At 72.7% G+C, this 56,334-nt stretch carries 54 protein-coding genes (2 of these 54 only partly in view); 14 read left to right on the top strand and 40 right to left on the bottom strand.

Annotated features, from left to right (window positions below):
- The 8 genes from E4622_RS09785 to E4622_RS09815 form a co-directional block, all read right to left on the bottom strand.
- Positions 1-340: the 5' end (the start) of a hypothetical protein gene (locus E4622_RS09785; protein WP_134740006.1), read on the bottom strand. It extends 1,193 nt beyond the left edge of the window; only the first 340 of its 1,533 coding nucleotides appear in the window; it begins with the start codon at positions 338-340; its stop codon lies beyond the left edge, outside the window.
- Positions 303-746: a hypothetical protein gene (locus E4622_RS09790; RefSeq protein WP_134740007.1), complete on the bottom strand. Its 444-nt coding sequence runs from the start codon at positions 744-746 to the stop codon at positions 303-305. The genes E4622_RS09785 and E4622_RS09790 overlap by 38 nt, the downstream gene beginning before the upstream one ends.
- A 125-nt stretch (positions 747-871) precedes the next feature.
- A complete protein-coding gene (locus E4622_RS09795; RefSeq protein WP_134740008.1) occupies positions 872-1,180 on the bottom strand; it encodes a hypothetical protein in 309 nt (102 codons plus the stop codon).
- A 105-nt stretch (positions 1,181-1,285) separates the two neighbouring features.
- Complete coding sequence (locus E4622_RS09800) at positions 1,286-1,990, bottom strand: hypothetical protein (RefSeq protein ID WP_134740009.1); 705 nt, start codon at positions 1,988-1,990, stop codon at positions 1,286-1,288.
- Positions 1,987-6,747, bottom strand: a complete 4,761-nt coding sequence (locus tag E4622_RS09805; RefSeq protein ID WP_134740010.1) for a DNA polymerase — start codon at positions 6,745-6,747, stop codon at positions 1,987-1,989. Before E4622_RS09805 ends, E4622_RS09800 begins: the two co-directional genes overlap by 4 nt.
- 37 nt (positions 6,748-6,784) lie before the next feature.
- Entirely contained in the window at positions 6,785-7,432 is a 648-nt protein-coding gene (locus tag E4622_RS09810; protein WP_134740011.1) for a hypothetical protein, read from the bottom strand.
- Positions 7,429-7,551, bottom strand: coding sequence for a hypothetical protein (locus E4622_RS23320; RefSeq protein ID WP_280633751.1), 123 nt, complete (start codon positions 7,549-7,551; stop codon positions 7,429-7,431). The genes E4622_RS09810 and E4622_RS23320 overlap by 4 nt, the downstream gene beginning before the upstream one ends.
- Positions 7,548-7,817 (bottom strand): hypothetical protein, encoded by a 270-nt coding sequence (locus E4622_RS09815; RefSeq protein WP_134740012.1) that lies wholly within the window; start codon positions 7,815-7,817, stop codon positions 7,548-7,550. The genes E4622_RS23320 and E4622_RS09815 overlap by 4 nt, the downstream gene beginning before the upstream one ends.
- Before the next feature lie 63 nt (positions 7,818-7,880).
- Between E4622_RS09815 and E4622_RS09820 the strand changes: the two genes are divergently transcribed.
- The gene (locus E4622_RS09820) at positions 7,881-8,450 is read left to right on the top strand and encodes a hypothetical protein (RefSeq protein WP_134740013.1); all 570 of its coding nucleotides are present in this window, start codon (positions 7,881-7,883) and stop codon (positions 8,448-8,450) included.
- A 7-nt stretch (positions 8,451-8,457) separates the two neighbouring features.
- Here the strand turns inward: E4622_RS09820 and E4622_RS09825 are convergent, their stop codons facing one another.
- The 7 genes from E4622_RS09825 to E4622_RS09850 form a co-directional block, all read right to left on the bottom strand.
- Positions 8,458-8,952, bottom strand: coding sequence for a hypothetical protein (locus E4622_RS09825; RefSeq protein WP_134740014.1), 495 nt, complete (start codon positions 8,950-8,952; stop codon positions 8,458-8,460).
- On the bottom strand, positions 8,945-9,163 hold the full coding sequence (locus E4622_RS09830; protein ID WP_134740015.1) for a hypothetical protein: 219 nt from the start codon (positions 9,161-9,163) through the stop codon (positions 8,945-8,947). Before E4622_RS09830 ends, E4622_RS09825 begins: the two co-directional genes overlap by 8 nt.
- Positions 9,164-9,257: 94 nt before the next feature.
- Positions 9,258-9,425 carry a hypothetical protein gene (locus E4622_RS22740; RefSeq protein ID WP_167736040.1) on the bottom strand — a complete coding sequence of 56 codons (168 nt, stop codon included), beginning with the start codon at positions 9,423-9,425 and terminating at the stop codon, positions 9,258-9,260.
- Positions 9,422-9,706, bottom strand: coding sequence for a hypothetical protein (locus E4622_RS09835; RefSeq protein ID WP_134740016.1), 285 nt, complete (start codon positions 9,704-9,706; stop codon positions 9,422-9,424). The genes E4622_RS22740 and E4622_RS09835 overlap by 4 nt, the downstream gene beginning before the upstream one ends.
- Positions 9,703-11,487 carry a DEAD/DEAH box helicase gene (locus tag E4622_RS09840; RefSeq protein ID WP_134740017.1) on the bottom strand — a complete coding sequence of 595 codons (1,785 nt, stop codon included), beginning with the start codon at positions 11,485-11,487 and terminating at the stop codon, positions 9,703-9,705. The genes E4622_RS09835 and E4622_RS09840 overlap by 4 nt, the downstream gene beginning before the upstream one ends.
- Positions 11,484-12,380: a hypothetical protein gene (locus tag E4622_RS09845; RefSeq protein ID WP_134740018.1), complete on the bottom strand. Its 897-nt coding sequence runs from the start codon at positions 12,378-12,380 to the stop codon at positions 11,484-11,486. Before E4622_RS09845 ends, E4622_RS09840 begins: the two co-directional genes overlap by 4 nt.
- 77 nt (positions 12,381-12,457) lie before the next feature.
- Complete coding sequence (locus E4622_RS09850; RefSeq protein ID WP_134740019.1) at positions 12,458-13,303, bottom strand: hypothetical protein; 846 nt, start codon at positions 13,301-13,303, stop codon at positions 12,458-12,460.
- 29 nt (positions 13,304-13,332) lie between these two features.
- Between E4622_RS09850 and E4622_RS09855 the strand changes: the two genes are divergently transcribed.
- A complete protein-coding gene (locus E4622_RS09855) occupies positions 13,333-14,073 on the top strand; it encodes a hypothetical protein (protein WP_134740020.1) in 741 nt (246 codons plus the stop codon).
- A gap of 23 nt (positions 14,074-14,096) precedes the next feature.
- Here E4622_RS09855 and E4622_RS09860 read toward each other — a convergent pair whose 3' ends face one another.
- The 7 genes from E4622_RS09860 to E4622_RS09880 all read right to left on the bottom strand — a co-directional run bounded on the left by E4622_RS09860 (position 14,097) and on the right by E4622_RS09880 (position 16,870).
- Positions 14,097-14,450 carry a hypothetical protein gene (locus E4622_RS09860; RefSeq protein ID WP_134740021.1) on the bottom strand — a complete coding sequence of 118 codons (354 nt, stop codon included), beginning with the start codon at positions 14,448-14,450 and terminating at the stop codon, positions 14,097-14,099.
- The gene (locus tag E4622_RS23325; RefSeq protein ID WP_280633752.1) at positions 14,443-14,571 is read right to left on the bottom strand and encodes a hypothetical protein; all 129 of its coding nucleotides are present in this window, start codon (positions 14,569-14,571) and stop codon (positions 14,443-14,445) included. Before E4622_RS23325 ends, E4622_RS09860 begins: the two co-directional genes overlap by 8 nt.
- Positions 14,571-15,686 (bottom strand): hypothetical protein, encoded by a 1,116-nt coding sequence (locus E4622_RS09865; protein ID WP_134740022.1) that lies wholly within the window; start codon positions 15,684-15,686, stop codon positions 14,571-14,573. Before E4622_RS09865 ends, E4622_RS23325 begins: the two co-directional genes overlap by 1 nt.
- Entirely contained in the window at positions 15,683-15,979 is a 297-nt protein-coding gene (locus E4622_RS23330) for a WhiB family transcriptional regulator (RefSeq protein WP_134740023.1), read from the bottom strand. The genes E4622_RS09865 and E4622_RS23330 overlap by 4 nt, the downstream gene beginning before the upstream one ends.
- Positions 15,979-16,155 (bottom strand): hypothetical protein, encoded by a 177-nt coding sequence (locus E4622_RS22745; protein WP_167736041.1) that lies wholly within the window; start codon positions 16,153-16,155, stop codon positions 15,979-15,981. Before E4622_RS22745 ends, E4622_RS23330 begins: the two co-directional genes overlap by 1 nt.
- 176 nt (positions 16,156-16,331) lie before the next feature.
- Entirely contained in the window at positions 16,332-16,553 is a 222-nt protein-coding gene (locus E4622_RS09875) for a helix-turn-helix domain-containing protein (RefSeq protein ID WP_134740024.1), read from the bottom strand.
- The gene (locus tag E4622_RS09880; RefSeq protein WP_167736042.1) at positions 16,550-16,870 is read right to left on the bottom strand and encodes a helix-turn-helix transcriptional regulator; all 321 of its coding nucleotides are present in this window, start codon (positions 16,868-16,870) and stop codon (positions 16,550-16,552) included. Before E4622_RS09880 ends, E4622_RS09875 begins: the two co-directional genes overlap by 4 nt.
- 171 nt (positions 16,871-17,041) lie before the next feature.
- On the opposite strand from E4622_RS09880, the gene E4622_RS09885 reads away from it, so the two are divergent.
- From E4622_RS09885 to E4622_RS09895, 3 genes are read left to right on the top strand one after another with little or no spacing between them, the layout of a single operon-like run.
- Positions 17,042-17,788 carry a hypothetical protein gene (locus tag E4622_RS09885; protein ID WP_134740026.1) on the top strand — a complete coding sequence of 249 codons (747 nt, stop codon included), beginning with the start codon at positions 17,042-17,044 and terminating at the stop codon, positions 17,786-17,788.
- Entirely contained in the window at positions 17,785-18,078 is a 294-nt protein-coding gene (locus tag E4622_RS09890; protein WP_134740027.1) for a hypothetical protein, read from the top strand. Before E4622_RS09885 ends, E4622_RS09890 begins: the two co-directional genes overlap by 4 nt.
- A gap of 39 nt (positions 18,079-18,117) precedes the next feature.
- Positions 18,118-18,564: a hypothetical protein gene (locus E4622_RS09895; protein WP_134740028.1), complete on the top strand. Its 447-nt coding sequence runs from the start codon at positions 18,118-18,120 to the stop codon at positions 18,562-18,564.
- Positions 18,565-18,566: 2 nt separating this feature from the next.
- Here E4622_RS09895 and E4622_RS09900 read toward each other — a convergent pair whose 3' ends face one another.
- From E4622_RS09900 to E4622_RS09910, 3 genes are all read right to left on the bottom strand, one after another.
- Positions 18,567-18,809: a hypothetical protein gene (locus E4622_RS09900; protein WP_134740029.1), complete on the bottom strand. Its 243-nt coding sequence runs from the start codon at positions 18,807-18,809 to the stop codon at positions 18,567-18,569.
- A 21-nt stretch (positions 18,810-18,830) separates the two neighbouring features.
- Complete coding sequence (locus E4622_RS09905; RefSeq protein ID WP_134740030.1) at positions 18,831-20,099, bottom strand: tyrosine-type recombinase/integrase; 1,269 nt, start codon at positions 20,097-20,099, stop codon at positions 18,831-18,833.
- Positions 20,100-20,457: 358 nt separating this feature from the next.
- On the bottom strand, positions 20,458-24,813 hold the full coding sequence (locus E4622_RS09910) for a phosphodiester glycosidase family protein (protein WP_134740031.1): 4,356 nt from the start codon (positions 24,811-24,813) through the stop codon (positions 20,458-20,460).
- Between the two features lie 196 nt (positions 24,814-25,009).
- Here E4622_RS09910 and E4622_RS09915 point away from each other — a divergent pair, with 196 nt between their 5' ends.
- Positions 25,010-25,912, top strand: a complete 903-nt coding sequence (locus E4622_RS09915; RefSeq protein ID WP_134740032.1) for a hypothetical protein — start codon at positions 25,010-25,012, stop codon at positions 25,910-25,912.
- A gap of 93 nt (positions 25,913-26,005) precedes the next feature.
- Positions 26,006-28,111, top strand: coding sequence for a hypothetical protein (locus E4622_RS09920; RefSeq protein ID WP_134740033.1), 2,106 nt, complete (start codon positions 26,006-26,008; stop codon positions 28,109-28,111).
- Between the two features lie 90 nt (positions 28,112-28,201).
- Here the strand turns inward: E4622_RS09920 and E4622_RS09925 are convergent, their stop codons facing one another.
- The 14 genes from E4622_RS09925 to E4622_RS09995 form a co-directional block, all read right to left on the bottom strand.
- Entirely contained in the window at positions 28,202-28,600 is a 399-nt protein-coding gene (locus tag E4622_RS09925; RefSeq protein ID WP_134740034.1) for a response regulator, read from the bottom strand.
- Positions 28,597-29,925, bottom strand: a complete 1,329-nt coding sequence (locus E4622_RS23060; RefSeq protein ID WP_209021862.1) for a pyruvoyl-dependent arginine decarboxylase — start codon at positions 29,923-29,925, stop codon at positions 28,597-28,599. Before E4622_RS23060 ends, E4622_RS09925 begins: the two co-directional genes overlap by 4 nt.
- 16 nt (positions 29,926-29,941) lie before the next feature.
- The gene (locus E4622_RS09940; protein ID WP_134740035.1) at positions 29,942-32,845 is read right to left on the bottom strand and encodes a response regulator; all 2,904 of its coding nucleotides are present in this window, start codon (positions 32,843-32,845) and stop codon (positions 29,942-29,944) included.
- Positions 32,846-32,985: 140 nt separating this feature from the next.
- Positions 32,986-34,662: a helix-turn-helix domain-containing protein gene (locus E4622_RS09945; protein WP_209021863.1), complete on the bottom strand. Its 1,677-nt coding sequence runs from the start codon at positions 34,660-34,662 to the stop codon at positions 32,986-32,988.
- 264 nt (positions 34,663-34,926) lie between these two features.
- On the bottom strand, positions 34,927-36,033 hold the full coding sequence (gene menC, locus E4622_RS09950) for an o-succinylbenzoate synthase (protein ID WP_134740037.1): 1,107 nt from the start codon (positions 36,031-36,033) through the stop codon (positions 34,927-34,929).
- On the bottom strand, positions 36,030-36,926 hold the full coding sequence (locus E4622_RS09955; RefSeq protein WP_134740770.1) for a GNAT family N-acetyltransferase: 897 nt from the start codon (positions 36,924-36,926) through the stop codon (positions 36,030-36,032). The genes menC and E4622_RS09955 overlap by 4 nt, the downstream gene beginning before the upstream one ends.
- Positions 36,927-36,949: 23 nt before the next feature.
- Complete coding sequence (locus tag E4622_RS09960) at positions 36,950-38,104, bottom strand: M20 family metallopeptidase (protein WP_134740038.1); 1,155 nt, start codon at positions 38,102-38,104, stop codon at positions 36,950-36,952.
- Positions 38,104-41,403, bottom strand: coding sequence for a serine hydrolase (locus E4622_RS09965; RefSeq protein ID WP_134740039.1), 3,300 nt, complete (start codon positions 41,401-41,403; stop codon positions 38,104-38,106). Before E4622_RS09965 ends, E4622_RS09960 begins: the two co-directional genes overlap by 1 nt.
- Positions 41,400-42,176 carry an ATP-binding cassette domain-containing protein gene (locus E4622_RS09970; protein ID WP_134740040.1) on the bottom strand — a complete coding sequence of 259 codons (777 nt, stop codon included), beginning with the start codon at positions 42,174-42,176 and terminating at the stop codon, positions 41,400-41,402. Before E4622_RS09970 ends, E4622_RS09965 begins: the two co-directional genes overlap by 4 nt.
- Positions 42,173-44,107 carry a dipeptide/oligopeptide/nickel ABC transporter permease/ATP-binding protein gene (locus tag E4622_RS09975; protein ID WP_134740041.1) on the bottom strand — a complete coding sequence of 645 codons (1,935 nt, stop codon included), beginning with the start codon at positions 44,105-44,107 and terminating at the stop codon, positions 42,173-42,175. Before E4622_RS09975 ends, E4622_RS09970 begins: the two co-directional genes overlap by 4 nt.
- A 1-nt stretch (position 44,108) precedes the next feature.
- The gene (locus E4622_RS09980; RefSeq protein WP_134740042.1) at positions 44,109-45,122 is read right to left on the bottom strand and encodes an ABC transporter permease; all 1,014 of its coding nucleotides are present in this window, start codon (positions 45,120-45,122) and stop codon (positions 44,109-44,111) included.
- A 7-nt stretch (positions 45,123-45,129) separates the two neighbouring features.
- A complete protein-coding gene (locus E4622_RS09985) occupies positions 45,130-46,731 on the bottom strand; it encodes an ABC transporter substrate-binding protein (RefSeq protein WP_134740043.1) in 1,602 nt (533 codons plus the stop codon).
- A gap of 85 nt (positions 46,732-46,816) precedes the next feature.
- Complete coding sequence (locus E4622_RS09990) at positions 46,817-48,205, bottom strand: serine hydrolase domain-containing protein (protein ID WP_134740044.1); 1,389 nt, start codon at positions 48,203-48,205, stop codon at positions 46,817-46,819.
- A gap of 114 nt (positions 48,206-48,319) precedes the next feature.
- Entirely contained in the window at positions 48,320-49,504 is a 1,185-nt protein-coding gene (locus tag E4622_RS09995) for a saccharopine dehydrogenase NADP-binding domain-containing protein (protein WP_134740045.1), read from the bottom strand.
- Positions 49,505-49,620: 116 nt separating this feature from the next.
- Here E4622_RS09995 and E4622_RS10000 point away from each other — a divergent pair, with 116 nt between their 5' ends.
- From E4622_RS10000 to E4622_RS10015, 4 genes are all read left to right on the top strand, one after another.
- Entirely contained in the window at positions 49,621-50,157 is a 537-nt protein-coding gene (locus tag E4622_RS10000) for a SigE family RNA polymerase sigma factor (RefSeq protein ID WP_134740046.1), read from the top strand.
- On the top strand, positions 50,154-52,157 hold the full coding sequence (locus E4622_RS10005) for a beta-propeller domain-containing protein (RefSeq protein ID WP_134740047.1): 2,004 nt from the start codon (positions 50,154-50,156) through the stop codon (positions 52,155-52,157). The genes E4622_RS10000 and E4622_RS10005 overlap by 4 nt, the downstream gene beginning before the upstream one ends.
- Positions 52,158-52,265: 108 nt before the next feature.
- On the top strand, positions 52,266-52,535 hold the full coding sequence (locus tag E4622_RS10010; protein ID WP_134740048.1) for a DUF2277 domain-containing protein: 270 nt from the start codon (positions 52,266-52,268) through the stop codon (positions 52,533-52,535).
- Between the two features lie 9 nt (positions 52,536-52,544).
- Complete coding sequence (locus E4622_RS10015) at positions 52,545-53,366, top strand: Sir2 family NAD-dependent protein deacetylase (RefSeq protein WP_134740049.1); 822 nt, start codon at positions 52,545-52,547, stop codon at positions 53,364-53,366.
- 78 nt (positions 53,367-53,444) lie between these two features.
- Here E4622_RS10015 and E4622_RS10020 read toward each other — a convergent pair whose 3' ends face one another.
- The gene (locus E4622_RS10020; protein ID WP_134740050.1) at positions 53,445-54,137 is read right to left on the bottom strand and encodes a metal-dependent transcriptional regulator; all 693 of its coding nucleotides are present in this window, start codon (positions 54,135-54,137) and stop codon (positions 53,445-53,447) included.
- Positions 54,138-54,184: 47 nt separating this feature from the next.
- Between E4622_RS10020 and E4622_RS10025 the strand changes: the two genes are divergently transcribed.
- The 3 genes in view from E4622_RS10025 to E4622_RS10035 are tightly spaced (each overlapping or abutting the next) and all read left to right on the top strand, a layout consistent with a single transcriptional unit that may run on beyond the window.
- Positions 54,185-55,507, top strand: coding sequence for a deoxyribodipyrimidine photo-lyase (locus E4622_RS10025; protein WP_134740051.1), 1,323 nt, complete (start codon positions 54,185-54,187; stop codon positions 55,505-55,507).
- Positions 55,504-56,286: a hypothetical protein gene (locus E4622_RS10030; protein WP_134740052.1), complete on the top strand. Its 783-nt coding sequence runs from the start codon at positions 55,504-55,506 to the stop codon at positions 56,284-56,286. The genes E4622_RS10025 and E4622_RS10030 overlap by 4 nt, the downstream gene beginning before the upstream one ends.
- A protein-coding gene (locus tag E4622_RS10035; protein WP_134740053.1) for a glycoside hydrolase family 13 protein crosses the window boundary here: on the top strand, positions 56,283-56,334 show its beginning. Its footprint extends 1,508 nt past the window's final position; only the first 52 of its 1,560 coding nucleotides appear in the window; the start codon lies at positions 56,283-56,285; the stop codon falls past the right edge of the window. Before E4622_RS10030 ends, E4622_RS10035 begins: the two co-directional genes overlap by 4 nt.

The raw sequence follows: 56,334 nt of genomic DNA on the forward strand, positions 1-56,334 counted from the left end.
CTGCACGTGTTGTGGACATCTCGTGCGCAGACCACACGATCTCCGGGACGTCGAGCACGTAGAACCAGCCGATGACGGCCTGGAGGAAGAGCCCGGTCTTGAGGTTCTGCCTCGAGCAGACAACGCAGAACTCGAAGGTGGCGGGCGAACCGTCAGGCTTGATCGCGAAGATCAGGTCAAGCGCGAGTTCTTGCTGCGGGTCGGGGGCGAAGCCTGCGGCTGCGCAGACATCGGCCACCTCGGGACCGAACGTCTCGATGGGCTCGGGGCGAACCCGAAGGCCGTGGGGACAGGTCCAGTAGTCAGGCTCGACCAGCCGCCGCGCTGAGCTTCTGCTCACGTGCTCTCCTCGCGCGGGTCACTTCGTCATCCTCACGGTCGACCGCCGGCGGGGTGTCTCCGGTGGGCGCGGGCTCCGGGCTGCCTTCGAGCGCCTCAGCGCGGACCGCGCGGAACTCCTTCGAGAGCGTCGAGATCCCAGACTCGTCGGGGTTGGCCAGCTTGCGTGCCAACTGCAGCGTCAGCTGGCCCTCGACGGTGTCGACGACGCCGGCCTTCTCCAACTCCAGGCGTGTGGCGCGCACCAGCTGGTGCTCAGCCAGGCCCTTCTCGGCGTCAGCCTCGACCGACTCAGCCGCGGCCTTGCGCTGACGGGCGGCGCGCGAGCGACACGTCGTCGAGCAGTACTGAGCCCGCGACGTCTTGGCCTCGAACGTCTGGTCGCAACCGCCGCACTTGACGTCCACGTCGCCTCGTTCCCCCGCGATTGCGTTCCGTTGCACTGGTCTCGTCACGATGCGGAGAGAGAAGCCCCGAGACTCCGGCGGTCCTGGACGTGTGGCTGTGAACTTTTGAGGGGCCCTCCCCTGGGTCAGACGACCCAGCGGTTGGCCTTTGGCTTCGCCTCGCGCTTCACGGTGACCGGCTTGCGCCCGCGCTGGCGGTTGCCGCGGCTGGCACCTTCGCTGGTGTTGCACCGGCGGTGGCCCGGGCCTATGACGACGGTGCCGGTCGGGTCGTGGCACAGATGCCAGAGCTGGGTGTTGGCCCAAGCGGGCGGGATCAGTCGGCTGCGCATCTTGCACACAGGCTCAGCGCAGTACGCCTCGCCTGCAGCAACGACGGGCACCCACCGCTTGCGCTCCTGCTGATGGGCCCAGCGGTACTTGGGTTTGGCCATCAGGTCGGGACCTTGACCCGGACGCACAACAACCCGGGCCGCGAGGTCCGGGTTGTGGGGTCGCTAAAGAGGTCGGATTCAGTGTGCACCCTGTTGTCCGTGAGGTCAAGCACTGGTCTGCTCCGGCGCCTCGGCGTTCTCGGTGCGGATGTGCTCGGCGAGCAGCCCGATCTGGGTGACGTCCCAGATCGAGCGGCACTCCACGCAGAAGCCGGCCTGCATCTCAAGGTTGATCCTCAGTCCACCTCGGTGCTCGCACACGGGGCAGGTGTTGAAGGGCCGGTAGGGCGCGCTGTCCCAGCCGGTGATGATGCGGGCTTGGTGCCACCACCGTCGTACGTCGTGCTCGAGGTGGTGGCGCAGGCAGCACCAGGTCCCCTCGTCACGGCGGCCGTGGTCGTGGACGCACCGCTCGAGCCCAGCGTGCAGGCCGTGCAGGCGTGCCAGCCGGGCGATGGTGCCCGAGCCACCGACGGTGAGCTGGGTGTCGAGGTCGATGGTGTCCGAGGGGATGATGCCACCGAGGCGGTCGATCCACTCGCCGGCCTCGTCGTCGATGAGCATGATCGTGTCCAGCGCCTCGATGCGTGCTGCGGGCTTGGACTTCGGGGCGCTGCCTGACTCGCTGTCGGAGCTGGCGGGTGCGGCCCCGAGGAGCTGGTGCACCAGTGCGGGTACGCGGGTGAGGTGGTGCTGTCGCCAGCTGGTCGCACCGGACTGCAGCACGTAGGGCTCGCGGTGTGTCGAAGGCCGGGTCAGCTCGGCGATCATCAGGTGGACGTCCAGGTCGGGGCGCAGGTGGTCGCTCACGATGAGTCGCTCCAGGAGTAGGTCGGCGTGCTGGGGTCGGCGATGATCGGGACGCCGTAGAGCTCGGTCGTCATGCAGGCCACGAGCGCCTCGGTGGCGGCTTCGGCCTCGTCCTCGGGGACCACGACCACGAGCTCGTCGTGCACCGGGAAGAGCGTCGCCTCGCCCCAGCGGGTCTCTCGCCACCGCAGCAGGGCGTCGACCAGGAGCTCGCGGGCGGTGCCCTGGATGCAGTAGTTGGGCGCGGCGTGCGGGGCCCGGGTGGGCAGGTGGATGGTCCGGCCGGAGTAGGCGGGGAACTGGGTGCGTCCGGACTCGACGCCCTCTCGCACCATGCGGGACCACTCGGTCAGCCCGGGGGTCAGGGCGTCCATGGCGTCGATGACGGACTGCGCCACGGGGTGGGTGACTCCGACGCCGGCTGCCACGGCGGCCACTCCCCCGCCGTAGATCCGGCCGAAGACGCCGCGCTTCACGGCGTAGCGCTGGGCCTTGGTGGCCTGGGGGCCGAACGCCAGGCGGGCGACCTCCCAGTGCAGATCGCGGTCGGCGTCGCTCATCAGCGCGGCGAGGCCAGCGTCCTGACTGAGGGCCGCGGCCACGCGCAGCTCCACGCCGGCGAAGTCGGCCGAGACCAGCAGATGACCGGGGTCGGCGGTGAAGCAGGCGCGCATGCCGCCTTCGCGGGAGACCTGCTGGACGTTGGGCCTTGAGCTGGACATGCGGCCGGTGTCGGCGCCGAGGGTGAAGATCGTCGGGCGGGCGCGGCCGTCGCCGCGGGTGACGAGCTCGCGGTAGGGCTCGAGCAGCAGGACCAGCGCGGTGTTGTGGTGGCGGTAGTCGAGCACGGCGCGGACCAGGTCGCCGACGTCGCCCTCAGCGTCCTTCATCGGGTCCAGGACGCCGGCGGCCACCGAGGGCTTGCCGGTCTTCGTGCGGGGCAGCGGAGCGCCGAGGCCGATCAGCGCGGCCCCGACCTGGTCGTTGCTGCCGGGGTTGTCGATGCCGTAGCTGCGCACGTGCTCGGCGTGCCGGGCCCGGGCCTCGGTGTGCTCGGCGTGCAGGCGGTGGACGTGGTCGCCGTCGAGGCGGATACCGCGGTGGCTGACGCGGGCGGTCATGCGCTGCACGGCCCGCTCGCGCTCGAGCACCTCGAGTGCGGGTCGCTCGATGCTGCGGGCGATGGCGGCGCAGTCGAGGACGTCGGAGCCGTCGTAGCGAACCATCGTCTCGGTGCCGTGGTCGACCTGGGCCCAGCCGGAGCGCTCGATGGGCGTGGTGACCTCAGTGTCGGTGAGCCACTTCCCGGCCTTGAACAGCGCCTTGCGGGCCTCGTCGGCCGGCGCGGAGAGCGCCTGGTCGCGCAGCACAGCCTTCGACAGGCTCTTGAGGTCGGCGTCGTTGCCGGCCGAGGCGGGATCGGAGAGCTTGGCCAGGATCCCGGTGTCGAGCATCTTGGCCCAGACGTCCTCGGCGTCGGCCAGGCCGGCGTCCACCAGGGGCACCAGGTCTGCGGTGGCCGAGTGGGCGTGCAGCGCGCGAGCCGCGGCGAGGTGGCGTCGCACGACGTCAGCCTGGTCGGCGGCGTGCGGGTCGAGCACCAGCGCCAGGTGCTCGTTGCCAAGCTGCACGGTGCGCAGGCGAAAGAGCTCGTGACCTACCGGGTAGCCGGTGTGCTCGACGTCGACCGTCAGCGCGCCGTCGCCGGCCTCGCCGGTGATGGTCGCCAGCAGCAGGTCGGCCTCGGCGGTGCCGCACTCGCGGATGGCGCCGTCGCGGGTGAGGACCGCGGGGAGGGTCACCGCGGCGCCGGCCGCCTCGGCGATCGCCGCCAGCCGCTTCTCCTCACGCAGGGCAGCGGCCTTCGCGGTGGCCTCAGCGGACCGCTCGCGCATCGGCTTGGCGGGCGGCTTAGGCATGCCCTCCAGCACGTCGTCGACGGACTGTGTGACGGGTTGAAGCGATTTTCCGGTCGCGGCCTTGTGCGCCTGCGCGCTCGCCTGCATGTACGTAGGGAACTGTTCAAACCCGTCACACCCGTCACCGATCACGGATTCATTGGGGTTGACCTGCGGAAACGTCTGTGACGGGTTGGTCTCTGAACCCGTCACCAACCCGTCACAACCCGTCACCGCACCCCCCGTCGAGCTGTGGACGGGTCCCGTGGATTCGTCCGAGGGGCCCGAATCCACGGAAATCGGCGTTTCGGGCGCCCGACCCGCGGCCGGTGCCGGCGGGGCGTGACGGGTTGCCTCGTCCGAACCCGTCACGGGTCCCATGCCCGGCAGGAAGCCTCCAGAGCGGACCCGCAGCTGCCTGGCCTTGCCGTTGCGCGAGTGCACCGGGAGGTAGCCCAGGCGGGTCAGCACCTTGCCCCACTTCGTGACGCTGGGGACCGTGTCGGGCCTCATCCCGTTGCGCCGGCAGGACGCCACGAAGGCCTGGTAGAGCTCGCTGCTCGAGGTGCCCGGCTCGAAGGGCTCGGTCTCCTCGGCGACCCACGTGGAGATCGGGTCCTGCTCGGCGCCGATGTTCTCGGCGAGGTAGCGGATGCTCTCCGGGGCCGCGGTGACCAGGCCGGTGGAGGGGCCGGCCAGCCAGGCCGCGGCCTCGGCCATCATCGTGGCCAGCACGCCGGGGGCCTCGGTGCGCCAGGCCGTGCTGGAGACGTGCCCGATGGCCGCGCGAGCCAGCCTGATGGCCTCGGGGTCGCCCTCACAGGGGATGAGCCGCGAGCGGGACCGCACGGCCGGGTCGGTGAGCGGCGGCTCGTCGTTGGTGGTCAGCACCAGGGTGTGGCTGGGCCGGAAGGTGATCGGGTTCTGGTTCATCTGGTTGGCCGTGAGCTCGCCGCCGCCGGTGAGCTGCTTGAGCCGCTCCTGGGCCACCCGGCCCTCGCGCGGGCCCTCGTCGATGAAGGAGAGCCGGCGGCCCTTGAGCGCGAACACGATGGAGGCGTGGGCGTTCTCGCCGGCCGGGGTGAGCAGCCTGGAGTCGGCGGCGTGGGCGTAGGAGCCGAGCACGCTCATCAGGAGGTGGATGACCTGCGTCTTGCCGCGGCCGGTCTCCCCGATGAGGATCGGCAGCGCCCGGTCGGCGTAGCCGGTCAGCGCGATCGCCAGGACCCGCACCGCCCAGGCCCGGATCTCCGGGTCGGGCCACACCGCGGCGAGGAACGCGTCCCACAGCGGCGTCGGGCGCTTCTCGGGCGTCACGCCGGCGGTGTGCAGGTGGGGCGTGGCCGGGTCGACCAGCGCCAGCGTCGGGCCCTCGAGGCTCGCGCGCAGGGACCACGGCATCCCGCCGGCCCAGAGCACCTCGGGGTCGGAGTCCAGGTCGGCCAGCGCCAGCGCGACGGGGTGCATCCCGCCGGCCACCAGGCTGTCGATCATCTTGGCCACCGCGCCGGCACCGGCCGCGGTCATGAAGCGGGCCCGGCGCTTCGCGCGCTCGAAGGGGTCGGTGCCCTTCTCGGCGGTGGGGTCGCCGACCGGCATGAGCGGCGCGACCTGTGCGACGGCCCAGGGGCTCAGGCGCTTGTGCAGCTCCCAGCGCTGCGGCGCGCGCAGCAGCCACCCGTCGGAGTCGTAGGCGTAGCGCAGTGCCGGGAAGGTGCGCCCGAGCACGGCCTCGGCCAGGGGCTGGTCGAGCCCGGCGTTGGGGTCGAAGGCGTGGGCGCCGATCACCTGGCGCACGCCGGCCCAGCGCGGAGGCTCGACGATCTGCAGCTCGGGGTCGCCCTCGCCGGGGTCGCCGGGCGCGAGCGGCGGCAGCGGGAAGCCGTCGGCCATCATCAGGCAGGGGTCGGACGGGACCTGGACCTGTCCGACCACGGTGACGGCCTTGCGGGCGGAGGTGAGCAGCATCCGCTCCAGCTCCTCGCCGCGGTCCTCGCCGGCGGTGAGGGTGGCCCAGGCGTCCCGGAGCTCGAGCACGGCGTGCGCGACGCCGGTGTGCCCGCCGGCGGCCAGCTGCACCAGGTGGTGCACGCGGGCGGTCATGGTGTCGTGCCGCGAGCCGGCGTCGGCGCGGGTGAGCTCGTCGGCGGCCTGGAGCCGCGCCGAGGTGATGTCGGCGCACTCGGGGCGCCAGTCGTCCAGCAACTGGTCGAGCAGCGCCTCGCCGCTGGAGCGGTCGGCGGCCGCGGGGCCGGCCAGGGTGGCGCCCTCGGTGAGCCCCTCGACCCAGGCGGGCGGCAGGTCGGGGAACTCGTCGGGCTTGGGCGGCTTGTCGCTGACGGCGCCCGTGGGGTCGTACCAGGCGTAGGGCTGGCCGGCGCCCTTGTGCGGGGACGGCGCGACGACGGCGTAGCGGTGGTGGCGCTGGATGATCTCGACGTCGCTGGTGGTGCCGGTGTCGAGCTTGGTGGCGTAGCGCCGTACCGGGACCCGGAAGAAGTAGATCCGGCTCGGGCCGCCCGGCTCCCGCGCGGTGCTCGACCAGGTCGCCGGCAGGGGACCCCAGCGCTGCAGGAAGTGGCCCAGGGTCTCGGCGCCGTGCTTCTGCACCGTTCCCTTGAGGTACTGGTCGACGTCGATTCCGATGACGTCCTCGGGCATCCGCAGGGCGATCGAGTGGTGCGGGAAGTGAGCGACCCAGTCGACCAGGTCCATCGGGCCGGTGTCGCGCCCGTCGGCGCCGGTGAACCCGACCGGCGGGGGGGTCTTGGTCGCGGCCGGCACGGGCAGGATGCAGGGCCAGCCGGCCAAGGCGTAGTCGGCGACGTGCTCGGCGAAGGTGCGGGGTGCCTCGGTCATGAGGTGGCGTTTGCTCCCTTGGGACGTGGGCGGAGGATCAGGCGTCGTGGTGCGGGAGGCCGAGCAGCGTGCGGATCTGCGAGCGGTTGGTCTGGTCGCTGACCTCGTGGCCGAGGCTCCGGGCGTACTTGCGCCACTCCTCGACACCGGCGTCAGCAGCCGGCGGGCGGTGGCCCATCTCTGCGGCGTTGGCCGCCGGCACCATGGGCCCCGCGCCGCAGACGTGCCGCTCGAGCAGGTCCTGGTCGGCGAAGTAGCGCTCACACAGCCCGCACTGCACCGCCCCCGGGCCGCCGGGCTTCTCGTCCTCGACCGGCTCCCCGGCCGACGCCTCGGGCGCGCGCCACCGGCCGATGGTCTGGCGTACCGTGTTGGCCAGCTTGCTGGTCGAGGGCTTCACGATGGCCTCGATCTCCTCGACCAGCTGGACGAGCACCTCGTGCTTGGCCTGGAGGTCGTCCAGCGACTCGCGCAGCCAGTCGGGCGCCTGCTCCTCGTCCTTGTCCTCCTGGAGGGCGCCGACCAGCTGGCGCAGCGACGCGGCGATCGACTCCAGCGGGTCGGCCCTCTCGGCGTTGACCTCGTCCAGGATCTGCTGCTCCCAGGGAGCCATCCCGTTCTCGGTCTCGTCCTCGTCGGGCTCGCGCATCGCGAGGAACTGCTCGGGGGTGGGGGTCATGGTCATCGGTTCTCCTTGGGGTGGGTCTCGCGGATGTGGCGCTTCTTGTCGCCGAGGACGACGAAGCGCTGGGGGCAAAGCGGGCAGCCGAAGCGGCCCTCGGGCACGGCAGGACGGGGCGTCACTGGATGGGGTCCTCGGCCTCCACGGCGATGAGGTGCTGGACCAGGTCGGCGGGCACATCGATGACGGCCTCGGGCTCGAACGGGTCCCAGCCCTCGACGGGGATCCGCAACTTGACCTTGACCACGATGCAGCCGGGCTGCGGGTCCTCGGGCTTGCGCTGCGTGACCGCGACGACCTTGGCCTCGGACGCGCTGTAGGTGCTGGTCCGGGCGAGACGGACCTGGAGGTACGCGGTCGCCTCGGCGGGGTTGGGCTTGTTGCTCATCGGGTCTCCTTGGGGTGGGTCGATCGGCTGTGGAGCAGGCCAGGTCCGCGTACGGTCCTGGGCGTGACGAAGTGGATGGACGAGATCGGTCCGGTGGGCCCCATGCAGGAGCCGCGCCTGAACCCCAGTGACTTGGACTGGTGGTGGCAGTACGGCTTCGACGGGTTCGTCGGCGGTTTCATTGGCGCGGCCGTAACCGGGCTGGCGGTGTGGCTCACCCTTAGGGCGCAGCGAGGCCAACTGACCGCCACCTTGGAACACGAACGCGAGCAGCTCGCAGCCACGTTCGCCCATGAGCGCGAACAGTCACGGAAGACCGAGCTGCGGCAATCCGTGGTGGCACTCCAGGCCGTCGCGACGCGCAGCATGTTCATGGTGCCTAGCCACGACGAGGCCCCGGGATGGGACGAGTGGGCAAGCGAACTCAGCCGCGCATTCATGCTGGTGAGCGCAAATTCCCGTGGGCTCGCCCCAGCGCTGCACCGGGACATCGATAAGGCGTACTCACTGCTGTACGTCGGCGATACCAATGGAACGGCCAATGCGAAGCAAAGTGCCAAACAATTGAGCGCGATCGCATCCGTATGGCTTGAGGACCCCGAGGGGTATGAGGAGGTAGACGGCATAGCTTGATCGCCGGTCATCGGGTCCAGTCCTTGCTGAGCGGGTCGGGAATCCCGCCGTCGTTGCAGGCGGCGAAGAGTGCGTGGCGGGCCGCGTCCTTGGCGTGGCGCATGCCCTTGGTGGCCTCGAGCAGGCCGGCGATCTCGAGGCGGGCGTCGGTGGCCCAGGGCTTCACCTGGGAGGCCGAGCGCTGGAGGAACCGGCCGCCGAGCCGGCCCTTCTCGGTGGAGTCGTAGTCCTCGAAGGCCAGCCCGAGGGCGCCGACCATGTCGCGGGTGATGGCGCCCGGCTCGGCGCTCTTCATCGACGACCGGCCGACGACGAACCGCTCGACCTGGACCAGCGTCGGGGTGGCGTAGGCCGAGCCGAGCAGCGCGCTGAACACCTCGGCGGCGATGCCGTGTGAGCACTGCACGACCTCGACGCCGACCAGGCGGCCGTCGACGAACCGCAGCTCGACCATGCCCGGGACCGGGCCGGGGTCGACCCCGATGACGCGACGCTCAGCCACGGTCGCCTCCTCGCTGCGTGGGCAGCAGCCCCGCGGTGAAGACGTGCCAGCGTTCGGGGCCGGCGCCGAACTCGATGCACGCCTGCCCGAGGCGCCAGGTGGAGCGCAGCCGCCGCACCTGGTGACGACGCCGGTTCAGGCGCGCGGCCTTCGCCGCCGCGGTGACGGCCTCGGCGTGGGTGTCGTGGGAGCCGATCCACAGCGCGATCACAGGACCCTCGCTACGAAGTTGGCGAAGGTGTTCGTGTAGCCGTCGAGCACCCCGAAGGCGATGACCAGCGCACCGAGGACCTCGAGCAGGCGCGTCACGAGCTCGCCCCCGTCAGCTGCGGGACCTGCTCGTCGGCGTGCACGACCTTGCGGTGCGCCGTCATGCCGTCGGCGAGGGTGCCGCTTGCGGTCCGCTGCACCGGGCAGCCGCACAGCGGGCAGATCTCCACTCCCTGCGGGTCGCGCTCGAACCAAGCACTCATGACGCGGCCTGTGCGCGGGTGCGCTCCGTCGCCTGGTCGTGGACCTGGTCCATGTGGGCGTCGAACAGGGTCGCGTCGGGCAGCTCGAGGTTGCACTGCACGTGTGCCGCCTCGCCCCCGAGCTTCGCGTCCCAGTGGCTCCCCTCGCGGGCGACCTGACCCTCGCGCAGTCCGTTGCTCCGGAGCTCGGTGAGCAGGCGCTTCTCGACCAGGCGGCAGTAGCCCTTGAACTCGCCGGCCCGGGTCGTGCCCCGGCCGCCCCATGGCTTGATGGTCTTCATGCGCTCTTCCTCTCGGTCGTGGTGCCGCCGAGCAGCTCGGCGACGATGCGGGGGTCCTGGACCAGGTCGGCCAGCTGGCCGGCGCGCTCGCGCAGCACGGCGCGCACGCGGGTGTCGATGGTGTTGCGGGCGACGACGTCGATGACCTCGGTGCCGTGGGTGGCTTCCATGTCGCCCTCGCCGCGGTCCTCGGCCTGGACGGACTCGACGAGCGACCAGGGGCGCTGCAGGAACAGGAGCGTCCCGGCGGCCGAGAGGGTGATGCCCGTGCCCCCGGCGCCGGTCGTGGCGCAGATCAGGTTGAGGTCGCCGTGCTGGAAGCTGCGGATCGTCTCGGTGCGCACGCCCTGGGCCTGGCCACCGACGATGTAGCCAACCCGGTGGCCGGCCTTCTCGGCTGCGGCGCCGGCCAGCATGATCAGCTGCCGCGACGGCGCGAAGACCACGACCTTCTCGCCCGGCCGCTCGTCGAGCACCTCGAGCAGCGCGTCGACCTTCCACGAGGGGGCCTCGAGCGTCACCTCGGTGTGCACCTTCGGCATGCCGTCGGGGCCGAGCTCGTTCTCGTCGACCGTGGTGACGACGTTCGCCGGCGCGGAGGCCAGCTGGGAGAGCCGGGTCAGCTGCGCCAGCACGCTCATCACCGACATCTCGGAGCCGTCGGGCAGCTCGGCGAGCATCTGCGACTCCATGTCGTCGTACGCCTTGCGCCACTTCGCAGGCAGGTCGACGGTGCGCACGCTGTAGGTCTTGGGCGGCAGCTGGCCCATGACGTCGGCGCGCGCGATGCGGCGGTGCTGGCCGAGCAGCGTCAGGCGGAACTCCGGCTCGGCATGACGCGCCAGGCCGAGGATCTCGTCCCCGTAATCGCCCGGCAACGTCTGGCAGTAGCGGTTGACCCAACGCTCGCGGCTCGGCCAGGCGTGCGGCTCGAGGCAGCGCAGCGCCGGCCAGAGGTCGCCGGGGTGGTGGGTGATCGGGGTGCCCGACAGCGCGACGAAGGTAGTGACGTCGCGGGCCAGGCGCTGCACGGACTTGGTGCGGCCGGCGTGCGGGTTCTTCACGAAGTGGGACTCGTCGACCACCAGGCTGCGCGCGTCGAGGTCGAGCAGCGCGCTGCCCTTCGCGATGACGGGCGTGTCTTGGCGGGCGGTGTCGTAGCTGGTGACGTAGACGTCGGCGGTGCCCGCGAGCGCGTGGCGCTTCTTCGGGGTGCCGCGCCAGGCGACGGCCTTCCAGTAGGGCGCCCACGCGTTGAAGGCCTCGACCCACGGGTCGACGACCGAGGCAGGGCAGACGACCAGGATCGGGAGGCCGCCGAGGTGGCCAGGCCCGGAGCGCAGCGCCAGGCCGAGGATGGTGGTGATGGTCTTGCCGGTGCGTGGCTCGTCGAAGATCAGCTGACGGCCCGTGCGGGCGATCTCGCGGGCGCCGTCGACCTGGTAGGGCCGCGGCACCAGCCCCGCGGGCAGCTCGATGTCGAGCGGCTCGTCGACGGGCAGCGCGGTGGTGCGCGCCAGCGTCTGGGCGGTGATCCACTCGCAGAGTCGCGGGCCGGGCACGAAGTTGGTGCCGAAGGTGGCCGAGAGCTGCACGACGGCTGCCCATGTGAGCGGGGTGCGCAGGGCCCCGGCCGGTTCGGTGGTGGAGAAGAGCGGGGTCAGCAGCTTGAGCCGCTTGGCCGCTCGGGCGACGCCCTCGTGCGTGGGGTCGCCGACCGAGCCGGCCACCAGGATCAGGTCCTGGCAGCCGGCGTCGGTCTCCGCGTGGATGGCAGTCACTGACCCGCGGGCGCCTGTCCGCCACCGGTGAGCTGGGCCAGCAGCTGCTGCTGCTCCGGGCTCAGACCCGCGGGCGCCTGCGGTGCCGGCTGGGCCACCGCCTGCTGCACGGGCTGGGCCTGGGGCTGCTCGGACCACGCCGGCTGGGCCTGCACCGGCTGCTGGTAGGTCTGCTCCGGGGCGGGCTGGGCCTGCGGCTGCGGAGCCAGGGCGGCCTGCTGGACCGGGACCTGCTGCTGGACGGGCGCCGGGGAAGGAGCCCCCGTGCCAGCCGGCGGCGTGTAGCGGACCTGCACGATGTTCGCCGGGTTCATCCCCGCGCCGGTGTTGCGACGCTGGACCAGCGTCACCTCGATGACCGCGCCGGCCGTCGGGGATCCCGAGCAGCCCGCCTCGGCCATCGCGCGCACCAGCTCGTCGCGGGCCTGGCCCTTGACGAACCAGCTCGCCTCCCCGTCGGGGAACTCCGCGCTGGGCTGCAGCTTGAGCGGGACCTTCATCGCGAACTTGGGGCGGCCGTCCTTGTAGAAGAGCGGCGCCTGGGTCCGGAAGTCGGTCTGCTGCTGCACGTCGGCGTTGGTGACGTCGCGCGCCACGATGCCGGCGTACGACGTCCCGATCGGCTTGGGCTGGTTGGTGTTCTTGTCCGTCCAGCTCAGCGACGGCCCACCGCCCACGGACGGCTGGTTGTAGAAGTCGTCGATGCTGCCCTGGGCGAGCGGCTGCGTCGGCGCCTGGGGCGCCTGCGGGGCGCCGTACTGCTGGGGCTGCGGCGGGTAGGCCTGGGCCGGGGCGGCGGGGTACTGCGCCGGGTAGGGCTGCTGGACCGGCTGCTGCGGGTAGCCCTGGACGGGCGGCTGGGGGTACTGCGGGGCGTACGGCTGCTGCGACATGCGGTGCTCCTGGTGACATGGAAGGTGAGGTGGAGTGGTGCCGGCACAAGTGCTGGGTGTCGGCGGCCGACGCGGGACTAGCCCGGGCCGGAGCTCTTGGTGCTGCCGGGGCAACCAGGGCCCCCGTCGCGCGCGGACTGCGGGCGGTAGAACGGGCAGAAGTAGCACTCGTCCGAGTCGGGCGTGGCCGGGATCTGCTCGAAGGTGAGCCGGCCGCCCATGAGATCGTCGGCCTGGTGCTTGCGGCGGTCGGTGTCGCCGAAGACCGTGGTGAGCAGCTCGACGTTCTCGGGCGCGACCTGGCCGGTCTCGTCGAGGAAGCGGCGGTCCCAGACGTAGAGCCCGTCGAGGCTGCCCGCGGTGGCCGGGTAGGCGGCGATCGCGATGCGCCGCACGGGCAGGCCGAGCAGGTGGTAGCCGAGCCCGTAGAGGAGCAGCTGTACGACGTACTTGCGCGGCGGGTCCTTGCGGATCTTTGCCATGGACGACTCGCCGAGGAACTTGTGGTCGACGACGGCCTGCTCGAGCGCGTCGTAGAGGTCGGCGGTGCCGGGGTGGTCGGGGTGCGGAGTGACGCGCTGCTCGGCGATCCAGCGCAGCAGGCCGGTGCGGTCGTTGTCGGCGACGAAGGCGTCCGCGGCCCAGGCGTGCAGCGCGGTGCCGCGGATCGAGGGCCAGGGGTCCACGACGTGGTTGGTGTAGGGCAGCGCTGCGATCTTGCCTGCCACCTGGCGGTCGCACTCGACACCGAGCTCGGAGGGCCCGAGGTGCTGCTGCAGCGTGCGCGGCGCCTGCGCGGCCTGCTCCATGAACACCCGGCGCAGCTCGGCGGCGTACCGGCTGCCCCACGGCGAGGACCCGCCGACCGCCTTGGGCGCGGTCGACATGAACTCGGCAGGGCTGATCGGGTCGGTGACGGTCACGGGGTCACCTGCGGACGTACAGTCCCGGCATGACGAACGCCGCCCGCGAACTCGCGGACCTTCTGGAGACACTCTGTCCGGCTCCGACGGGGGAATCGGTTTTCGCGACGAGGGAGCGCGAACTGACGTCCAGCGGAACGGTCGACTTCGACGAGCTCGACTTCTGGCGCCACCAGGGGGACCTGCACCGCGCAGTTGAACGCTTCGAGGCCCTGATGGATCACCTCGCGAAGTCGGGTCGTTCGGTCGAGTCCTATCGGAAGGATGTGGCGAACTACTACGCGTACGTCTGGATGCCCAGGACGCGCTGGTTCGTGCCGGAGGCCCGCGAGCAGGGTGAGTTCATCGGGGAGGATGAACTTGTACGACTGCGTCTGGTAGCAGACGTAGTGGACGCGCTGGGTGAATCGGCCGTCCTGCAGGCGAGTCGGATGCAGGACGTCCTCCAACGACTGATCGAGCTCCGCGATCTGGTCGAGTCCATCGACTCCCAGGACATGGCACGACAGCACCTTCTCTGGCAGATCGACCTGGCCCTCAAGATGGCGGGCGCAGTGGGTCACTTCGGTGAGACCGCCGCGTCTGAATCCGTTGCCACGGTCGTTGAGGAGGCAGCGGCCTACGCGGAATCCGACGACCTGGAGGAACCCACGAGGTCGCGACTGCGCACAGCCACGCGTGAGGTTGCGATTTCTGCGTTCGGCCGCGTGATGGCACAAGGTGCGCTCGAGGGCGGGGAAGCCGTGATCAAGGCGATCGGGCTGGGCTAGAGCCGGAGCTGGTGCGAACGTCCTCACGACCCCGCCTTGAGCGTCCAGCTGCCGCCCTGGACGGCGTAGCGGACGTAGGTCTCGGGGTCCTCGGCCTTGAAGCGCTTGGAGTCGAAGCGCCAGGTCTCGCTGTAGGACAGCCGCAGCTTGGGGCCGTCGGGACCGACGAGCTCGATCTTGCGGGCCGCGGGACCGGCGGCGTTGGTCAGCTCGACCTTGAGCGCGTCGGTGATGGTCTTCAGCTCGGCGGCTGCCGCGTCCGCCGCCGCCTTCTTGTCGGCGTAGGCGGCGTGCAGCTGCGAGAGGCGGTCGTTGCTGCCGGCCGGGACCTCCACGGGAGGCGGGTCGGTGGGCTGCAGGGTGGGCGGGTTACTCATCGTCGGCTCCTGGTGCGCAGTCGGGGTGGATGGCCTTGCCACGGCGGATCACGTAGCGGGCGTTGATCTGGATCGGCTGGTCGCAGCGGTCGCAGATGGTGAAGTGCTTGGCACGGGGCATCAGGACGCCTCCTGCTGAGCGAGGCCGAGGTAGCGCTCGGGCTTCGTGATGCCGGCCCGGTCCTGGATGTCGAGGAGAGACCAGCCGTCCGCTCGCGCTCGTCGCACGATCTCGACGCGGTCGTCCTTGGTGAGCGGCGCCGTGCGGTCGCCGCTGAGCCTGCGCAGCACTGCCGCCTCGTCGTAGTCGTCCGCGTCGGCCGAGGTGTCGACGACTTCGAGCGCGTCGTCGGGCAGCGGCAGCGCGGAGCCGATGTGGATTCGGCCGTTGATTCGCAGGGGCTTGGCCCAGCCGCGCGCGCTGGCGAGGTTGCGGGCCCGCGACGCGGCGATCCTGTCGCGCCACTCGTCCTCGGGCGGTGCCTGGTCGACCAGCGCGAGGTAGAGACTGTGCACGGCCTTCGCGGTCCGCACCGTGACCTCACGCTGGGTGCCGTTGACCACCGGGTTGAAGTTTCCGGGGGTCCAGCCGAGCCGCGTGCCCAGCTTGGACATCGACCACCCGAGAGCCACCAGCGCCTGCAGGCGCCGCGCGGTGTCGGTGGTAGCGACCTTCGCGCCGTCGGCGAGATCGAGCTCCACCGCCAGGATCCGGTCCGCCGTTGCAGGGCGCAGGCGCTTCTGCGGCGGTCGTCGGGTGCCGTCGACGCGGGGGCAGCCGTACAGCAGCTTCCAGATGACCCCGGACGAGAGGTCGGCAACGGCGCAGATCCGCTTGAGTCCCATGCCTGCAGCCATGAGACGCCGCACGTGGATGCGCGCCGGCTCGGCGTCGACCAGCCCGTTCCAGCGACCGTAGGCGTGCTGTCGCACCCTCTCGGTCTCGTAGACGGAGACTGCGACGCAGCACGGCTCACACCGGCACGCGTCGAGGGTGTAGCAGGCGTAGGTGCCGTGCTGGTGGTTGGCCTGCTTGTGCAGGCAGGGCTTGGGGGTCCGATCGACAGCGGCAAGCCGGGCCTGGCCGCGCTCGGCGGCTGCGGCCTTTGCCAGCCAGCGGGAGCAGGAGTGGCGGCGCTTGGCGTGCGACGCCTTGGCGGCGGTGTCGTAGGTGCCCGTCCAGGAGCAGGTCCGGCACGTGCGCCGGTACGCACCGCGCTTCACGGAGCGCGTCATGACGCTGCCTTGCGGAGGATCCGGCGGCGCTCGGCGGCGGACCTCCCGCCCCAGATGCCGTAGGGCTCCTGGCGGTCGAGGGCGTGGTCCAGGCACGGGGTGACGACCGGGCACCGGGCGCAGACGGCCTTGAGCGCGGCTGGGTTGCCTCCCTGCTCGGGGAACATGCCGTCGGGGTCGACCTGGGCGCACATCGCCGAGCTGATCCACGCCGGCGGGAGCGGCAGCCCGTGGATGTCGACGCTGGGCTCACCCGCCGTCTGGACGCTGCGGTCCTGTCGGTGGAGTGCCATCAGCAAGGCACCTCCTGCACGAGGACCGCACCGGCGGCGGGGGTCGAGGTCTCCGCCGGTGCGGTGGCAGGGGCGGCGCAGTCCGGGCACGGGACGTAGACCAGATCGCGGTCCTCGATCGTCAGCACGACGCTGGCGTCGAGGCAGCGCGGGCAGGCAGGGCTCGGCTCGTTCATCGCGCGCTCCGCGGCAGGCTGGCCATGGTGCACAGGCAGCCGACCAGCAGCGCGCCGTGGAGAAGAGCCAGCAACATCAGCTTGTCGGCGTAGGTCATCGGATATCCTTCGGTCAGTAGTTGTCGCCCCCGTCGTTGGCCTTGCACGCCGGACGGGGGCGCTGCTGTTCTGTGGAGCTAGGCGTCGACCAGGTCCTCGAACCAGGCCTCGAGCTGGGCGCGGGAGAAGAGGTAGAGCCCTCCCCCGTTGGTGCCGGTGCGCTTCCCGCGCAGGCGGCCCGCCTTGACGGCCTCTTGCAGCACGTCCACCGACACGTCGCACAGGGCGGCGGCCGACTTGAGCGTGAAGAAGAGCGGCCCGTCGTTGGCCGGCGCTGCCTTGCGCGAGGGGTGGGTCATGCGACCGCGGCCTCCCGACGGGTGGAGCCGGATGCGTTTGTCACTCGCTGCAAGCGAGAGCCATCATGGCGCTCGAAGAGCTCCTCCACGTCGCGGTCGAGCCACTTCGCGATCGTCTTGGCGAGGTCCTCGGAACAGCCCCGCATGGCGCCGGTCTCGAGCGCGGAGATGGTGGCCTGGGTGCACTTCGCCAGGGCGGCGAGGTCGTACTGGGTGTAGCCGGCGCGCTTGCGAGCCGTCACCAGCGTCTTGTTCTCCAGCACTCGCATCCACGTGCTCCTGTCGAATCGCTTCTTCGGCCTGCGCTTGGTGTTCATCTTCGACCCCCCTTGGTTGGTTTGACAAGTGAAGTCTGCTCCAATCCCCATTCTATTGTCAAGGCTCGCGGCCAAAGGTCCAGGTCAGAGGCTCAGTTTCAGGATTCACTTATCCTGAAAAATGTTCTGGTGGTTCGCACCAGTGAGAACACTTCCCGGAGGATCTTCCGCATGACCGACGAGGCGATGACGCTGCAGCAGATCGCGCAGCTCGCCGTCGACCGCAACGGCGGTGCGGGCGGCCGTGCGTTGGACCGCGTCGCGAAGTCGAAGGGCCTCACGCTCTCCTACACGACGGTCGACAAGATCATCGCCGGCACCTACCGATCGACGCCCAAGGCGTCGACACTCGACGCGCTGTCGGTGCTTGCCGGCGTGCCTGCCGCCCAGGTCTACAAGGCCGCCGAGCGTCCAGTGCCGCGGGCGAAGCTCGCCGACCAACTACCCGAAGGGGCCGACTCGCTGACGCCCCAGCAGCGCGAGGTCGTGCTAGGCCTGGTGCGCCAGTTCGTCCAGGCGAACGAGGTCCTGACCAGCGCTCGCAACCTAGTAGTGCACGGCGTCTCCGGCACTGGCCTCGAGGACAGGCTGCGGATCCTTCTCCACGCCCTGCACGAAGAGAGCAGCCCCCGCGTGCCAGCCGACGTCTTCTACACCGCCAACTACGACGCCCTCCTGGAGGCGATCTTCGATGGCGCGAACATCCCGGACGAGAGGGAGCTGAAGTTCGGCACGTACGGCATGCCCGACGAAGACCGGCACGACGACACTCCCGACGATCCGCGCTTCCACTACGACTCACTGGCTGACGCCGCGCGCACCACCGGCAAGCCCTCGGCCGGCCAGCAGCGCCGCAAGGACGCCGAGCAGGCTGGCGAGCCGCCGGCCGACGACCCCGATGACGTGGAGCCCCGATGAAAGCCATGCTCGCGCTGCTGACCGCCGGAGTGCTTGTGATCGCTGCCGTGGCTGTCTACGCCGTCTTCATCCGGGACCCGGAGCGCGACAAGGCGGAGTCCTACTTCAGCCACTACCTCGACACGTGCGACGAGGCGGAGGCCGATCAGTCCAACCTGAGCCTCAACGAGCAGCTCGCCACCCCGCCGGACTTCGAGTGCGACCGCAGCGTCGACGAGCTGCTGGACATGTGGGAGGACGAGAACCGGCCCAAGCCCTCGGAGATCGCAGCCCACCCGACGCCCCGCTGATCGAAGTCGGTGTCGGCGGCGCCACCTAGCGTCCCCGCCATGCAACGCACGCCTTCCCCGCGCCAGCACCACCCCTGGCGAGTCTTCTCCACGCTGACCGAGTGGAAGCTCGAGTGGACCGACGACCTGCCGGCCGGGACGCTCGGCAGGACCGAGTTCGACGCGAAGCGCGTGCTGCTCGCCAACGGCATGGACCAGGCCGAGCGCCGGTGCACGATCGCGCACGAGACCCAGCACATCCTGCGCGGGCCCTACCCGGCCCACCGCCGGCTGTACGAGGAGCTGACCATCGACCGGAAGGTGTCACGCCTGCTCATCCCCTCGGTGAGGAAGATCGGGCACGCCCTGGCGTTCCACCGCGCCGACGTCGAGCAGGCCGCCGACGAGCTCTGGGTTGACGAGCCGATCCTGAACGTCCGGCTCAGTAGTCTGGCGCCGCGCGAGCGGGCCTACATGGCCGAGCAGATGGCCACGATCCTGGTGTAGTGCTACTCGGGCGGCGTGCCGATCGACGGTGCGTCGTAGGTCTGGACCTCGTCGTACTGGATCTCGATGTTGTGCGCAGGACTCACCCACACCGCTCTAGTACCGGCGTCCGAGACGTTGCTGAGGCTGACGTTCAGCCAGACCCCGCCCTTCGACGCGAAGGCATTCGTGAGGAGCGTCCGCAGCTCGTCGAGGTCCTTGTCGCCCAGCTCGTACACGTCGTCATTGATCTTCATGTGGCCCATGGCCCTCACCGTATCCGCCACTCAGGCCGGCTGGCCGTACTGCAGCGCCGAAGCGACGAGCTCGACCGCCTCAAGCTTGGGCGCGCGGTGGATGCGCCGGTACTCCCCCGACTGCGCAGCTGTCGAGTGCCCGAGCAGCGACTTGATGACCTCGGGGTCGACGCCGGCCTCGCCGAGCTGTGTGGCGGTGACGTTGCGGCACTCGTGGATCTTGAAGTAGCGCCCAGCCGGGTGGCCCACCGGCACGGGCCCGAGCTCGGTGCGGTCGTCGTACGTCGCCAGCGCCGCGGCGCCCTGGATCGCGTACCACTCGGCGAGGTCGCTCTTGTCGTTCGCCGGGCGACCCGACGCAGCTGGGAAGACGAGCCCCCAGGGGTTCGCCGGCCGCTGCTCGAGCCACGCGCGCATCGCGGTCTCGAAGGCGGGCGTCATCGGCAGGACCCGCACCCCGGCCTTCGACTTGGGTCGCACCAGGTGCCAAGAGTCGACGAGCTGGCGGGCGTCGTAGCCGTCGGGCACCCGGAAGCCCGACGTGCGGTCGCGGGCGACGTTGTAGGGCAGGTTGTCTAGCTGCCACTCGAGGCGGATCTCGTGGGCGTCGAAGTCGACGTAGTCCTCGGTGAGGCCGAGCACCTCGCCCTGGCGGGGGCCGTAGAGCAGCGCCATGGCCCAGCGCACCCCGTGGGGCAGGTCTGCGGCGACGCGCAGGCAGGCGACGGACTCGGGCAGGGTGAGGTCCATGCGGTCGCTCTGGGCGGTCTTGGGCGCCGGGACGAGCAGCACGCGCTGCGGCACCTGGTGGCCTTCGACGATCGCGGCCCGCAGCAGGTTGAGCAGCGTGCGGTGGGTGGCGGCCGCGGTGGCCTCCTTGCGGCCGGCCTGGCGCTGGGCGTCGGCGACCGCGCGGAGGTCGGCCGGGGTCAGGGTCTCCAGGCGCTTGTGCCCGATGGTCGGGATGATCCACCGACGTACCGGCGAGGCGGCGGCGTTGTACCCGCGGGGCGCGAGGGTGCGCTTCTTGATGTCCAGCCACGCCAGTGCCCACTGCTTGACCGTCGTGCGCGCCGACTGGGTCGGGGTGCCGCTGGCCTCGATTGCCAGGCGCTTGTCGCGCAGCTTCTTCACCACGGCGGCGCGATCCACCTTGGGCTTGCCGGTCGACTTCACTGACACCGTGATGCGCCGGCGCGTCCCGGCCGCGGTCTCCCCCACCTCGATGGTGGCGATCCAGCGGCGGTCGCTCTGGCGCTGGTAGACGCTGCCTTCGCCGTACTCGCGCCGCTTCGCCATGGGTGAAGTCTACTCCAAAAATGTAGCCATCTCTGTAGCCAAGTATCCCTCCAAATCCCCCGGTGGACCCCCAGAAACCCGCACTCTCAGGCGGGCAAGCGTCCATCGCCCGCAGGTCACCTTCTGCCTCCTAAGCGAAAGGTCGCAGGTTCGACTCCTGCCTGGGGCACGGTCTCCGCCTCGCCCCGCCTCAGCGCCGGAGGAGGCGGCCTCCGGCGCCACCTCCCGTACGGCGGTCAGGGTGCGGCGGGCGCTCCGCCAGACCGGCCGCGACCAGCCCGGCGATCGGCGGGTGGGCCCGCCGACGCACGCGAGCCGCCCCCGACCTGACGGCAGGTCGGGGGCGGCTCGGGTGCTCTCAGCGCCGCACGCGCACCCGCACGACGCGCGTCACGGTGCGGTCACCGACGCGCAGCGTGACCCGCACCCGGTGCCCGCCGAGGGCGGCCTTCCGGCCGATGGCGAACGAGAGGGTCACCTTCCGCACCCCTCCGGCGCGTACGCCGGGGACCCGGACGACCCGCTTGCCCGAGGCGCGCAGCGCCGCCGGCGTCCGCGCGCTCACGGTCGAGCGGAGCACGCGCGACGTCTTGTTGCGCACGGTGAAGGTCATCCGCGCCCGGTGGCCGCGCTGGACGGTGACCACCTTCTGCGCGGCGCCGAACGTGACCGCACCGAGCGGACCGCGCGGGCCCTGCGGGCCCTGGGGACCGGCCGGACCCTGGGGGCCGGTGGCGCCCGGCGTGCCGGACTCGCCTCCGGGACCCTGCGGACCCGTCGGACCCTGGGGACCCGTCGGACCCGTCGGACCCGTCGGACCGGTCGGACCGTCCTGGCCCGGCTCGCCCGGCTCGCCCTTCAGAGGCCCGGTGCTCAGACCGGTGAGCGGCACCTCGAAGCGCCCCTCGGGCGTGTTGGCCGTGACGACCAGCTCCGCGGTCGAGGTGACCTCGGCCGCCGACGGGGAGAAGCGGACCAGCGCCTCGCAGGTCGCGCCGGGCGCGATCTCGACGTCGACGCACTGCTCGCCGGCCAGGACGAACTCGCCGGCCGGGCTGCTGCCCTTCGCCGCGATCGCGAGCTTGGTGATCCGCAGCGGCTGGTCGCCGCTGTTGGTCACCGTCACGCGCTGGCCGACACCGACCGTCCCGACGGGCTGCGTCGGGAAGACCGGCGCCGGGGCGTCGATGCGCGAGCCCGGTCCGGCGTACGCCACGACCTGCACCGTCCGCTGGCCGGTGACCGGTGCGGTCGAGGCCGCGTCGGTGTACTCCCGCATCGAGTCGCTCGTGACGCTGAGCGTGACCGCGCCCGTGCGCAGACCCGTCAGCTGACGGGTCTCGGGGTCGAGGATCGCGATCTTCTTGCCCGCGCGGGCCGACTCGACGGCGGCGTCGCCGGAGCCGATGGCCAGCCCCGGGTCACCGGACCAGTGGACCGAGACCGGGAAGGCCAGGGGCACGACCCGGCTGCCGGGCGTGACGCCCGACGGCTGGACGACGTGGCCGCCGACGGTCGCGCTGCGGCTCACCTCGAGAGTCTCCGGCGCGTCGACGACGGTCTCCTGGGAGAACGCCCGGACGTCGGCGGTCAGCCACTGCTCCCCCGCCGAGGCGTCCCGGTCGACGCCCCAGCTCAGCCAGCCGGTGAGGCCGCCGCGGTCGGGCGTGCCGTACGGCGACTTGCCGGACGACGGCAGCACCACGAACGGCACACCCTCGAGCCGCTGGACGCTCGCGATCTGTGCGTGCGAGCCGACCATCGCGACGCCCTTGTCGCTCTCCTCGCGGAAGTCGGTGAGCAGCTTCTCCACCAGTCGCACCTCGATGCGGTCGGTGAGCTGGCTGGCGTCCGTCTCCGCCGGGTCCTCGACCGGGTGGTGGGCGAAGACCATGACGTTGTCGACGGCCGGGTCGTCGGCCGCGGTGTCGAGGGCCTGCTGCAGCATCGGCAGCTGGTCCCAGTCGGAGCCCCGCAGCGAACCCAGGGCGCTGTTCAGGAGCACGAACCGCGTGCCCTTGTGGTCGAACGTGCGGTAGGGCTGGCCGAACTCCGCCTCCCACGCGTCGAGCGTCGACTGCACGTTGCCGACGCCGTAGGACTCGTGGTTGCCCGGCACGTAGTAGCACGGCACGGTGCCGGACGCGGGGTCCGGCGTGCTCTCGGCCTGGGGCTCCTCCCCCAGGCCGATCAGGTCGCAACCGCCGGCCTCGAGGGTCTGGCGCGCGAGCGTGACGTCCTCGGCCAGGCCGCGGTCGACGATGTCGCCGTTGAGCACGATCAGGTCGGGCTTCTGGGCGCGGATCCGCGCCAGGGCGGCGATCGCGACCTTGGTCAGCTCGGGCTGGGCGGCGGTGAACTGCACGTCCGACAGGGTCGCGAAGCTCCAGTCCCGCTCCTCGTCGACGCGACCGTCGGGTGAGAACAGCGGGTCCGCGAGCAGCGGCTCCTGGCCGGGCAGCTCGATCTCGGACGGCACGTCGGCCTCGATCCCGCCGAAGACGAAGTGGCCGGCCTCCTGCTGGCTGACCGCGGTGTTGATGCCCTGGAAGGAGTTGAAGCGGATCGGGTACGTCGCCGTGGACGGGATCGTGAACGTGACGTACTGCCACTGGTCGGAGGCCACCAGGCCGGTGCCGTAGAGGCCGTGGGACTTGCCCGCGGCGTCCCAGAAGCCGGCGTAGGTGAGGCCGGACGGGACCAGGACGCTGGACTTCATCTTGACCCGCACGCGCAGCGGCTGCCCAGGGATCTCGACCCAGCGGGCCGGCACTCCGGCGGCGGTGATGCCCTTGTTGCGGGTGGCGCTGAAGTCCAGGCGGACGCCCTCGGGGTCCTTGGTGATCGCGACCGTGGAGCCGGCCGAGCTGTTGCTCGTCCAGCGCCCGGAGCCCGCGGCCTCGTCGTCGAAGGCGTAGGGGCGCACGGTCTGCACGCCGACCGTGATCGGCAGCCGGGTGGTCCGGCCGCCGGCGCTGAGGACCAGCACGGTGCCGCCGTCGGTGAGGGGCGTGATCCTCAGGCCGGTGCCCGAGGGCGTGACCTTGATGATGCGGCGGTCGTAGTCGAGGTCCAGGTCGGCGGCCTCGACCGGGGCGGTGAAGCCCTGGCCGTCACGGCCGGTGACGCGGAGCTGGACGGCGTTCGCCGGCACGGGGTCCGCGATCGCGATCCGGTTGGTCGAGAGCTCGAGGCTGCGCAGCGGACGCAGCACCCGGACGCGCGCGACGCCCTGGCTGCCGTCGGCGGTGCCCTTGACCGTGATCGTGCCGCTCGCGTCGGCGGGTGCGGCGAGCAGCCCGCTGTCGACCATGCCGGCCGACGTGCTCCAGCGGACGTCGCCACGCGCGAGCGGGACCGGCGTCAGGTGGTCGTCGATCGCCTTGGCGGACAGGGTGCGGTGCAGGCCGGGGAAGACCTTCGCCTTGCCGGTGCCCGGCGTGACCACCAGCTCCTCGGCCTTCCCGGTGCCGGGCGCGACGAACACGCCGACGCCGTTGGGGTCGAGCCGCTCGGTCCCGTCGGAGGGACGGTTGCGCACCGAGGTGGCCGTCTCGCCGAGGGCGCGCGCCACCATCGTGGTGGAGCCGCCGCCGTCGAGGTTCCATGCCGTCTCGGCGCCCTGGCCGACCATGAACGCCGCCAGCTCTCGCATCGTCATGCCGTTGATCGGCGACTGGCGGCCGTCGTTCGTGACCAGCAGCATCGTCCGGCCGCCGTCCTTGAAGCCGATGACCGTGCGGGGGTGCACGTCGTTGTCCAGCTCGGAGTCCGGCCGCGCGACACCGTCGCGCACGAGCTCGCGGTTGGAGCCGATCACGAACTTCATCTGCTTGGCCAGGGTGTCGCTCAGCTCGTAGCCGAGCGTCACGGCGTCACCGGGCACGAGCGTGCGGATCGCCGCGGCGCCCGCCTCGCGCCCGACCAGCACGAACGCGCCCTCGGGGATCGGGCCGGTGCCGGCGGCGGCCGGGTCCACCGAGACGACGACGTCGCCCCGCACCAGCACCGAGGCGACGTCGGTCGCGCCGCTCACGGCGATGGCCCGGCTGGCGCTGCCCCAGCGCGAGGTGTAGGCGCTGATCGAGCCGGCCGGCGAGCCGGCCAGGGTGTTCGACGCGTTCAGCGAGATCACCGCGTGGTCGGCGCCGCCGAACGTGGCCTTCGCGTCGAGCGCCATGTCGACGGCGCGGCCGACGCCGTCCTGGCCGACCCCGACGTGCGTCCAGCTGCCGTAGTCGGAGGACTTGAGCAGCTCGTTGTCCTTCACGGCGGCGCCCAGGGGCGCCCCCGAGTTGTTGATGTCGAAGAAGTCGCCGTTGACGCCGGCGACGGCGCCGGCCTCGTCGGCCTTCTTCGAGATCGCGTTGCGGTCGGTGACGTGCTCACCGGACAGCAGGTCGCTGGTCACGGCCGGGTTGGCCAGGTCGACCTTGAGGATCTGCTGGTCGTACCAGCCCTTCGGCGTCACCTGGGTGAGGCTGCGCAGGGTGATGCCGGGACCGACGGTCTCGGTCTCGTCGACGAGCGACAGGGAGTCGGGTGCCGTCGTGTCGTCGGCCGCCGCGGCGGCGACGCTCGTGACCACCGGAGCGGCAGCCAGGGCCGGCTCCGCCGGTGCGGCGCCGAGGACGCCCGCGGCGAGTGCCGTGACGGCGAGCGCGGAGAGGGATGATCGGAGCAGCGGTCGGCCCGATCGGGAGGGCAGGGTCATTCGTCAACCTCGTGTGGGGGGTCTTCACCGCGATCGCGGTACCGGAGGATTCACGCAGCGGCGCACCACCGGGCCGCGACCGCTCTGCCGTCGTCAGGTAAACGATGAGTGAAGACCCCTCTTAGCGCTGGGCCTCTCCGAACCTCGCACCATCGACGGCCCCACGGGCGCGAGGCCCGGGCACTAGCCTGGGCCGATGCCCGAGACGCAGCTGGTCGTCATGTCCGAGGCGGCGGTCGAGGAGTGGCGCGCCCACCACGCCGCCGCAGGCGGCTCCTCCTTCCCCGATCCCTCCGCCTCGGACGGGGTGGAGGTCGAGGCGCTGGAGGTCGTCGTCGGGGACGTCGCCGTGGGGGGCGTCGTCCTGAGCCACCGCGCCGACCTGGCCCGGACGACGATCCGGCTGCTCGACACCACGCTGGACGACGACGACGCACCCCGCTGGCTCGCCGTCCTCGCCGCCATCGAGTCGTACGCCGTGACGCGAGGTGCCCGGAGCCTGGTCACCGCCGTCTCCCCGCGGCTGCTGGCGCCGCTGCAGCAGGCGGGGTTCACCGTCACCATGACCGGGGTCGGCGTGACGGTCGCTCACGGCCCCGACCGCAGGATGGTCGACGACGGCCGGGTCCGCCTCCGCGCGATGGACGACGACGAGCGACGTCGGTTCGTCCCCGACGCCCGCGAGATCCTGCGCTCGGGGATGTCGCAGGCCGGGGTGCTCGCCGAGCCGGGCGCGCCGATGGACACCGTCGAGCAGCGCCTCGCCGGCCTGGTCGAGTCGCCGCCGTCCGACGAGGTGCTCCTGCTGGCCTCGGTCGACGGCGTCCCCGTCGGCCGGTTCTGGGGCACGCTCGCCGAGCGCGACGGCGTGGTCGACCTCGTCGGCAACACCATCGACCTCTTCCCCGAGCATCGTGGGAAGGGGCTGACGCGCCCCTTCATGGCGGCCCTCGAGACCTACGCACGAGAGCACCGACTGCGCGACTTCCGGGGCCGCCTCTACGGCCACGAGCGCCGGGCCCGCACCACCGTGGTGGGCATGGGGGCAGGCATCGACGACGTCCACCTCCGCAAGGACCTCGACCGGCCTCCCGCATGAGTCCCCTCATTCGCCTGACCCGGGGCCGCCCGTCGATCTAGGCTCCGGCTGTCGAGGCCGCACCGGTGCCTCGCGGAGCACCCGGAGGACATCGTGACCCGCAGCATCACCCGAGGCCTGGCCGTGAGCGCGGTCAGCGCCCTCGCCCTCACCGGCCTGTCACTCGCCGTCGTCCCCGCGGCGCACGCCGCCGGCCCTGAGGTGACGCTGCTCAGCCAGTTCACGGGGTTCGCCTCCATCCGCCTCAACGACGACGACTTCGAGTCCGACCTCGTCAACGCCACCCGACTCACGGCGCACGTCGGCTCGACCGGCGCGCAGGTCACGTTCCAGTACAACGCCGACCCGGAGGCCTCCGACGACGACCCCGGCTGGACCACGCTGCAGCGGGAGATCCGCGGGTCGGGTCCCTACCGCTCCATCACCTGGGACGGCGATGGGTCGAACCAGAACTTCGTCGGCGAGCGGGTCGCGATGCGCGCCGTGGCCACCGACGAGAGCGGCACGTCCTACTCGACCCGGCGCAACGTCGAGGTCACCGGCAACGACTCCCCGGTCCACTCCGTGACGGTCTCCACCGACTCGGCCGGCTACTTCACGCAGCCGTACGCCGACTCCGCCAAGACGTCGACGAGGATCGCGGTCTCGGGCACGACCTCGGCCACCGACGGCACCGTCGAGCTCTCGGCGTGGCGCAGCAGCACGGGCACGTTCGTCGCCAAGACCGCCCTCGCGGTGGAGGAGGACTCCTACAAGCTCCCGGGCTCCGAGACCACGCTGGTCCCCAGCGGCCGCTTCGACGGCCTGCTCGACATCACGGGCTTCGACCCCGAGGAGGGCGCGATCGCCGTCGCGGCCTCGCGTGGCGCCGACGACGTCTCCCCGGTCGAGCTCACGCCCCAGACCATCGGCTCCATCAGCGCCTACGCCCAGGACGTGGAGGTCGCAGGCGGCCAGGGCAAGATCGCCATCGACGTCCTGGACACGAACGGCCAGCGGGTCGTCGGCGCCGAGGTCCGGCGTCTGTCCACCGGAGCGCTGGTCGGCTACACCGGCCTCTCGACGTTCGAGGCGACGCAGCCGGCGGGGACCACGGAGCAGTACTACGTCAACACCACGGACGCCGACGCCTACTCGGCCGAGCAGGACGTCGTCTCGGACCCGACCTCCGTGGAGACCTACACCCCGGAGGCCACGTCGACCGAGAACCTGTTCTCGGACGGTCCGGTCTTCGACGTCGACGAGTACGCCGCCGGAGACATCACCGTGGGGGTGTACGACCAGCGCGGCAGGGCCATGCCGGGCCAGAGCGTGTCGTACCAGATCTTCGAGGCCGACGGGGAGGCGCCGGCCACCTACCGCACCGTCGTCGCCGACGCCGAGGGCGTCGCGACGATCCCCTTCGACACGGCGGGCGCCGACGGCAGCTACATCCTGGCCACCCTGCCGACCGCCCGCGCCGACGACCCCGACGCGGCGAGGTGGACCGAGTTCACGACGGGACAGGCCACCTTGACCCTCAGCCCCAAGGCCAACCCGTCGCTCGCCGACCCCGGCGCCCAGATCGACTACGTCGCCAGGCTCAGCCTCGACGGCAAGCCGCTGCGCGGCCGACGCGTCGACCTCGGCTACCGGCGCGGGGTCGAGGTCGTCCCGGGCAACCAGGCGGACGCAGGGATCCTCGTGGACGGGCGACGGGTGCTGAGCACCACCGCGACGACCAACAACAACGGCACCCTGCGGGTCACCGTCGACGACGCCGCCGAGACGCCCCAGGCGACCGAGAAGGGCGGCCGCCTGACGGTGGCGACCGGCCTGACCGTCGCGAGCCCGGATGCCGACGAGGACAACCGCGTCGACGGCAACGCACGGGCCAGCACCACCATGACCACGTCGTTCGGCACCGCCGGACCCGGGAGCGCCGCTGTCGCTCTCGCGGGCGCCAACAACGGCAAGAAGGCCGACGTCCTCAAGGTCACGGGGCCGACCTCTCTCGCCGGCGAGCGGGTCCAGGTCTTCCGGGTCCAGGCCAACGGCAAGCGACTCCTGGTGACCACGAAGGCGCTCAACGCCGCGGGCGACCTGCCGTCGCTGAAGGTCCGGGACAAGAACGGCGCCGCGAAGACGACCTACGTCGTCCAGCTGCTCGCCAGCGCCCGCGTGAAGGCGTCGACCTCCAACAAGAGGGTCGTGCGCTGACCCTCGGCCCCTAGGTCGTGTGCCGGAGGCAGCGCGCAGGCGCGGTCTCCGGCACACGACCCGGTCGCGGCTCGCCGGCTCAGGTCCGGCTCACGCCCCGGGGCCGAGCAGGTGCGTCCACCGCAGCGCCGTGGCGATGTCGTCACCGAGCGTCATGGGGTCGAAGGGTTTGGCGATCACCCCGGAGATGGCATAGCCGTCCCAGGGCTGCTGCAGACCGACGGTGCTCTTGGCGGTGAAGAGGATGACCGGGATGTCACGCGTGCTCTCGTCGTCCTGCAGGTGCTGGAACGTCGTCAGCCCGTCCATGTCGGGCATCATCATGTCCAGGAGCATCGCGTCGGGGTGGTGGCGCCGGGCCATCTCGATGGCGTCGACGCCGCCGGAGGCCGTGAGCACGGTCCAGCCGTTCACCGACTCCAGGCTCATCTCGGTGAGCTGGCGGATCATCTCGTCGTCGTCGACCACGAGCACGGTGGGCATCGTCATGAGGGACCTTCCTCGGCAGGAGCCTCGTTCGGCGCGGCCGCGTCGTCGGTGCGCGGCCCGTGGTACGTCGCCGCATAGTAGGTCTGGCGGTCGATCACCTCGGTGGTGACGTCGCCGAAGGCCTCCAGGAGCTTCATGTAGGTCTGGCCGAAGCCGCGCGCGTCGTTGGCGGCGCACATGTCCCACGTGACGACCCCGCGGTCGGCCATCACCTCCAGTGCCATGGGCTCGATCATCGCGTGCAGCACCTGAGCGCCCTGGCGGTCGGGGTGCACGAGCGCGAAGCCGAAGTAGTACGTCGCCCCGCGGGCGGTGTGGTCGGGCAGGTGGTGGGCGAACCACTGGGGGCTGATCCACGGCACCGTGTCCAGGTCCTTGGTCAGCGTCGTCATCCCGACCGCCTCCCCGTCGTGGCCCCAGGCGATGTACTTGTGCACGCGCGGGTCGAGCATCTCCTCGAGGAACTCCGACTCGTGCAGCATGTGCCGGGCCACCGCGAGGGTCTGGATGCCCGAGAAGCTCTGCCGGTAGAGACGGTAGTAGTCCCGGGCGGTCTCGGGGTCGACGTGGGTCTCCACGGTCACCCGGGCCACGGCGCTGCGCGCGGCCTCCGGCACCGGAACCGACCTCGAGGTCGAGGTGACGACCTCGTCGTCGTGCAGCGGCGGCTCCGAGGGCCCCGTGGCCGTGACCGCGTGCCCGTGGGCGGTGCGCGGACCGACGGGCTGGTCCGGGGTGTCCTGGGCCCGCTCGGCGACGTCGCGCGGGCGCGGGGCGGGGTCGGCGGTCGGGGCGTCGCGCCACGTCGCGACCTCGTAGGCCGCGAGCACGAGCGCGCACACCGGCCGGTCCACGCAGACGGCCGAGGCCAGGGTCATGGAGACCGGTCCGAAGTCGTGGCCCCGCGTGGCCGACATGTCGGCGAGGCTGGTCTCGATGAGGGCCGCCACCTGCTCCTCGGAGCTGCCGTGGTGCTCGACGAACAGCCCCGCCCCGGTCTCGTCGGCGCACCAGCCGAGCCCCGCCCACGCGACGTCGCCCGGCTGCTCGGCGTAGGCCTCGGCGCGCACGGCGAACAGCACGTCGCCATGGGTGCCGCCCAGCGGCGAGTCCACGTTGCGGACGCGGCTGCCCGGCGGGATCACCGAGGAGAGGGTGACCAGGTTGAAGTCGGCCACGCCGGCCCGGTGCAGGGCGTGGTCGAACGCCGACAGCAGCGTGCGGCCGGTGCCCGAGCCGGTGCGCACGGTGATGGTCAGTCCGGCGGCGGCCTCGGCCGGCACGGTGTCCGCCGGCCGCCGCTGCGCCGATCGGGCGGTGCTCATGGCTCTCCTCGTTCGGTCATTCGTCGGTCGCGGCGACGGCGCCGAGGAGCTTCAGCAGCTCCCTGCTGAGCGCCTCGGGGCCGGTGCTGCCCTTGGTGAGGAACACGGTCGGCCCGAGGTGCAGGTCGTCGCGGCGGGGCCTCTTGACGTCCACGGCGCTGTAGACGACGAGAGGAGTCTGCGCCAGAGGTCGTCGCTGCTGGAAGGCGGCCACCACGTCCTCGCCCGATCCGTCGGGAAGCTGCAGGTCGAGGACGATGACGTCGGGCTCCCAGGCCGGGCCGCGGGTGATCGCCTCGGCCACGGACGCCGCGTGCACGACCTCCAGGCCGGCGTCGTCCAGCATCGCGGAGAGGACCTTCGCCAGGCCCTCGTCGTCCTCCACGAGCAGCACGCGGGTGCCGGTCGACCGGCGCCCCGACACCGCCAGGGTCACGGCCTCGACCAGACGGGTCTCGCTGACCGGCTTGACCAGCCACTCGTCGGTCTCGCGGGCCACGGCCTCGTTCGTCTCCGGGCCGAGCCCCGAGACGACCACCACCGGGATGTCCTGGGTCGGCTCGGCGCCGCGCACGGCGCGCAGCACGTCCGCGCCGGTCGTGCCCGGCATCATCAGGTCCAGCACGACGGCGTGGGGAGGCTCGGCGCGGATGAGCTCCAGCGCGCGGTCGCCGCTCGTGACGCCGGTCGCGCGGAAGCCGTGCTGGCGCAGGAGCGAGCAGAACAGCTCCACCACCGTCTCGTCGTCGTCGCAGACGAGCACGTGGCGGGTCCCGGGCGCAGGGGTGGCGGGCGCCGCCGCAGCGGTGGACCGGGACGAGCCGAGGACCGACGGCAGCGTGAAGTGGATGGTCGCGCCCCGGGCGAGACCGTCCTCGGCCCAGATGCGCCCGCCGTGCTTCTCCACGATGCCGCGCGAGATCGTCAGCCCCAGCCCGGTGCCGCCCTTCTGGCGGGTGTCGGAGGAGTCGACCTGCTCGAAGCGCTCGAAGATCGACTCCAGCTTGTCGGCGGGGATCCCGCGGCCGTCGTCGCTGACGCGGAAGTGGACGTTGCCTCCCACCGTCTGCGCGTCCATGCGAACGACCGAGCCCGGGTCGGAGAACTTGATCGCGTTGCCGAGCAGGTTCAGCAGTGCCTGCACGATCTGGTCCTCGTCGGCCAGCACGCGGCCCTCGGCCACGCCCACGGCCACGGACACCTTGGCCTGGGTCGCCATGCCCTCGATGAGCCTGGCGGCGGTGCTGAGCAGTCCGGCGGCCTCGCTCGTCTGCAGGTCCATCGGCTTGGTGCCGGACTCGATGCGCTCGATGTCCAGCAGGTCGTTGATGAGGCGGGTCAGCCGCTCGCTGCTCTGCAGGGCCACCTGGACCAGCGTCACGGCGCGCTTCGGGAGCTCGCCCAGCCGGCCGCTGTCGAGCAGGCCGAGGGAGCCGCGGATGGAGGTCAGCGGGGTCCGCAGCTCGTGGCTCACGACCGAGAGGAACTCGTTCTTCATCCGCTCGACCTCGCGGCGCTGGGTGATGTCGCGGAACGTCACCACGGCCCCCCTGTCGGCGGAGTCCTCGACCAGCGGGGAGGCGGTGATCTCGACGGCGAACGTCGACCCGTCGGCGCGGACGTACTCGTCCTCCTCGGACATGGCCAGGTCGCCGTGGGCGATCGCCTGGTGGATGTAGCACCCGGCGTACGGCAGCGGCGCACCGTCGTCACCCGGGGCGTGGAAGCGGTCGTGGGCGCGCTGCCCCCGCAGCTCCTCGGCGGAGGACCCGAGCATCTGAGCGGCCGAGGGGTTGATGAAGGTGATCCGGCCGTCGGCGTCGACGCCGTAGACGCCGTCCCCAACCGAGGTGATCAGCACCTCGTTCTGCCGCGCCAGGCGGCGCAGCCCGGCGGTCTGGTCCGCGACCCTGCGTTCGAGGCCGCGCCGCAGCGTGATGTTGTCGGCGGTGAGGAGGAGCTGACGGGAGCCCGCGGCCACCACGATCAGGACCCACAGGACCGACTGCGCGGCCTGCAGCCGGTCGGCGCCGCCGGCCGTCACCTGCACCACGGTGGCGACGGCCAGGATGCCGAAGACGAGCGCGGTCCCGGTGAGGTCGGAGGCGCGGAACTGGCCGGGGTCGGTCCGAGCGCGGCTCTCCTCGCGGGGCGGCGCCCACGCGGCGAGCCCGAGGGTCAGGTAGCCCGCGATCCAGCCCAGGTCGAGGGGGTCGCCGAACCGGTAGGTGCCCTTGTCGGTCAGGACCGCGTAGGAGAGGTCCGAGGCGGCGTACATGAGGAACGCGGCGGCGACCAGGCCCAGCATCACGCGGTCCCCCCGCGACGCGCGCACGACCAGGAGCACCGCCACGGTGACCAGGGCGACGTCGAGGGCCGGGAAGAGCAGGGCCAGGGCCCGGTTGGCGGCACCCGCGACCTCGCCCGAGTCGTCGAGCAGCTCGGAGTAGACGAGCGCGGAGGCGATCAGCATGAACGCACCACCGGCGACGACGCTGTCGAGGAGCATCACGAGCAGGTCCGCGCCCCGGCGCCGGACGCCCGGGAACAGCGTCAGGGCGACCGTCGAGATCGCGAGCGCCACGGCGATGCACAGGTTGGCGAAGAGACTGGGCTCGGTGACGGGGTCGGCCCCGACCACCGCGGACCAGGTGTTGCCGACCAGGAGCACGCAGCCGGCGACGACCAGCAGCCACCACGGGCGGGCGTCGGCCGCGGCGCTCGAGCGCGCCCGGCGGATCCCGGACCCGATCGCCACGATCCCCGCGATCACCAGGCCGACGCCGCTGACCGACTCGCGGGCGTCGGCCGGCAGCACCGGCGAGAGCAGGACCGCGAAGAGCGCCACCCCGAGGGTCGAGGCGACCGCGGCTACCCGGAAGCGCCGGCGGTGCCCGGACACCTCACCTGGGTCCGTCACGGGCGCCTCCGGTCCTGCAGCGCGGTGACCGACGGCCATGGATGGTTACTTTCGGACAGCGTGACGGGTGCGAGACGAGATCAGCTGCAGTCTAGGCCGCACGGCGCCGCGTCCCGGCATCGCCTCGGTGCGGCTCGGGGCTACTCCTCGCTCCCGCGAGCCGCCGCCGGCGCCGGGGGCAGCAACCGCAGCTGGAGCAGGGCGCCGAAGCGGACGTCGGGGTCGGAGAGGTCCATCTCCCCGACCTCCATGAGCCGCCGCAGCCGGTAGCGGAAGGTGTTGGGGTGCACGTAGAGCCCCTCCGCGGCCGCCACCACGTCGCCGAAGGCCTCCAGCCACGCCTGGAGGGTCTCCACGAGGTTGGCGTGGTGCTGGGCGTCGTACGTCATCAGGCGCGCCAGCGCCCCCTCGGGCCGGTCGCCGCGGGCCGCGACCACGTCGCGCATCTCGAGCATGAGGGCCTCGACGTGGATGTCGGCCAGCCGGGCCACGCGGCGCCCGCCGCCGCCGTCACGGAGGACGCGCAGGGCGCGGTCGACGCAGGAGCGCGAGTGCGCCAGCTCCCCCACGTCGCCGGCGGCCGGACCGATGCCGACGACCGCGCTGCGGCGGTCGCCGACCCGGTCGAGGAACTCCTGGCCGATCCTGGCGGCGCGCTCCTCGGCGCCGTCGGCCGTGCCGGGCACCGGGACCAGCCCGTAGGCGATGCCGCCGATCAGCGCCGCCGCCGACTTGGGGTGCACGGCCGACAGGTGCATGGCGAACGCGTCACTGAGGCGCTCGCGCTCGTGGGCCACCACGGCGTCGTCGTCGGCGCCGTCGCCGACGTCGGAGCCGGTCACCGCGACGCCCAGCACCATCAGCTGCTGGCCCCCCAGGCCCAGGCGGTCGAGCGCCTCGCGGGCCCCAACCCCGCCCTCGAGGGCCGAGCTCAGCAGGTCGGCGCGCAGCCGTCGCTGCACGTCCGCGCCGGCGCGCACGCGGAGCAGGTGCAGCGCCACCAGCTTGGCGGCGTCGCAGAGCGCCTCGGTGCGCTCGGCGCTGAGGGGTCCGGGCACGGCCGCCCAGATCGAGCCCAGCACCTCGTCGCCGGCCCGGACGGCCACGGCCACCCGCGGCTGGGTGAACGTGTTGCCCTCCATGGGGATGGGGGTGATGAAGACCGGCTGGTCGCTGCGGTGCAGGTCGCGGAAGACGCCGCGCTCCGACAGCACCCGCGCGTAGCGCTCCGGCACCTGGCGGCCCAGGATCGTCTCGACGCGCGAGGGGTCGGCCTCGTCCTGGCGACCCGAGAACGCCAGCACCCGCGAGCTGCGGTCCTCGATCGTGATCGGCGCGTCGAGCAGGGAGGAGATGGCGTTGGCGACCGCGAACAGGTCACCCGAGGGCAGCCCACCCAGCGACTCCGGCTCGGAGACGCCGATGTCGCCCTCCGCGAGCAGCGAGCGGAGCATCGCGGCGAGGTGGGCCCACGGCGCCCCGCGGCTGAGGGCCAGGAGGGTGACGCCGGAGTCCCGGACCGCCGCGTGCACCTCGTCGGTGAGGTGGACCGGGCTGCGCAGCACGAGGCCGGCGGCGCGCTGCTCGCCGAGCGAGCGCAGCAGCTGGGCCACGTGACCCGGCTCGTCCACGCCGACGCCCAGGACCAGCGCCGCCGGCGGCAGCAGCGGCAGGTCGACCGGGTCGTGGATCACCACGCCGCCGATCTCCTGCGCCCCCTCGGCGTCGCCGGCGACCAGGTCGAGCAGGGTGGCCCCGAGGTCGTCGAGGACGCGCCCGAGGCTGGCACGGGGACGCAGGGTCACGGCGGGGATCACCATCCGACGGTAGGGAGGCCTGCCTCAGCGTACTTCGTCGCGCACCACCAGATCGGTCGTCCAGGTTGGTGGATCCGACAGGCGGGGGTTGGAGCGGGGTCGAAGCGGGGTCGTGTGCCGCTCGCAGCATTCGGGCGCTGCCTCCGGCACACGACCCACGCGAGCATGCGAGCCACGCGAGCCACGTCGGCCTGGTGACGGGTCGTGTGCCGCCCGCAGCGTCCAGGCGCTGCCTCCGGCACACGACCCGGGCGGCCGCCACCCTCAGGCGGGGATCCACTCCGTGCGGGTGGTGACGGCGGCGAGCTCGTCGGGGAGCGGGTCGACCCCGATGCCGGGCCCGGTGGGCACGGTGAGGTGGCCGTCCTCGAGGACGAACGGCGTGGTGATGTCCGTGGCGTAGAAGCGGCCGGAGGCGGAGGTGTCACCGGGGAGCACGAACCCGGGCAGGGCGGCGAGCGCGAGGTTGGCGGCGCGGCCCAGGCCGGTCTCGAGCATGCCTCCGCACCACACGGGCACGCTGTGGGCCACGCAGAGGTCGTGGATGCGGCGCGCCTCGAGGTAGCCGCCGACCCGCCCGGGCTTGATGTTGACCACCGAGCAGGCACCGAGCCGGATCGCGGCCGCGGCGGAGCGTGCGGAGGTGATCGACTCGTCCAGGCAGACCGGGGTGGTGATCAGCTTGGCGAGGTCCGCGTGACCGAAGAGGTCGTCCTCGGGCAGCGGCTGCTCGATGAGGAGCAGGTCGAAGGCGTCGAGGCGCGCGAGCTGACGCGCGTCCGACAGGGTGTAGGCGGTGTTGGCGTCCACCTGCAGCAGGACGTCGTCGCCGAAGCGCTCGCGCACGGCGCGCACCGGCTCGACGTCCCAGCCGGGCTCGATCTTGAGCTTGATGCGGACGTAGCCCTCGTCGAGGTAGCCCGCGACGGCGTCGAGGAGCTGGTCGACGCTGTCCATGATGCCCACCGAGACGCCCGAGGGCACCCGGTCGTGGACGGAGCCGAGCTCGCGCGACAGCGGTCGGCCCTCGGCGCGCAGCTCGGCGTCCAGGACGCCCATCTCCAGCGCGGCCTTGGCCATCCGGTGGCCGTAGAACGGCTCGAGGGCCGAGCCCACGGTGGCGGCGTCGAACGGCGCGGCCGCGGCGAGCGCCGGCACCAGGAAGCGCCGCAGCACGTCGGCGGCGCCCTCGATGTACTCCTCGTTGTAGAGCGGGGAGGTCATCGTGACGCACTCGCCCCACCCCTCCCCCTCGTCGGTCACGACGCGCAGCAGCAGCAGCTCGCGCGTCGTCTGGGTGGAGAAGGAGGTGCGGAAGGGCGACACCAGCGGCATCGACACCCAGCGCAGCTCCACGCCGGTGAGCTTCATCGGAGGACTCCGTCTCGGAGGGGATCGGGCGTACGGCGGACGACGTAGCCGCCCGTGCGGTCGAAGCCGGTGATGCGCGAGCCGTCGGCCACCAGGGCCGTGAGCACCTCGCGCACCGCGTGCCGCCACAGCTGGGCGGCCTCCGGGTCGGTACGGCGCAGCGTCTCGATGTCGTCGGGCACGGCGACCAGCGACGTGTCGCCGTCGAGGCGGCCCCGCACCGGGAGGCCGTCGGGGCCGACGGACAGCGCCGCGACCGCCCCCGGACCGACCGGCTCCCGGACGGCGTCCCCCGACGCCGCGGCCTGCACCTCCGCCGACCGCAGGGGCCAGCGGACCAGGAGCCGGTCGGAGTCGTCGGCGCCGTTGATGCGGTCGGGCATGGCGCCGTAGAAGTTGGGGAGGTACTCGGCCGGCAGCGCGCCCAGCTTGACCAGGTTGAAGTGGGCGTTGCGGCTGACCAACGGGTCGTAGGTCCAGGCGATCTCCGAGACCCCGCGCAGCAGGGCCCACGAGCGCTGGTGGAGCTTGAGCGCGAAGCCGACGCTGCGCCCCACGGCCGTGGTCGAGACGCCGGCGATGTGGCTGTGCAGCGCGTCCTCGGCCGGCGCGTGGAAGAAGCCCACGCAGGCGCCGACCAGCCGGCCGTCCTCGAAGGCGCCTCCGACGTAGTTGCCGGCCTTGGTGAAGGCACGCAGGAGCTCGAGGGTCACCGGCGGGTTCTCGTCGCGCCCCCAGATCGTGGCGAAGAGGTCGACGACCACCCCGAGCTCCTGCAGGTCCAGGACCTCGCGGACGGAGACCCCCGCGGCCAGGGCCGCCGCGTCGGCGGCCTGGACCGCCAGGTCGAGGTCGGGCGCCCGAGGCGCGGTCACGTTGGTCACAGCACCCATGCTGGCGAGGTTCTCGGCGCCCGTCATGGTCGCACCGCACCAGTCGGGTGCAGGTCGTTCGTCGTGCGCAACGGCTCGGCGAGCAGGTCCGCGACGAGCCGCGCGAGCAGCGCCGTGCGGCCGCCGATCGGGGCGACCAGCACGTGCTCGTGGTCGGCGTGCGCGCCACCACCGACGGCGCCCAGGCCGTCGAGGGTGGGAGTGCCGACACCGGCGGTGAAGTTGCCGTCGGAGGCGCCGCCGACCGCGACGGCGGTCAGGTCCGGCAGGCCGAGCTCGGAGGCCAGGCGTCGGGCTCGCTCGAGCAGGTCGGTGGCCATGGCCTCCTCCAGGGGCGGCCGGTTGGGGCCGCCGAGCACCTCGACGCGGGCGCCGTCGAGCACGGGGCGCAGCGCCTGCATGGCCGCGTCCACCCGGTCCTGCTCGGCGACCGTGCGCACCCGGGCGTCCACGGCGAACGACGACTCGGCCGGGACCGTGTTGGTGGTCGTGCCCGAGCGGCCCGCGGTCGGCGTGACGGTGGTGCCGAGGTCGGGGTCGCCCAGGGCAGCGACGACCAGCGCCTGGTGGGCCAGCTCGATCGTGGCGTTGACGCCGCGCTCGGGCTCGAGCCCGGCGTGCGCGGCACGTCCGTGCAGGCGTACGTCGTAGAGCGAGACGCCCTTGCGCTCGGTCTTCAGCGCCCCGCCGTCGGCCGAGGCCTCGAGCACCAGCGCGGCGGAGGCGAGGCGCGCCTCGTCCTCGATCAGCCCGCGTGACGTGGGAGAGCCGAGCTCCTCGTCGCCGGTCACCAGGACCGTGACGCCGTCGAGCGCCTCCGCTCCCTCGGTCGAGGCGAGCGAGCCGAGCGCGTGGAAGGCCATCACCAGGCCCGTGAGCATGTCGAAGCAGCCGGGCCCGCGCACGACGCCGTCCTCCACCGAGAACGGGCGGACGGCGAGCGTGCCGAGCGGCCACACCGTGTCGTGGTGGCCGACCAGCAGCACCTGCCGCGGGCCGGCGCCGAGCCGCCAGCGCAGGTGGGTCACGCCGTCGAGCACGATGCGCTCCGGCTCGGCACCCAGGTGCGCCGCGCCGACCCGGGCGACGACGTCGGCCGAGCGCGCGACGGCATCGAGGTCGGACGAGGGCGACTCGCACTCGACGAGCTCGCGCAGGTCGGCCAGGAAGGCGTCCACTAGTCCACCCGCGGTGTGGCGCGCACGCCGAAGTGGAGGTAGCGCTCGCCGGTCGGCAGCTCGTAGAACGTGACGGGCGCCCAGGTCTCCACCCCGGGAGGCCGTACGGCGAACAGTCCGGGCCCGGCGGGCACCAGCCGGTGCTCGTCGACCGGGTCCGGCACCATCTCGGCGATCGGGCCGCTGATCGTGGTGCGCATCGTCGGACCGTCCTCGCCGTCGAGGATCTCGGTGAGCACCGAGTGCCGACGGTAGGTGCCGACGTACGGCGTGATGTCGACCTCGGCGTCGGCGGGCGGGACGAACGGCTCGGCCATCTCCACGCCGGCCAGCTCCGCGAACAGCTCGCGGTAGAGGTCCTGGTAGAGGTCGCGGGTGTGGCCGCCGTTGGTGAGCAGCGTGACCGCGAGACCCTGGTCGGGCAGGACCCGCAGGAACGCCGCCTGGCCGATCGTGTTGCCGTCGTGGCCGACGAGCCGGTGCCCGCCCCAGCCGAACCGGATCCAGCCCAGGCCCCACGAGTCGCCCAGGACGAGCTTGTCGGGCAGGTCGGCCTGGTGCGCGGTCATCGCGTCGGCGCTCTCCTGGCTCAGCAGGCGGGTGCCGTCGACGGCCACACCGCCGGTGAGGTGCATGCGGGCGAAGGCGAGCACGTCCGCGGCCGTGGCGGTGATCAGCCCGGCCGGGCCGAGCGAGCGCGGCAACTGCCACACGGGCGCCACCATCTGCTGGCCCTCGTGCTCGAGGTGGCCGGTGGCCGCGCTGTGCAGCAGCGCCTCCTCGGGCAGGGTGACCGTCCGGGTCAGGCCCAGCGGCGTGAAGAGCCGGTCGCGCATCGCCTGGTCCCAGGTCGAGCCGGTGACCTTCTCGATCAGTCGCCCCATCAGGGAGTAGCCGGAGTTGCAGTAGGACCAGGTGGCGCCGAGCGGGTGGTTCTGGCCGGCGTCGGCGAGCAGGTCGACGTACTTCTCCAGGCAGTCGTCGCCGCGCCCGGTGTCGGTGAAGACGTCGCCGTCGATGCCGCTGGTGTGGTTGAGCAGGTGGCGCAGGGTGACGGTCTTGGTGACCTCGGGGTCGGAGAGCCGCAGCTCGGGCAGGACCTCGACGACCGGGGCGTCGAGCTCGAGCAGACCCTCGTCGACCAGCTGCATGGCGACGGTGGCGGTCCAGACCTTGGAGATCGACCCGATCTGGAAGAGCGAGTCGGGCGTCGCGCGCACCCCGCTCTCGACGTGGAGCACGCCGTGGGCGGCGGTGACGACCTCGTCCTCGCCGTCGGGCGAGTAGCGCAGGATGCCGAGCTGGGCGCCGGGCACCCCGTGGCGCTCGGCGAGCTGGGCGAGTCGCCGCTCCCAGTGGGCGGCGTCGATGCGGGAGCGGCCGGCGGCGACGGTGTGCTGCTCGAGCCAGTCGACGACGCGGCGGTTGTAGTCGGAGCGGTGCGAGGGCCTGCCGGTGAGGATGAACTCGTGGGCCTGCTCGGGGTAGACCACCAGCCGGGTGGGCACGCCGAGCTGGCGCAGCGAGGTGTGCCACTGCTGGGCCTGGCCGAGGTCGCAGCGCAGGTCGCCGCCGCCGTGCAGGATCAGGGTGGGCGTGCGGACGTCGGCGACGCGTGTGATCGGCGACATCGCGGCGTAGGCCTCGGGCTGCTCCCACGGGGTGCCGCCGAGCTCGAAGGCGCCCATCAGGGCGCCGTCGTCGCAGGTGCCGTACATGCTCGTCAGGTCGCTGACGAGCCCGCCGGCCACGGCCGCCGAGAAGCGGTCGTCGTGGGCGGTGAGGTAGCAGGTCATGTAGCCGCCGTAGCTGTAGCCCGTGACCGCCAGGCGCTCGGGGTCCGCGAGACCCTCGGCGACCAGCGTGTCGACGGGCTCCAGGAAGTCGGCGGCGTCGGCGACGCCCCACCTCCCGTTGACGGCGTCGAAGAACGCCTCGCCGTAGCCGTCGCTGCCGCGCGGGTTGACCAGCAGCACCGTCCAGCCGCGGGCGACCAGCTCCTGGTGGTAGAGGTGCATCTCGTCGGCGGCGTCGTTCCACGCGTTGTGCGGGCCGCCGTGGACGTCGACGAGCAGCGGCCCGGGGGCGCTGAGCGCGGGGTCGCGCACGACCCAGCCCTGAACCTCGGTGCCGTCGCTGATCGTGAACGTCCGCGAGACCCGCTCGAAGAGCTCGACGTCGCCCAGCGCGGAGCCGTGGTCGGTGAGCACGCGGGTGTCGCCGCTGGCGAGGTCGACGGTGACGATCTCGCCGTACGACGTCGGGGTGGCCAGCGCGACCGCCGCCGTGCCGCCGGCGACCGACAGGCCCGAGACGACGCGCCCGTCGCCGTCGAGCATCGGGCTGACGACGCCGTCCGCGACGCGGTGCAGGTGGGTGCAGCCGCGGTCGCGCACGCAGAAGAGCACGCCGTCGGCGGTGTCGACCGGGCGCGCGCCGGGGTAGGCGGTCGCGCCGGGCATGACGTTGCGGTCGAGGTCCGGGGCGAGGTCGACGGCGTCGCCGCCGTCGGTCCCGACGCGCAGCAGGTGGGCGTGGCCGCGGGGGTCGCCGGGCCAGCCGACGACGAGCAGGCTGCCGTCCTCGGCGACGTCGACGGTCCCGGCGACGCCGTCCGCGAGGGCCACGACGCGCGCGCCGGCCTGGGCGTCGTCGACGTCGAGGAGGTGCACGGCGGTGCGGAAGCTCAGGTCGGTGTCCTCGCCGACGCGCCGGGGGAAGGCCAGCGTGCGGCCGTCGGCCAGCCAGGCCGGCTCGCCGGCGCTCTCGGCGCCGTCGGTCAGCTGCCGGCACTCGCCGCTCGCGAGGTCCAGCAGGTGCAGCTGGGTGCGCACGGACCCGACCATGCCGGCGCCGTCGGCCTGGTAGTCGAGCCGCTCGGCGACGATCGGGCCGGTGCCGCGCGGAGCGGGGTCGACCGCCGCGGTGAACGCGACCCGGCCGCCGTCGGGGCTCCACACCGCGACGCCGGCGCCGAGCGGGAGCGAGGTGACCTGCTCGGGCTCGCCGCCCTCGGCGGGCAGCAGCCACAGCTGGGCCGCGTCGTCCTCCGCGCGGAGGAAGGCGAGCCGGGAGCCGTCGGGCGACCAGCGGGGGGCGGTGTCGGAGGTACCGCCGGTGAGCCGCCGCGGGACCGCGCCGTCGGCGGTGCCGACGGACCACAGCCGGTCGACGTGGGTGTCCTGCTCGGCGTCGATCGTGCGGACGACGTAGGCCACGCGGGAGCCGTCGGGCGCCAGGGCCGGCTGGGAGGGCACCGCGAGGGCGGGCAGGTCGTCGATGCGCATCCGTCGGGTCACGAGGTGCTCCTTGCAGGGCGTGCGTGGGTGGGGGGACGCGAGCCCGGCACGGCGGCCAGGAGCTCACGGGTGTATGCGTGCTGGGGGTCGACGAGGACCTCGGAGACGGGCCCCTGCTCGACGATCCGGCCCTGGTACATCACCGCGACGTGGCTGGCGACGTAGCGGACCACGGCGAGGTTGTGGGAGATGAAGAGCATCGAGAGACCGAGCTCGCGCTGGAGCTCGCGCACCAGGTTGAGCACGGCGCCCTGGATGGAGACGTCGAGCGCGGAGGTGATCTCGTCGGCGATCACGACCTTCGGCTGCCCGGCGAGGGCGCGGGCGAGCGCGGCGCGCTGCCGCTGGCCGCCGGAGAGCCGTCCGGGCAGGGCCCCGGCGACGTCCGGGTCGAGGTGCACCAGCGTGAGCAGCCGCTCGACCTCCGCCCGGCGCTCGGCGCGTCCGGGACCGGGCGGCATCGGCTCGGTGATGCTCTCGCCGATGGTCATGCGCGGGTCGAGCGAGGAGAACGGGTCCTGGAAGACCATCTGCAGGGGGCGGACGCGACCGCGCCTCGGCACCGGCTGCCCACCGAGCAGGATCTCCCCCGAGTGCAGCGGGGCGAGGCCCACGGCGGCGCGGGCCAGCGTGGACTTGCCCGAGCCGGACTCGCCGACCAGGCCCACGACCTGGCCCTCGGGCACGGTCAGGCTCACCCCGTCGACGGCCGTGAAGGGCCGGCGGGCGGTGCCGTAGCGGACGGTGACGTCGTCGAAGCGGAGCTCACTCATACGGCGTCGGCCTCCACGAGCTCGCCGGTCTCCTCGTCGAGCCCCAGCGGCTCGCCGGCGTGCCAGCACGCCACCTTGATGCCGTGCTCGACCGGCGCCAGCGGCGGGTCGACCGTGCGGCAGTGGTCGTCGGCCAGCGGGCAGCGCGGGGCGAACGGGCAGCCGACGATCACGTCGGTCGGGCTGACGGGTCGGCCCGGGACGACGGCCAGCGGCTGCTCGAGGTCGGTGTGCATGTCCGGGACCGCTGCCACGAGCGCCCGCGTGTAGGGGTGCTGGGCGCCGCCGTCGAGCTGGTCGGCGGGCAGGTCCTCGACGATGCGGCCGGCGTACATGACCAGGACCCGGTCGCACACCTCGCCGACGACGGTGACGTCGTGGCTGATGAGCACGAGCGCCACGTCGTCCTCGTCGCGGATCGCCTGGAGCAGGTCCAGGACCTGCTGCTGGACGGTGACGTCGAGGGCGGTCGTCGGCTCGTCGGCGATGATCAGCGACGGGTTGCCCATGACGCCCATGCCGATCATCGCGCGCTGGCGCATGCCGCCGGAGAACTCGTGCGGGTACTGGGTCGCGCGCTTCTCGGGGTCGGGCACGCGCACGGCGCGCAGCCGGTCGACGGCGCGAGCCATCGCCTGCTTGCGGCTCATGCCCTGGTGGTGGACGGCGACCTCGGCGAGCTGGCCGCCCATGCGTCGCGTCGGGTTGAACGACGTCATGGGGTCCTGGAAGACCATCGCCATCGACGTGCCCAGGAGGTGCCGGTGGGCGCGGGGGCCCTCGCGGAGGTCGGCGCCGCGGAACTGCAGGCGGGCGGCGTCCACCCGGCCGGGCTCCTCGATCAGCTGCGCGACCGCGAGGGCGGTCAGGGACTTGCCGGAGCCGGACTCCCCCACCACGCCGAGCGCCTCGCCGTGCCGCACCGAGAAGCTGACGCCGCGCACCGGGCGGATCGGCCCGGCCGGGCCGGGGAAGGACACGCGCAGGTCCTGCACGTCCAGCACGAGGTCCGAGGGCGACCCGTCGAGGGCGTGCTCGTCGGTCCCGCCGGCCGAGAGGGCCGGCGCGGAGGCCGCGTCCTCGTCGGTGACGGTCAGCCGGCCGCCGACGGTGCTGACGCCGAGCCCCTTGGCGACCGACTCGCCGAACAGGTTGAACGCGAGCCCGGCGACGAGCACGGCCAGTCCCGGCGCCAGCGCGGCGGCGGGGTTGACGTAGATCATGCCGATGCCCTCGAAGAGCAGCCGGCCCCAGTCGTAGCTGGGTGCCTGGACCCCGAGCCCGAGGAACGACAGGCCGGCGAAGGCCAGGAGCGAGCCGCCGGCCGAGATGGTCGCGTTGACGACCAGCGGCTCCGCGATGTTGGGCAGCACGTGGCGCAGCAGGACGCGCACCCGGCCGACCCCGGCGACCCGGGCGGCGGAGACGTAGTCCAGGGCGGCCACGCCCGCGACGAGGGTGTGCACCAGCCGGGCGAACGACGGGGCGCTGGCCATGCCGATGGCGAGCACGGCGCCGGTGGCGCCCACCCCGAAGATGACGGCGAAGAACAGCGCCAGCAGCAGGCCCGGGAAGGCGACCGCGATGTTGACACCGGCGGTGACGAGCCGGCCGAGCCGGCGACCGAGGAGCAGCGGCGCGGAGCCGAGGACCAGGCCGACGACGACGCCGATCACGGTGGCGGCCAGGGCCAGCTCCATGGACAGGCGGGTGGCGACGAGCGCGCGGAAGAAGATGTCGCGCCCGAGCGAGTCGGTGCCGGCCCAGTGGTCGCCCGACGGCCCGGTCAGGATGTGGTCGGTGTCGATGACCTCGGCCCGGTCCGACCACAGCATCGGGGCGACGATCGCCAGGACCAGGACGGCCGTGACGAGCAGCCCCGTGGTGAGTCCCAGGGGCGTGCGGACCACGCGGAGCCAGCGGCGTGACATGTCAGTCCTCGGCGATCATCGAGCGCGGGTCGAGCAGGGCGAGCGCGACGTCCACGACCGTGTTGGCCAGCAGCACGCCGACGCCGTAGACGAGCACGATGGCCTGGACCACCGGGTAGTCCTTGCTGAGGATCGAGGCCACGATGGTCCTCCCGAGGCCCGGCCAGGCGAAGACGTTCTCCACCAGCACGGTGCCGGCCACCAGGGAGCCCAGCAGCAGCCCGCAGATCGTGAGGCCCGCGGTGAGCGCGTTGGGCAGCGCGTGGCCGAGGTAGATGGAGCGCGAGGGCAGCCGCTTGGCGCGCGCCGTACGGACGAAGTCGGCCTCGAGCACCGCGACCATCTCCACCCGGAAGATCCGCGACAGGATCGCGGCCGGTCCGATCGCGAGGGCCAGCACGGGCAGCACGTAGGCGTCCGCGGTGGCGTTGCCGGCCACCGGCAGCCACTGGAGGCTGACGCCGAACACGTAGACCAGGCCGACGCCGATGAGGAAGTCCGGGATGGTCCCCAGCACCACGCTCGTCGTCGTGAAGGCCAGCTCGCTGCGCCGGCCCCGGCCGCGCCGGGTGACGACGCCCATGAGGACCCCGAGCGGGACGGCGACCGCGACCGAGACCAGGAAGCCCAGCATCGCCAGCGTCAGTGTCGCCGGCAGCCGCTGCGACACGATGTCCGCCACCGGCAGCTGGGAGGTCAGCGAGGTGCCGAGGTCACCGGTGAAGAGCCCCTGCAGGTAGTGCCAGTACTGGACGAACAGCGGGTCGTTGAGACCCAGCGCCTCGCGTCGGGCCTCCACCAGGGCGGTGGGGGCCGTCGGGCCGAGCGCGCCCCGCACGGGGTCGCCCGGGATCAGGTGGATCATCAGGAACGAGGCGGTCACCAGCACCGCGAGCGACATCAGCAGTCGCCCGAGGCGCCGGATGCCGAAGCGCACCCAGCGGTGGGACAGGACCCCCGAGACCCGTCCCACCGTGGGCGGCGTCGAGGCGACCGAGCTCGCCGTCGTCGTCATCGACCTGCTACTTCGCCATCATCCGGATGCTGGTGGGCACCAGGTTGCCGGGCGTCTCGAACTCCGCCTTGGCGCCGTAGGTGCGCACCGTGTTGTTGGCGAAGGGCACGATGTCGGCGTTGGCGATCAGCTTCGACTCCGCGTCGAGCCAGGCGTCGCAGCCCTCGACGCCGGCGGTCTTGGAGGCGGCCTCGATCCCGGCGGTGTAGTCGGGGTTGTCGATGGAGGCGAAGTTGGTGCCGTCGGGCGCCGCCGGTCCGGAGAGGAACGGCACGAGCTGGTCGGGGGCGTTGACGTTCAGCGAGACCCAGACGACGTCCCAGTCGCCGGCCCCGAAGATGGTGCCGGTCAGCGTGGTCTCGTTCTGGCTCTTGGCCGTCGCCTTGACGCCGATCTCCTTCCACTGCGAGACCGCGAGCTCGGAGGCCGCGGCGCCGCCGGTGCCGGCGTTGGCCTGGTAGAGGAACACCAGGTCGAGGGGCTTGCCGTCCTTGGTGCGGGTCCCGTCGTCACCGAGCGTCCAGCCGGCCTCGTCGAGCAGGGCGCCGGCGGCCTCGGGGTCGTTCTTCGGCAGGGAGCCCGACGCGGAGTCGCCCGGGCAGGTGGTCGGCGCGATGGCGGCCAGCGTGGTCGGCGCCGCGCCGGTCCCGGAGGTCAGCACCTTCTGGAGCTCGTCCAGGTCGAGGGCCTGGGTCAGCGCGAGGCGGACCTTGGGGTCGTTGGTCGGGCGACCCTCGGCCTGGTTGTACCACTGCTCGCCGATGAGCGCGGGGGTCTCGGCCGCGAACAGCCCGGCCCCCTGGAGGCGCTTGGCGTCCGGGCCCATGATCTGGGCGGAGTTGATCTCGCCCGACAGCAGCAGGTTGGCCGCGGTGGTCTCGTTCTCGATCACCTTGACGACGATCGTGTCGGGCATGCCCTTCTCGTCGGTCGTGGCGCCGTTGGGGCCCCAGGTGTAGCCGTCGCGGATCGAGTAGGTGTAGCTGTCGCCGGGAGCCGCCTCGGACAGCTCGTAGGGGCCGGTGCCGTTGGTGGCCTGGGCCAGCGACTTGCGGTCCTTCAGCCCGTCCGGGCAGACGATCGGCAGGCTGGCCAGGCCGTTGAGCACGAACGGCGCCGGGTCGGTGAGCTTGAGGGCCACCGTGCCGGCCGCGTCGTCCCCGGTGGCCTTGGCCCCGACCGGGAGGAAGGTGCCGAGCAGCGGGCTCTGGTTGGCCGGGTCCGCGACGAAGTTGATGTTGTCCGCGACCACGGTGGGGGTCAGGTCCGTGCCGTCGGCGCAGGTGATGCCGTCGGCGAGCGTGAGGCTGACGTCCGTGCCCTCGGCCGACCACTCGGTGGCCAGCCCCGACTCGATCTCGCCGGAGTCGGCGTTGACGCTCAGCAGCGGGTCGTAGGCGAGCTGGGTGACCGCGAAGAGCGCGCTGCCGGCTCCCATCTGCGGGTCCAGGTTGCCCGGGTCCGCGGACGAGGCCATCGTGAAGGTGCCGCCGTCGACGATGTCCCCGCCTCCTCCCGACTTGGAGTTGGGGTCGTCACCGCCCCCGCCGCAGCCGGCGAGGAGAGCGGTGGTGACGCACAGGCCGAGAGCAGTGGCGGTCAGCTTCATGGGCGGTTCCTCTGGTCGTGGAGCGGTGGTGGCGGTGCCGGGGTCGTGCTGGGTCCTGCTGGGACGTGCGGTGGTCGGGCGGGGGTCAGGAGCCGGCGCGACGGACGGCGCGACCGACGTGGAGGTAGAGCGCGTGGCCGTCGCCGTCGTCGCCGAGGAAGGCGTGCGGCATGAACATCCCGCGGTCGGCCTCGATCGGGATCAGGCTCTCGTCGGAGTAGCGGACCAGCTGCTTGCGCGCGGGCACCTCGCCGATCTCCTCGGCGAGCCCGCTCGGCTTGATGTCCATCCAGACGCGGTGCTCGTCGTCCTGGGTGATGTCGATGTCGAAGACCTGCGCGGAGTAGGTGCCGACGAAGCGGCTCGCGTCGACCAGGGGCTCGGGCTCGGTGGGCGGCACCGGGAGCGTGGGCATCTCGACCCCGCCCAGCTCGGAGAGCAGGTGGGAGTAGATGTCGCGGTAGAGCGGGAACGCGTCGCCGCCGTTGGTGAGCAACGCGATGGCCACGCCCTTCTCGGGCACGATGCGCAGGAACGCCGCCTGGCCGATGGTGTTGCCGTCGTGGCCGACGAGCACCCCGTCGGGGGTCTCGAAGAGCTCCCAGCCCAGGCCCCAGTGGGTGCCCATCAGGCCGAGGTACGGCAGGGCGACCTGCTTCTCCTGCATGGCCGCGACGGTGCCGGGCTCGAGCACCTGGGTGCCGTCGGGCGCCACCCCGCCGTCGAGGTGCATCTTGGCGAACGCGACCAGGTCGCGGGGCCGCATGGACAGCATCGAGCCGGCCGGGCTGTTGGAGCGGGCGAGCGCCCAGATCGGCGCGGCCTCGTAGGGGGCGCCGGGCTCGGGCTGGATGTGGCCGACGGCGGCGCGGTGCAGGATCGCCTCGTAGACGTTGGTCGCGGTGTGGGTGAGCCCGAGCGGCGTGATGATGTGGTCGCGCAGGCAGGCGTCGTAGGGCTTGCCGCGCAGCACCTCGACGAGCCGGCCGAGCACGCAGTAGCCGGCGTTGTTGTAGGAGAACAGCTCGTCGGGCGCGAACAGCTGCGGGACGTCGTGGAGCACGTCGAGGTACTTCTCGACGCAGTCGTCACCGACACCGGTGTCGGTGAAGATGTCGCCCTCGAAGCCGGCCGTGTGCTTGAGCAGCTGGTGGGTGGTGATCTTCACCGCGGCCGACTCGTCGGCGATCCGGAACTCCGGCAGGTAGGTGCGGATCGGCACCTGCAGGTCGAGCAGCCCCTCGTCGACCAGCTGCATGACCAGGGTGGCCGTCCAGACCTTGGTGACCGAGCCGATCTGGAAGACCGAGTCGGGCGTGGCCTCGACGCCGGTGGTCCGGCTCAGCACGCCGGCGGCGTGGTCGACGACCCGGCCCTCGGCCAGCACGGCGACGGCCGCGCCGGGCACGTCGTACTTCTCGATCAGGGCCGGCAGGTTCTCGGCGATCCAGGTCTCGACGCGCTCCAGTGTCATGCAGGTCACGCTAGGGAGGCACGACCCCCGTCGTGTTCGTCCGGCGTGACAAGCGGGCCCGGGGTGATCCGTCCGCGCGCACAAGACGACCGCCACACGACGGTCGTCGTCCGTTCAGGCGACGGCCTCGAAGCGGATGCCCGCGGCCTGTAGACGGGACAGCAGGTGCTCCCCCATGGCCTGGACGGTCGTGACCTGGCCGGCGGTCTCCGGGTTGTCGTCGAGCACGAGGCACAGCGCCGACTCGGCGAGCATCTTCGCGGTCTCCCCGTAGCCGGGGTCGCCGCCCGAGACGCGGGTGTGGACCGTGCGGCCGTCGCCCTCGCCGATGAGGTCGACGGTGAACCACGACCTCTCGCGCTTGGCCTCGTCGGGCCCCTCGCCCTGCTTGACCCGGCCGAGCAGGAGGTCGCGCAGCGGCTTGACCTGCGCGGCGAGCGCCATGGCCGTGACCCCGGCGGCCCCGCCCGCGGCGTAGTGCAGGGTCTTGGTGCCGGCGTAGTGGGAGTAGCGGAACGTCGGGCCGTACTCCGCCAGGGCTGCGCCGGAGCGGGCGACCACGAGCGGGTCGATGGTGGGCATCGGCAGCAGCCAGAAGCCCAGCTGGCGGTCGCGGTGCGGCTTGCCGGCGACCGCGCGCGAGGAGCGCCCGTCAGCGGGCTTGGGCTCGATCCGTCGGCGCGCGGCGGACGCCTCCTTCGACTGCTTCGGGCGCGACATCGCGTTGACCGCCGAGTGGAAGGTGCCACCGGAGAACATCCCGCTCGCGCGGACCACGCCGCGGACGGTGACCGGACCGGAGGCGGCGAGCTGCCGGACCGTGAAGTAGGCGCCGAGGTCGTGCGGGATCGAGTCGAAGCCGCAGGCGTGGACCAGGCGGGCGCCGGTGCGCACGGCGGTGGCGTGGTGGGCGAGGTACATGCGGTCGACGAACTCCGGCTCGCCGGTGAGGTCGACGTAGTCGGTGCCTGCCTCGGCGCACGCGGCCACGAGCGGCTCGCCGTGGTGGAGGTAGGGGCCGACGGTGGTGATGACGACCCGGGCGCGCGCCGCCACGGCGGCCAGCGAGGCCGCGTCGGTGACGTCGGCGGCGATCAGCTCCAGCGACTCCAGCGCCGGGTCGATCGCGACCAGCCGGCGGCGTACGGCCTCCAGCTTGTCGGGGCTGCGGCCGGCGAGGCCCCAGCGCAGCCCGTCGGGGGCGTGGCGGGCGAGGTACTCGGCCGTGAGGCCGCCGGTGAAGCCGGTCGCGCCGAAGACGACGACGTCGAGCTCGCGGGAGGATGCGGGGGCGGCCATGGGGTCATCGTGGCACCGACCGCAGCCGCGATGGAACCGGGCCCACCACCCACCTCGTCGTACCCCCTGACGGCCGGCACCCACCGACCGCTCCCCCGACCGAGGACCGTCACCCCATGGACCACGACACCGAGTTCGCCGCGTACGCCGAGGAGGCCTGGCCCGCCCTCGTGCGGTCGGCCGTCTTCCTCGGCTGCCGGCGCCCGGAGGCCGAGGACCTCGCGCAGACGACACTCACGCACTGCTACGCGTCCTGGGCGAGGGTGCGCGCGGCCGACAACCGGGACGCCTACGTCTACCGGATGCTGGTCAACTCCCTGCGCGACAGCAGGCGGCGGCGCTGGTGGGGCGAGCGGCCCACCGACGAGCTGCCGGAGGGACCGGCCGCGGGGCGGACCGACGAGACCGCCCGCGTCGACACCGCCGACGCGATCCACCGGGCGATGACCGGGCTGAGCAAGGTCAACCGCGACGTCGTGGTGCTGCGCTACTTCGCCCAGCTCACCGAGCAGCAGACCGCCGAGGCCCTCGGCATCCCCGCCGGCACCGTCAAGAGCCGGCTCTCGCGGGCGCTGCGCCAGCTCGCCTCCGACCGACACCTCACCGACGTCGGCGCTCTCACCGAAGGACTCCACGGAAGGGGGACGCCATGAGCGACCTCGAACGCCTCTGGGACCGGCTCCCGGTCGGACCGGCGCCGCTCGCCGAGATCATGCGCGACGGCGCCGCGGGCGCCGCAGGCCGGCGGCCGGAGCGCCGTCGCCGGGTCGTGCGCCCGCTGGTGCGCGCCGCGGTCGTCGGGTCCGTGGCCGCCGCGTTCGTCGTCGGGGTGCTCGTGGGCCAGCCCGCGGACGACGGGGCCGGCCCGGGGGCCGCCCCGCCCGCCGGGCCGCCCGCACCGAACACCCCGATCACGCCCGCGGCCTTCCACGGCGACCTGCGAGCGGCGGCGTCCTGCGACGCGCTGCTCGACCACTACGTCGAGCGCGCGCTGGAGCTGGTCGGGCCCTACGGGTGGGACTACTACACCGACTACAACGCCTCCCTGGCGATGCCACGAGGCACCCTGGACGGAGGGGCGATGTTCCGGAAGGAGGCGCCCTCCACCGAGCAGTCGGTCAGCAGCGACACCGGCACCAACGTCCAGGAGGCCGGGGTCGACGAGCCCGACCACGTCAAGACCGACGGCGAGCTGCTGGTGCGGGTGCGCGGCGCCGAGCTCACGACGTACGACGTCAGCGGCGACGCGGTGGCCGAGCTCGGCTCCCTGGACCTCGGCGAGCTGCGCGACGCCGAGATCATGCTCAGCGACGACACCGTGGTCGCCGTCGGGGCGATCGGGCGCGGGTCGGCGCCCGGGACCCGCGTGGTCACGGTCGACGTGGCCGACCCGGCGGCACCGGCCGTGACCGGGACCGTCGACTACGACAGCGCGCTCCAGAGTGCGCGGCAGCACGGCGACGACGTCCGGCTGGTGCTCGCGTCCGGCCTGCCGAGCCTGGACTTCGTCGAGCCGCGGCGCCGCGGCGGCACCTGGCGGCAGCGCGACCGCGCCGCCCTGCGGGCCAACCGGGCGGTCGTGCGCGAGTCCACGCTGGCCGACTGGGTGCCCCAGGTGACGACGGCGTCCGGGCGCGAGCAGCTGGTCGCGTGCGGCGACGTCGCGATCCCGAAGGCCGATCTCGCCCTGGACACCACCGCGGTCGTCGGCTTCCCCGCCGACGCGCCCTCGCAGCTGAGCACGCTGGGGCTGGCCGGCTCGGCGCCGCTGGCCTACGAGTCGCCCGACCACCTCTACCTCGCCACGCAGGCCGACCCGTGGGGCGGCTGCTGCGTCGACTCGATGTTCTCGGCCCGTCGTACCTCCGGCGCCGTCAGCGGGGTCACCCACGTCTTCGACTTCGCGCTGGAGGGCGCCGGCGCCTCCTACGTCGGGTCCGGCGAGGTCGAGGGCGCGCTCGCCGACCGGTGGTCGGTCGACGAGCACGACGGCGTCCTGCGGCTCGCCGTCGGCCCGACGCAGGAGACCGGCGACTACAGCTCGATCGTGACGCTCGAGGCCCAGGGCGACGAGCTCGTCGAGGTCGGCCGGCTCGACCACGTCGGCGACGACGAGACCATCCAGTCGGTGCGCTGGTTCGATGACCTGGCGTTCGTGGTGACCTTCCGCCAGGTGGACCCGCTCTACGCGATCGACCTGAGCGACCAGACGGCGCCGCGGCTCGGCGGCGAGCTCAAGATCCCCGGCTTCTCCGACTACCTCCACCCCCTCGGGCCGCACCGGCTGGTGGGCATGGGCGAGGGGCCGGGCGAGGGCGGGCGCTGGGGGGCGCAGGTGTCGGCGTTCGAGATCAGCGACCTCGACGCGCCCCGCCGCACCGACGTGCACGCCTACGCCGGCGGCACGACCGCGCTGGCCGGGCAGGACCCGCGCCAGTTCACCTGGCTGCCCCGGGAGCGGGTGGCGCTCACGGTGATCCAGCGCGGCAGCACCGGCTACGTCTCCGTGCTGACCTTCGCCCGCGGCAAGATCACCGACCGGCTGGTCGAGGTCGAGCACGGCGACGACGTGTCCGCCGTACGCCTCGTCCCCCTGCCCGGCGACCGCGTCGCCCTCGTCACCGGCGAGGACGTCGAGATGTTCCCGCTCTGAGGGGCCGCCGGTCGGGATAGTCCCCAACAAAATCGTGGCCGGAGCCTTCCGAGAAGCACGAATTTGTGAGGGACTATCCCGGCGGGGCCGGCGACGTAAACTCGGGTCATGTGCCGCAACATCCGCCCGCTCAACAACTTCGAGCCGCCGGCCACGCGTGACGAGGTGACTGCCGCCGCGCTGCAGTACGTGCGCAAGGTCAGCGGGACGACCAAGCCGTCGCAGGCCAACCAGGCGGTCTTCGACCAGGCCGTCCGCGAGATCGCCCACCTCACCCAGCACCTGCTCGACGACCTGGTGACGGCCGCTCCGCCCAAGGACCGCGACGTCGAGGCCGCCAAGGCGCGGGCGCGCGCCGAGCTGCGCTACGCCCGCTAGGTGGGCCCGGTGACGGCCGCGCCGGCCCCCGCGTCGTACGACGACGCCTGCGCGCTGCTCGACGGTCGGCCTCTCGTCGTCCTCACCGGCGCCGGCCTCTCGACCGACTCCGGCATCCCCGACTACCGCGGCCCGGGGGCACCGGTGCGGGCGCCGATGACCTACCAGGAGTTCGTGGCCGGGGCCGAGGCGCAGCAGCGCTACTGGGCTCGCAGCCACCTCGGGTGGGGGCGCATGCGCCACGCCTCCCCCAACGACGGCCACCGCGCGCTCGCCGCGCTGGACCCCGAGCTGCTCATCACCCAGAACGTCGACGGGCTGCACGAGGCCGTCGGGACCCGGCGGCTGGTCGCCCTGCACGGGCGGATCGCCGACGTGGTCTGCCTCGACTGCCGGGTCACCTCCTCGCGGGTGGCGCTGCACGACCGGATGACCGAGCTCAACCCCGGCTTCACCGCGCGCCACGCCACCGCCGAGGTCCGACCCGACGGTGACGTCGAGCTCGACGACACCGCCGACTTCGTCGTCCCCGCGTGCGAGGACTGCGGCGGGGTGCTCAAGCCGGACGTGGTCTTCTTCGGCGAGAACGTCCCCGCGCCGCGCGTCGAGCGCTGCTACGCGGCGGTCGAGGGCCTGGCGGACTCCGGGGGCGTGCTGCTGGTGGCCGGCTCGAGCCTGACGGTGATGAGCGGCCTGCGCTTCGTCCGCCGCGCGAGCAAGCTCGGCGTCCCGGTCGTCATCGTCAACCGCGGCGCCACCCGCGGCGACGAGCACGCGACGTACAAGCTCGAGCTCGGCTGCTCGGAGTTCCTCGCCGCCCTTGCGGGCTGAGGCTCACCCGCTCGCCGACGTGACCGGGAGTACGAGCGCAGCGAGTACTCCGTAGGGAGCGACGAAGTCGCTCCCCCGTCATTCCACCAGCTTGCGCACGAAGATGTGGTTGGCGGCGTCGGGGACGATCTCGGCGGTCTCGCCGCCGGAGCCGACGAGCACGCCGTCGGCGGTGGCGACGATGGTGACGGTCTTGTCGGGGAGCGCGCCGACGCGGCGCATGGCGCTCATCAGCGACTCGTCCTTCTGCATCTCCTCGGAGATGCGGCGCACCAGGACGCGGCCCTCCTCGGCGCCGGCGGCCTGCGTGAGCGACTCCACGCCCTCCATGAACTCCTCGCCGACGGTGACCTCGCCGAGCTCGTCGAGGCCCGGGATCGGGTTGCCGTAGGGCGACTCGGTGGGGTGGTCGAGCAGCTCGAGGAGGCGGCGCTCGACGGTCTCGGACATGACGTGCTCCCAGCGGCAGGCCTCCTCGTGCACGAGCTCCCAGTCGAGCCCGATCACGTCGGTGAGCAGCCGCTCGGCGAGCCGGTGCTTGCGCATCACCCGGGTGGCGAGCTGGGTGCCGACGTCGGTGAGCTGCAGGTGGCGGTCGCCCTCGACGGTGAGCAGGCCGTCACGCTCCATGCGCGCGACGGTCTGCGAGACCGTCGGGCCGCTCTGGTGGAGTCGCTCCGCGATGCGGGCGCGCAGCGGGACGATGCCCTCCTCCACGAGCTCGTAGATCGTGCGGAGGTACATCTCGGTGGTGTCGATCAGGTCGCTCACCTACCCATTCTTACGCATGTGTGTGTGCCCCTGGCAGGGTGGAGGCGATGCCTGCCGTCATGTGGTTCCGCCGGGACCTCCGCACGCGTGACAACCCTGCCCTCCTGCAGGCCGCGGCGGAGGGCGAGGTCCTCCCGCTGTTCGTGCTCGATCCGCGGCTCTGGGGCCCCGCCGGCCCGTCGCGCCGGTCCTACCTCACCGCCTCGCTGCGCTCGCTGGGCGCCGACGTGCCGCTCGCGGTCGTCCACGGCGATCCCGTACGGCGGGTGGTCGAGGCCGCGCGCGAGGTCGGGGCCGACCGGGTCCACGTCGCGGCCGACTACGGCCCCTACGGCCACGCCCGCGACCTCGAGGTCGAGCGGGCCCTGGCCGAGGCCGGCGTCGAACTCGTCCGCACCGGCTCGCCGTACGCCGTGGCGCCCGGCCGGGTGACCAACGGCAGCGGCGAGCCCTACAAGGTCTACACGCCGTTCTCCAAGGCGTGGGCCGACCACGGCTGGCGCGCGCCGGTCGACGCACCGACCGGCGTCACCTGGGTGAGCCTCGAGGACACCACCGACGTCCCCGAGACCGCGCTGCCGGCCGGGCTCGAGCTGCCCGAGGCCGGCGAGGCCGCGGCCCACCGCCGCTGGGCCGACTTCCTCGACGTGATCGCCGACTACGCCGATGACCGCGACAAGCCGGCCGTCGACGGCACCTCCCGCCTCTCGGTGCACCTCAAGTACGGCGAGGTCCACCCCCGCACGCTGCTCGCGGACCTCGCGACGCTGCGCAGCGCCGGCGCGGCGACGTACCGCAAGGAGCTGGCCTGGCGGGAGTTCTACGCCGACGTGCTCTTCGCCCGGCCCGACACCGCGCGCGACTACCTCAAGCCCGACTACGGGCGGATGCGCTACGACGACCCCGCCGACCACCTCGAGGCGTGGCAGGAGGGCCGCACCGGCTTCCCGATCGTCGACGCCGGCATGCGCCAGCTGCGCGGCATGGGCTGGGTGCACAACCGGGTCCGGATGATCGTGGCGAGCTTCCTGGTCAAGGACCTGCACGTCGAGTGGCAGCACGGCGCGCGCCACTTCCTGCACTGGCTCGTCGACGGCGACCTGGCCTCCAACAACCACGGCTGGCAGTGGGTGGCCGGCAGCGGCACCGACGCGGCGCCGTACTTCCGGGTCTTCAACCCCACCAGCCAGGGCCGCAAGTTCGACCCGCGCGGTGACTACGTACGCCGCTGGGTACCCGAGCTCGCCGACGTCGCCGACCCGCACGACCCGAGCGCCGACGACCGCGACCGGGTCGGCTACCCGCACCCCGTCGTCGACCACGCCGAGGAGCGCCGCGAGGCGCTCGACCGCTGGGAGGAGATCCGATGACCAGCCCCGCCCCCCTGGGTCCCGTGATCGTGCCGAGCCGCTTCTGCGGGCCGCCCTCCTCGGGCAACGGCGGCTGGTCCGCCGGCGCCCTCGCCGCGACGCTCCCCCACGCCGACGACCACGGCCGCTCCTGGCCGGCGGTGACCGTCGCGCTGCGGCAGCCGCCGCCGCTCGACGTGGAGCTGGCGGTCGCCGACGAGGACGGCACCCACGTGGCGTCGTACGACGGCCGGCCGGTCGCCCAGGCCCGCGTCGCCGACCACGACCCGGCCCAGGTGGCCCCGGTCGGCGCCGACGAGGCCCGCGCCGCGGAGGCGCGCTACCCCGGTCTCCGCACGCACCCCTTCCCCACCTGCTTCGCCTGCGGCACCGACCGCGAGGAGGGTGACGGTCTGCGCATCTTCCCCGGCGAGGTCGCCGCGGGCGACGAGACCGCCCGCGCGGCCGCCACCTGGACGCCGCACCCGAGCCTGGCCGAGGACTGGCACGAGTACCGCGACGAGGTGCGCCACGCGTCGCTGCCCGTGACGTGGGCCGCGCTCGACTGCGTCGGCGCCTGGGCCGGCGACATGGGCGAGCGCCCGATGGTGCTCGGCACGATGACGGCCAGGATCGACGCACTACCGGTGATCGGAGAGGAGCACGTGGTGATCGGAGCCGCCCGCGGCCAGGAGGGCCGCAAGACCTACACCGCCGCCACCCTCTACGACGCGGACGGCCGCGTCGTGGCGGCGGCCGAGCACGTGTGGATCACCGTCGACCCGGCGGCGTTCGCATGAGCGAGTGGTGGCGCCAGGCGGTCGTCTACCAGGTCTACGTGCGCAGCT

It is taken from the genome of Nocardioides sp. 503 (genome assembly GCF_004522095.1).
Lineage (GTDB): Bacteria > Actinomycetota > Actinomycetes > Propionibacteriales > Nocardioidaceae > Nocardioides.

Bases quoted from the DNA above. Each gene is read 5' to 3' on its own strand.
- E4622_RS09980 (WP_134740042.1), bottom strand. From the start codon at position 45,122: ATGACGACGACGGCGAGCTCGGTCGCCTCGACGCCGCCCACGGTGGGA.
- E4622_RS09805 (WP_134740010.1), bottom strand. From the start codon at position 6,747: ATGACCGAGGCACCCCGCACCTTCGCCGAGCACGTCGCCGACTACGCC.
- E4622_RS09995 (WP_134740045.1), bottom strand. From the start codon at position 49,504: ATGGCCGCCCCCGCATCCTCCCGCGAGCTCGACGTCGTCGTCTTCGGC.
- E4622_RS09910 (WP_134740031.1), bottom strand. From the start codon at position 24,813: ATGACCCTGCCCTCCCGATCGGGCCGACCGCTGCTCCGATCATCCCTC.
- E4622_RS10005 (WP_134740047.1), top strand. From the start codon at position 50,154: ATGAGCGACCTCGAACGCCTCTGGGACCGGCTCCCGGTCGGACCGGCG.
- E4622_RS09905 (WP_134740030.1), bottom strand. From the start codon at position 20,099: ATGGCGAAGCGGCGCGAGTACGGCGAAGGCAGCGTCTACCAGCGCCAG.
- E4622_RS09855 (WP_134740020.1), top strand. From the start codon at position 13,333: ATGACGAACGCCGCCCGCGAACTCGCGGACCTTCTGGAGACACTCTGT.
- E4622_RS23330 (WP_134740023.1), bottom strand. From the start codon at position 15,979: ATGGCACTCCACCGACAGGACCGCAGCGTCCAGACGGCGGGTGAGCCC.
- E4622_RS10025 (WP_134740051.1), top strand. From the start codon at position 54,185: ATGCCTGCCGTCATGTGGTTCCGCCGGGACCTCCGCACGCGTGACAAC.
- E4622_RS09835 (WP_134740016.1), bottom strand. From the start codon at position 9,706: ATGAAGACCATCAAGCCATGGGGCGGCCGGGGCACGACCCGGGCCGGC.
- E4622_RS09860 (WP_134740021.1), bottom strand. From the start codon at position 14,450: ATGAGTAACCCGCCCACCCTGCAGCCCACCGACCCGCCTCCCGTGGAG.
- E4622_RS09955 (WP_134740770.1), bottom strand. From the start codon at position 36,926: ATGGGTGCTGTGACCAACGTGACCGCGCCTCGGGCGCCCGACCTCGAC.
- E4622_RS09865 (WP_134740022.1), bottom strand. From the start codon at position 15,686: ATGACGCGCTCCGTGAAGCGCGGTGCGTACCGGCGCACGTGCCGGACC.
- E4622_RS09970 (WP_134740040.1), bottom strand. From the start codon at position 42,176: ATGAGTGAGCTCCGCTTCGACGACGTCACCGTCCGCTACGGCACCGCC.
- E4622_RS10030 (WP_134740052.1), top strand. From the start codon at position 55,504: ATGACCAGCCCCGCCCCCCTGGGTCCCGTGATCGTGCCGAGCCGCTTC.
- E4622_RS23325 (WP_280633752.1), bottom strand. From the start codon at position 14,571: ATGCCCCGTGCCAAGCACTTCACCATCTGCGACCGCTGCGACCAGCCG.
- menC (WP_134740037.1), bottom strand. From the start codon at position 36,033: ATGAAGCTCACCGGCGTGGAGCTGCGCTGGGTGTCGATGCCGCTGGTG.
- E4622_RS23060 (WP_209021862.1), bottom strand. From the start codon at position 29,925: ATGAGCACCGCCCGATCGGCGCAGCGGCGGCCGGCGGACACCGTGCCG.
- E4622_RS09985 (WP_134740043.1), bottom strand. From the start codon at position 46,731: ATGAAGCTGACCGCCACTGCTCTCGGCCTGTGCGTCACCACCGCTCTC.
- E4622_RS09990 (WP_134740044.1), bottom strand. From the start codon at position 48,205: ATGACACTGGAGCGCGTCGAGACCTGGATCGCCGAGAACCTGCCGGCC.
- E4622_RS09890 (WP_134740027.1), top strand. From the start codon at position 17,785: ATGAAAGCCATGCTCGCGCTGCTGACCGCCGGAGTGCTTGTGATCGCT.
- E4622_RS09915 (WP_134740032.1), top strand. From the start codon at position 25,010: ATGCCCGAGACGCAGCTGGTCGTCATGTCCGAGGCGGCGGTCGAGGAG.
- E4622_RS09795 (WP_134740008.1), bottom strand. From the start codon at position 1,180: ATGGCCAAACCCAAGTACCGCTGGGCCCATCAGCAGGAGCGCAAGCGG.
- E4622_RS22740 (WP_167736040.1), bottom strand. From the start codon at position 9,425: ATGAGTGCTTGGTTCGAGCGCGACCCGCAGGGAGTGGAGATCTGCCCG.
- E4622_RS09895 (WP_134740028.1), top strand. From the start codon at position 18,118: ATGCAACGCACGCCTTCCCCGCGCCAGCACCACCCCTGGCGAGTCTTC.
- E4622_RS09880 (WP_167736042.1), bottom strand. From the start codon at position 16,870: ATGAACACCAAGCGCAGGCCGAAGAAGCGATTCGACAGGAGCACGTGG.
- E4622_RS09975 (WP_134740041.1), bottom strand. From the start codon at position 44,107: ATGTCACGCCGCTGGCTCCGCGTGGTCCGCACGCCCCTGGGACTCACC.
- E4622_RS09900 (WP_134740029.1), bottom strand. From the start codon at position 18,809: ATGGGCCACATGAAGATCAATGACGACGTGTACGAGCTGGGCGACAAG.
- E4622_RS09810 (WP_134740011.1), bottom strand. From the start codon at position 7,432: ATGACCATGACCCCCACCCCCGAGCAGTTCCTCGCGATGCGCGAGCCC.
- E4622_RS09815 (WP_134740012.1), bottom strand. From the start codon at position 7,817: ATGAGCAACAAGCCCAACCCCGCCGAGGCGACCGCGTACCTCCAGGTC.
- E4622_RS10010 (WP_134740048.1), top strand. From the start codon at position 52,266: ATGTGCCGCAACATCCGCCCGCTCAACAACTTCGAGCCGCCGGCCACG.
- E4622_RS22745 (WP_167736041.1), bottom strand. From the start codon at position 16,155: ATGAACGAGCCGAGCCCTGCCTGCCCGCGCTGCCTCGACGCCAGCGTC.
- E4622_RS09885 (WP_134740026.1), top strand. From the start codon at position 17,042: ATGACCGACGAGGCGATGACGCTGCAGCAGATCGCGCAGCTCGCCGTC.
- E4622_RS10000 (WP_134740046.1), top strand. From the start codon at position 49,621: ATGGACCACGACACCGAGTTCGCCGCGTACGCCGAGGAGGCCTGGCCC.
- E4622_RS09845 (WP_134740018.1), bottom strand. From the start codon at position 12,380: ATGTCGCAGCAGCCGTACGCCCCGCAGTACCCCCAGCCGCCCGTCCAG.
- E4622_RS09875 (WP_134740024.1), bottom strand. From the start codon at position 16,553: ATGACCCACCCCTCGCGCAAGGCAGCGCCGGCCAACGACGGGCCGCTC.
- E4622_RS09925 (WP_134740034.1), bottom strand. From the start codon at position 28,600: ATGACGATGCCCACCGTGCTCGTGGTCGACGACGACGAGATGATCCGC.